Source organism: Rhodospirillales bacterium (assembly GCA_016710335.1).
Lineage (GTDB): Bacteria > Pseudomonadota > Alphaproteobacteria > Rhodospirillales > Defluviicoccaceae > JADJXQ01.
Genome location: JADJXQ010000004.1, coordinates 402,629 through 444,636 on the forward strand (window position 1 = coordinate 402,629; position 42,008 = coordinate 444,636).

A 42,008-nucleotide genomic window follows, 5' to 3' on the forward strand; every position below is an offset into this window, starting at 1 on the left:
GGCACCATCGCAGCGGCGCCGGTGCTGGCGGCGCTGGCCCGCGCCGGCAAGCGGCTGATCGAGATCGATGCACCGGCCGAGTCCGGGCCACGTATCCCGGGCCGGCTCAACGCCGTGCTGTTCGGGGCGATCGCCGAGACCGGCGTCTTGCCGTTGTCGCCATCCGCGTGCCGGTCGGCGATCGAGCACGCCGGCGTCGCCGTCGCCGCCAACCTCGCCGGCTTCGAGGCCGGCGTCGCCGTGGCGCGTCGCCCTTCCGCAACGCCGGACGCTCCCCCCGACGGCGCCGTCTTCGACGACGCGCCCGCAGCCTTTGTCCGCGAGGTCGCCGACCTGCCGGAGCCGCTTCGAGCCATCGTCGGCCACGGCCTCGCCCGCCTCGTAGACTATCAGGACGAGGCCTACGCGCGCCTCTACCTCGAACGCCTCACGCCGATCATCGCGCTCGATGCCGACCCCGATCATGCCCTCGCGCAAGCCGTCGCCCGGCGCCTTGCGGCATGGATGGCGTTCGAGGACGTGATCCGGGTGGCTCAGCTCAAGACCCGCCCCGGCCGCCTCCGGCGCATCCGCGCCGAGGTCGGCGGCGCCGAGGATGCACCGCTGACGGTCGTCGATTTCCTCAAGCCGGGGCGGGAAGAGATGGAGGGCGTGCTGCCCCCCTGGGCCGCCCGCCTGCTGCCGCCGCCGAAGCCGGGGAAGGCCGGGACCGGCGTCGGCTTGCGCATCAATACCGCTTCGCCCGCCGGCTTCCTGGCGTTCCGCGCCCTCGCGGTGCTGCGGCCATGGCGGCGGCGGACGTTGCGTTACGCCCGCGAACAGGCCGCCATCGAAATCTGGCTGGCCGCGGTCGCCGCCGCCGCCCGCCGGGATCCCGCGCTGGCCGGCGACGTTGCCGCGGCGGCGGTGTGGGCGCGCGGCTACGGGGAGGTCCGTTCACGCGGTCTTCGCCGGCTCCATGCGCTGTTCAACGATTGGGAGCGCCGTCTCGACGATGATCCGGAGGCCGTCCGGACCGCCGTGCGGAACGCCATCAACGACGCCCATAACAACCCGGACGGGGAGGAAACGTCATGACATCGCAGGCAGCACTCGCGGACTTGGGCCATCCACAGACCTACATATTCGACCCCAACGCCGAACTGATGCCGCGCGCCGAACTGGAGGCCTTGCAGCTCGGCCGCCTCAAGAAAACACTGCGCCACGCCTATGACAACGTGCCGCACTACCAGCGCGCCTGGGACAGCGCGGGCATCGATCCGGATCGCGTCACGTCGCTGGCGGACATCAGGCACCTCCCGTTCACCGTCAAGAACGACCTCCGCGAAAACTACCCGTTCGGCATGTTCGCCGTGCCGAAGAAAATGATCCTCCGCCTGCACGCCTCTTCGGGGACGACCGGCAAGCCCACGGTGGTCGCCTACACCCGAGCCGACATAGAACTCTGGGCCGATCTGATGGCGCGCTCGTTGGCCTGCGCCGGCGCCAAGCCCGGCGACACCGTGCATAACGCCTACGGGTATGGCCTGTTCACGGGCGGCCTCGGCGCGCACTACGGGGCGGAACGGCTCGGCTGTACGGTCGTGCCGGTGTCCGGCGGCGCCACAGAGCGTCAGGTCGTGCTGCTGCGCGACTTCGGGGCGAAGATACTGTGCGCGACCCCGTCCTACGCCCTCAACATCGCGGAGGTTGCGGAGCAGCACGGCATCGATCTTCGCAACTCGCCCCTCAGCTACGGCGTGTTCGGCGCCGAGCCGTGGAGCGAGGGCATGCGGAAGGAGTTGGAAGGCCGCATGGTGATCAAGGCCGTCGACATCTATGGGCTCTCGGAGATCCTCGGCCCCGGCGTCGCCTGCGAGTGCCACGTGGTGCAGTCAGGGCTGCACGTCTGGGAGGACCATTTCCTGATCGAGGTGGTCGACCCCGAGACCTTCGAGCCGCTGCCGGTCGGAGAGGCGGGCGAACTGGTGATCACCACGCTCACCAAACAGGCGCTGCCGATGATCCGCTACCGCACCCGCGACATCACGCTCTTGACCGACGAGCCGTGCGCCTGCGGGCGCACCCACCGGCGCTTCATGCGGGTCACCGGGCGCACCGACGACATGCTGATCATCCGCGGCGTCAACGTCTATCCGTCGCAGATCGAGGCGGTGCTGATCGGCGTCCCCGACATCGCCCCGCACTATCAGCTCGTGCTGACCCGCGAGGAGGCCCTCGACGAGGTCACCGTCGAGGTGGAGATGACCCCCGACGCTCCGCTCGACGACGAGGCCCGCGAGCGCAAGGGCGAGGAGACCTGCCACCTCATCAAGTCCCTGATCGGCCTCACCTGCAACGTCGTCGTCAAGCGCCCCGGCGAAGTGCCCCGCTCAGAAGGCAAAGCCGTCCGCGTCCGCGACCTCCGCCCCAAACCCCGGTGACGACTACTGCCGGGAACACCCGCCGGCCCGACCGCCCCCAATCGCGGCCGGCTCTCGATTTGCTACACTCGCTCTCGCGCGCTCCGCCATCGGCTCCAGGCTGCGAATTGCGGCCGGCTCTCGATTTGCTACACTGCAGCACCTCGACAAGCTGGTCGGCCGCCAGCTGCGGATTGCGGCCGGCTCTCGATTTGCTACACTGATCACCACCGCGCTCGCCCCTGCCGGCGCGCTGCGGATTGTGGCCGGCTCTCGATTTGCTACACTTGGACACCGACAGCCCCGTAACCCCCGCGCGCTGCGGATTGCGGCCGGCTCTCGATTTGCTACACTAATCTTCTCCCAGGTCGGAATGGTCGATCGGCTGCGGATTGCGGCCGGCTCTCGATTTGCTACACTCACCGGCCCGATCGGCCTGCAGCCGGGCACGCTGCGGATTGCGGCCGCGCTGCGGATTGCGGCCGGCTCTCGATTTGCTACACTGAGCCGTCGGTCTCGTGTCCTGTATGCTTGCGGCTGCGGATTGCGGCCGGCTCTCGATTTGCTACACTGTCAATCACATGCTCTACGGTTGAAGTGTGCTGCGGATTGCGGCCGGCTCTCGATTTGCTACACTGCCAGCGCTCGGCGTCCACCTCGACCAGTTGCTGCGGATTGCGGCCGGCTCTCGATTTGCTACACTAAACGCATCAGCGAGCATCTCGAACTCTGCGCTGCGGATTGCGGCCGGCTCTCGATTTGCTACACTATAAGCATCGGGCAGATCGTCATCTGCTCTGCTGCGGATTGCGGCCGGCTCTCGATTTGCTACACTCGGCGCAAAAGCATGCGCGGCTCGCCAAGGGCTGCGGATTGCGGCCGGCTCTCGATTTGCTACACTGAAGCGCCCCGGATCGCGCAGCACCGTTATGCTGCGGATTGCGGCCGGCTCTCGATTTGCTACACTACGGTCACGATTACGGCGTCTGGGACTGGGGCTGCGGATTGCGGCCGGCTCTCGATTTGCTACACTCACGGCGCTAGGTATGCCGCTGCGGGTCTTGCTGCGGATTGCGGCCGGCTCTCGATTTGCTACACTCGTTCACCGGCCAGTCGGCGTGATGCGCCAGCTGCGGATTGCGGCCGGCTCTCGATTTGCTACACTTCCCAAAAGCTCATCTGCCGTCACTCCCTTGCTGCGGATTGCGGCCGGCTCTCGATTTGCTACACTTTCCAGTCGGCGGGCCGATCGGGATCGCCAGCTGCGGATTGCGGCCGGCTCTCGATTTGCTACACTCCAGGCGCCGGTCAGGGTCGACGCGCGTACGCTGCGGATTGCGGCCGGCTCTCGATTTGCTACACTGTGAGCTCGGCGGCGTAGCGGCCGTTGCCGGCTGCGGATTGCGGCCGGCTCTCGATTTGCTACACTGTCCGAACCCAACGGGTTGCAGGAATACCTGCTGCGGATTGCGGCCGGCTCTCGATTTGCTACACTCTCCTGGCGGGGCTCTATGACGGCCTGACGGCTGCGGATTGCGGCCGGCTCTCGATTTGCTACACTGGGCAGCGACGTCCTCAGCGGGGTCGCTCCGCTGCGGATTGCGGCCGGCTCTCGATTTGCTACACTGGCGACCGCGATGTGCAGTGCAACTTTTTCGCTGCGGATTGCGGCCGGCTCTCGATTTGCTACACTCTCGCGGGCGATGTCCTCGCTATCCACCAGCTGCGGATTGCGGCCGGCTCTCGATTTGCTACACTATACCCGCCAGCAACCGCGTCGGACTCCAGGCTGCGGATTGCGGCCGGCTCTCGATTTGCTACACTGGTCCCGGTGTATTCCCCCACCCAGATATGGCTGCGGATTGCGGCCGGCTCTCGATTTGCTACACTACTGATACCCGGTGGCCAAACCGAGCGTGGCGCTGCGGATTGCGGCCGGCTCTCGATTTGCTACACTGCGCAAAAGTTAACATGCATCGCGTCCTTCGCTGCGGATTGCGGCCGGCTCTCGATTTGCTACACTGGCCCCTCGTCCTCGGCCGCAGCCATCTCCTGCTGCGGATTGCGGCCGGCCTCGATTTGCTACACTCACGGCTTTTGCCCCTTCCTGCATCAGCAGCTGCGGATTGCGGCCGGCTCTCGATTTGCTACACTCGCGGGGTTCGGCACGTCTGGCATGATTACGCTGCGGATTGCGGCCGGCTCTCGATTTGCTACACTGACGCAGCCACCGCTGATGCCGGGGTATCCGCTGCGGATTGCGGCCGGCTCTCGATTTGCTACACTGCAGGACGCGGAGCGGGCTGACATGCAGGCGCTGCGGATTGCGGCCGGCTCTCGATTTGCTACACTTTTGGCGCAGAAATCCGAGATTGCCGGCTGCTGCGGATTGCGGCCGGCTCTCGATTTGCTACACTACCGCGCGCAACTGTGGGCTGAGGCAGTCGGCGCGGATTGCGGCCGCCTCGATTTGCTACACTTTTCGCCTGCGATGTTGCGGTTGCCGATGCGCTGCGGATTGCGGCCGGCTCTCGATTTGCTACACTTTTTATGGATTGACGGTCGGGGTGAGGTGTGCTGCGGATTGCGGCCGGCTCTCGATTTGCTACACTTCATTCCTCCATCTGCGTGTGTCGTTCTATGCTGCGGATTGCGGCCGGCTCTCGATTTGCTACACTCCGTCGTGCGTCTTCATCACTAGATCGTTCGCTGCGGATTGCGGCCGGCTCGATTTGCTACACCGGGCGGCTCCCGTCGAACAGGGCGTCGAGCTGCGCCGGGATTGCGGCCGACCCTTTTGTAGCACTTGCGGCCTTCGGGCAAGCTCCTTGAGTCCCTTGCGTTTTCGCCCTCCCAACGCTCAGAATAGCTCGAGTTGGGGGGGCGAAGGCGCGACGGGGCGCCGTTTTTTCCCAACATAGATCTTGATGCGGCTGAACTGCTTGTCGGTGATGACGAGGAAGCGCACCTCTCCCGCCGAAGGTACGACGTCCCCCATCCGCTTAACGTGCACCTCGGCGTTCTCGATGGAGGCGCAATGGCGCGAGTAGACCGAGAACTGCATCATGGTAAACCCATCCTCGATCAAGTGCTTGCGGAACTGGGCGTAGGCCTTTCGAGCTTTCGCCGTATCGGTCGGAAGGTCGAACATCGCTATCACCCACATTGAGCGCCATCCCCATGGAAACTGAGGTACGGGACGATCGTGAGCCAATTGCGCTAGAGCTCCGCCTCCAGGAGATCTGGTGACACCGGCATCCCTTCCGGCATCGCCAGTGAGCGATCGCCACCGGTAAGGGCACGGCTCAGAGAGGCGGCACTGATTCCGATCGCCACGAGAAGTGGATATTTCCTGCCTGCGACGACGACCGTTTCGTTGAACAAGGACAGCAGAGCCGCTCGAGCCGCGCGCTCTCCCAAGCTTGGCGCTGTTTCGCCCTCAGTACCAACGAGCAATCGCACTCGCCAGTCGACATAGGGCCTATACGGTTCGAGAAGGTCGTCGGCGAGACAGAAGGGATTCCCCCTGTTGCGGTGGTACACCCCGAGGGAGGGGATCAGGCCCGCCGCAACTACGGCACGGGCTATGGCGGCGCGGACGACAGCGTAGCCGTAGTTGAGGAGGGCGTTGATGCCGTCGGCATCGCGATCACGGCGGAATTCCCGACCGAACAAGCGCGGCCAATAGCGCTGCGCCGCCTGGGCCTCGAGATTGTCCGGATCGCCGGACCGGACCCGGCGGGCCATGAGGGGAAGGCCGCATGGGTCCGACGTGAACCACGACAGGACATGGCCCTGCTGCGCGATCTTGACCCGGACCAGAGCCTGCCAGATCCTTTTTTTCCGCGGTTCGCCCGCCTCCACCTGGGCCCGATGGCGCTCGGTCTGCACGTGGTGAGCGTCGAGCGGCAGCATCATTCCGGCCGGAAGGTGGTCACGACCCGTGACCATCAGGGTCGCCCCGGCCGCGAGTAGTTCGATGAAGACGGCTTGACTGTAGGTCGCCCGCACGTCGTCGACGATGACAACCCCCAGATCCTCGATTGGCAAGGTCGCCGTCGGGTGCTCCGGTCTCTCCACCACCAGTTGCCGGTGGGAAACGGAGAGCCGGGTGCCGGGGGTTGCGAACTCCACCGTCTTCCGGATCATCACGGCTCCTCATCAGTCGTTGGCGGGCCGAACGCGGCCGATCGGATCGACCGCCACCTTTCGGGCGCCCCTCGCCAACAGGGACGCTGCGTTGGGGCGGTTGGTCGTCGCGTGCGCCGCGTCATTGGCGTTCTCAACAACAATCTGACCGTTCGACCACGCGCCCTGTACGATCCAGCAGCCTGCCTTGTTTCCCTCCGTGAGCTGCAGTGCGTCGCCTGGCGCAAGCGACATGACGAATGCAGCGCCATCCTCCGGCGCGCGCCGTACGATCGGTTCCCTCCGCGCAACTCTCCGTGCGGCTTCGAACAGGCTGACGACATCGAAGACCACCCGTCCTGCCGCGGTGCGGTAGATCGCGATGTGGTGGTTGGCGCCGAGATCGGCGTATCCAGTGGAGACCGGAGCCATCAGACGGACCTGTTGTCTTGTCCACAGTCGTACCTTCCGGATTTCCGGTTTATCGTCTCCGAGTCGCGGGTAGGGCGGAAACGCCCTCTTCGGATCGCCACCGCGTTCGTTGACCCATCCGGTGACGACCTCGCGAACGCGCGAGTCGCAGATGCACCCAAGCTCGGTCTTGCTGATCGACTCGAGCCTCTTCCGGGTGACGAACTCGCGATAGGTACCGCTCTTTGTCGAGACGTCGTTGCCAGTGTCGCCGTAGACGGTGTCCTTGTGCAGCGGTCCGGATACCTTCTTCCGCACCCGGTGCGAGACGACGATGTTGGTGACAGCCTTTTCCGCGTCGGCACGGATTGTCGTCCACGGCGGCGGCAGGCTCGGTTCCGCGGCACGCGGATCGTCCTTGGCCTGCCAATAGCGGGACAGGCGGTTCGTCATCCCGGGGTGGGTACAGGCGACGGTGAGCGCGTCGATGGCGTGGTGGCGATGGTCGGCGCGCGTCTTCTCGCCGTTGTCCGCCAGGATGTTGTTAAGTCCCCACAGCTCCCGGAGCCGTGCGGTAACCCGACCGGTGACGGCCTGAACATGAACGGGCGCTTCGGGTCCGACGTCCGGCCAGAGACGCTTAAGGAAGGCGACCGCTTGCCGAGCGGCATAGCCGGTGTCGTTCAACTGGCGGCTGGCGAATTCGTCCGGCAGGCACTCGGCCAGGAACCGCTTCACCTTTCCCGCCGACATGCCATTCCCGCCCTTCGCCGCGATCATCTCCTGCAGGCGCCTCTTGACCGCGTCCCACCGGTCGGGGTCGTGAGCCAAGTACTCGAACGGCGTCCTGTCGCCTTTCTCGAGGTTCACGTCCCTGCGGCACAGGGTCTTGTTGCGGAAGCTGTCGTCGAAGGAGCGCCAGCGCGGCCAGATGTGCTCGACGTCGAAGCGCCCCTCTCGAAACAAGGCGTCAAAGCCGATCTGGTCGCCGGTATAGGGGCAACGCTCCCGGCTTTCCTTCCACAGGAGCCAGCGCTCGATGTCCCTTCGTGACGGCTCATGGATTCCGTTCTCACCGAGATCCTTGACGGCGTCTCGTCGGCGCTTCTCCTGCTTTCTTCGTGCGGCTTCTGTCTCTTCCCGTTCGCGCTTCGACTTGCCGACGTCCCGAGCAACCTCGACACGGATCATGTCCGGCTTGCCGTAGAGACCGATGAGGTTATTGACGACCTTACGCAGCTCGTTCTGGGTGCGCACGACCGTCGGATTGCGAAGCTTGGCGATCCGCTCCCGCTCCTCGCGGACGGCGGGGCTCGGCAAGCGGTCGAGAACCTCACCAGTCGGCCGATCGCGATCGGGGAAGGTGCTGTTTCTCCATTCTTCCCATTCCGGTGCGTTGACGAGAACGCCGAAGCGGACGCCTGCCTTGAGATGTGGCATGAAAGCCTCAAGCGCTTTGACAGAAAATGGTTCCCAGCCGGTCGGGAAGGTCATCTCCGAGAGTTGCTTCGCTTGTTCCTGCGTGATGGCGAAGTCAGCGATGAAGGTCGATACTGCTTCCGCTCGGCGCTGTCTCCGCTCGGGCGCCGACAGTATTATTACGCGTTGGTCTCCGATCTCGCCGTAGTCCGCTGCCCACAGCCGCCGATGCACGGCATCGCGAATCGCCTGTTTGTGGGGATGATCCGCCCAATCGCCTCCGAAGACACGGGCAAGCTTGGCCTCGACCGTGTTGCCGAGGAGCCCCCTGTCGCCGCCGATCTCCAGATTGAACTTGAGACGCTTCTCGACGCCCGCTTCCCCGCGGGCCTTGTAGAGCGGCTTGAGTGCGGCACGCACACCCGCCCAAGTCATCGACGCTTGCGTCTGCAGGCGGTCCATGATGGCCGCCCGTTCGTCTTCGTCCAGGGGACGAGCGTTGCCTCCAACTCCGAGGTTATTCAGCTTCTCCAGCATTCGCCGTTGCTGGGACAACCATGCTCCTTTCGGACACAGATCTTCCCCCGGCATGAAGCGGCATTCGCCGAGGGTGTTCTTGCGCCAGAAGACGGGCCGTTGGGCGAAGACCGTGTCCTGGATAGCGGCTTTGAACGAGGTGTCCCGCAGGATGGCGTGGTGTGGCGCTTGCGCTTCCCACAGAGCCTCGAATTCGTTCACGACGTCGGACCGGTGAGCGTGGAGGCCCCGCTTTCGTTCCTGCGGTCCGCGCAACGACAGCCAGGCTCCGAGGGTCGTGCCGGCGTCTCGGAGGGCCCTCGTCGTCTCGTCTCGATCCGACTTCGCGGCCTTCTCGTCGCTATCCTCTTCCGCCTGATCAACGTCCTCTTCCAGCTCCCGCCCGCTGAAGTGCCGATGCTTGGCCAAATGGTAAATTGCTCTGCCGACCTCGTGCGGCGACAGAGCTTCGGAAAGCCCACGCTTGCGGAGCAGGTAAGGATCTGCGGCCATGGTTGCGGACCATTCAGGATGGCCGTACCTGGGCAACAAGCCCGCGCTGCCAAGAGCTTCGTTCAGCGCTCTACGGCGTTGCCGACGACGACGGAGTTGTCGGCGCGCCATGCGCTTCTGTCGACGCGTCTGGTTGAAGGGTGTTCCTTCAGGATCGCGCGCCTCCGGAAACACGCGAACTCCAAGACGTAGAATCCGACCTTGCTCTGTCTCCGGCAGATGGTCGATGACTGCAAATCCTATAGATGTGGTACCGATATCGAAGCCGAGAACCCTCATCGGTTTTTCAACCCCTTGTATTTTGTGTTCCGGTAGTCTATCGTAGCGGGTGTAGCAAATCGAGAGGCGGTCGCTTTTCGCAAGCAAATCGACCCTTCGTGCGGGCTCGGCGTCCCAAGGTCATCCGCCGGTTCTTCTTCGCAGACCCCCGCCTCACCAGCGGGGGCTGTTCTTTCAACATGTTCCCCGAACAGCAAGCGTGACCGCGCTGGACGTTCTCCCGCGTCACCCCACTTGCAATGCCACTGGCGGCATCGGCCGCGGCGCGACTTGCTCGGCGGCGTCCAAGCCCGGCCTTGCGGATGCTGGCGGTAAGGGTTATGTGCCTCAGACGACGGCGTGCTGGGCGGGGCCGAGGCGAGGCTTCCCCGCGGCGCGCCATCCCGCGCACGGCCGCGGCCCCAGAACACGCTACAGTAGAGCGACGCATTTTCAAGGGGTTAACCCGGGTATTGCATACATCCGCATACATCCGCATACATTCCTGCGCTCAAAACGGACACATTGCCTGCGTTTCCAAGCAGTTACGCCCGTTCAGGTGATATAAAATGTACTCGAATCGGGCAAAATGGCCAGAAATCGTGCGCTTTCCATGAGCGTATCTCCCGCATGAGTAGTGGCCCTCCGGGCGGCTTGTCGGCTGCGCCCTTGAAGCGCGCGCCATCCCGCGGGCGGCGGATCGACTACGGGCTGCTGCCGGAGCTGGTGGGCTACCAGTTGCGGCGCGCCCAGGCGCGGGTGTTCGCGGACTTCACGGACGTGGTCACCGACCCCGGGGTTACGCCGGGCGTGTTCGGCGTGCTGGTGATCATCGACGCCAACCCGGGTCTCAGCCAGTCGGCGTTGGCGAAAGCGATCGGCATCGAGCGCTCGACGATGGTGGCGGTCATCGACCGGCTGCAGGGAGAAGGTTGGGTGCAGCGGAACGTCGCCGCCCATGACCGCCGCTCCTACGCCCTCGCGTTGACCGCCGACGGGACGGCGCTGCTGGACCGGCTGGTCCCCAAAGTGCGCCGACATGAGCGCCGCATCGCCCGGGCCTTGAGCCCGGAGGACATCGCCACCCTGATCGGCATCCTGTCAAGGATCGCGCCCGACTGAGGCCCGGGGCCTCCCATCTCGGTTGACGGCGCGGCGACCGCCCCCGATGCTGCAGCCCGTAGCGGGGCTGCGGACGGGGAGGCGGCGGTGGCTTGGGTTTACCTGGTGCTGGCGGGGATATGCGAGTGGGGCTGGCCGATGGGCCTCAAGTTCGGCTGGAGCGAACACGGCGTGCGCGCAGGCCCGCTGATCTTCGCCGCCGTTTCCATGACCCTCAGCGGCGTCCTGCTGTTGCTGGCCCAGCGCGACATTCCGGTCGGCACCGCCTACGCCGTGTGGACCGGCATCGGCGCCGTCGGCACGTTCTTTCTCGGCATCTGGCTGCTCGGCGAAGCGTCGAGTCTCGCCCGCTACGTGTTCGTCGGCTTCATCGTCGTCGGCATCCTCGGCCTCAAGCTGGCGTCTCCCTCCGACTGACGGTCAGTGCGACAGCAGCACCGGGACGGTGAGGTGGGTGAGGATGTGGCGGGTGCCGCTGCCGCGGTTCAGGTGCGGGAAGCCGTAGTGCCCGTGGGCGCCCATGACCAGCAAGTCGGCGCCGCGGTCGGCGATCCGTGACAGAAGCATGTCCATGACCCCGATGTCCTGGACCTCGAGCGCTTCCGTATCGGCGGCGACGCCGTGTGCCTTGAGGTGCCGCGCCAGGTCGGCGCAGGGCACGTCACCGTGGGATCGGGCCGGATCGCGCGGATTCAAGGCGACCAGCACCACCTCTTCCGCCGCGACGAGGAACGGCAAGGCATCGTGAACGGCGCGCGTCGCCTCGCGGCCGCCGTTCCAGGCCACCATCACCCGCCGGCCGACGTGGGGAAACTCGCCGGCATAGGGGAGGGCCAGGACCGGCCGTCCCGACCACAGCACGATCCTCTCGATCAGGTCCTGCGGCACCCCCGAGGCATGCTGCTGGCGCGCATCATGCTGCCCGAGAACGGCCAGGTCGGAATGCCGCGCCCAGAACAGGAGGGCCGAGATCAGAGCGTCGTCGCGCCGCACGATGCTCGCCGACCACTCCGCGGCGATGCCGGAAGCGCTGGTTTGTTCGGCCCAAAGACCGCGCCAGCGGTTCTCCTCGTCGCGGAAGATCTCGTCCGGCCGCCGCGAGGCCAGATTGGCGAGGTAGGGATCGCACTCGGCGAACGCGCCGCGGAGCCGCGCGCCGAACCGTTTCGCCAGATCGAGCGCCAAGCGCACGCGGGTTTCGCTCCGCTCGAGGCTGTCCACATGCACCATGATTTCGCGGTAGGTCATGCTTGGAGCTCCATCGATCGCCGGCGATAACGCTACTCTGCTCTATCTTCTTGTGTTTAACTCCATTTCGGGTTTGAGACAATGCCGGCTCGCGGAACCAGCCGTCGCCGCCGGCATTGACTTGAACAAGCACGATAACCAGGCGCAATGCCGATGCGCGCGCGCGAGGACCCTTCATGAACGCTGGCCCCAGCGGTTCGACCCGCCACATGGCCAACACCGGGCTGCGGCGGTTGCTGCGGCTGGTGGCGCGTCCGGTTCGCCGCACGGGGCGGCGCAGCGGACCGGTGCTGCAGGCTTATCGCGGCTTCGGGCACGACGACGAGATCTTTCTCATGGGCCGGGTCGTCCGGCAGATGGGCCTCGGGATCGGGCTCAGGCTGGGCGGCCTCGCGCACGACATCGTCGACATCCTCCGCCGCTTCCTGCGCCGCGGCATCGGCGGCGCGCTGGTCGAGGCGCGCTTCGGCGGCGCGGTCGAGAGGGTCACTGCCGACAGTCTCGGCTATTTCCGCCTGCACATGCGCATCCAGGACCGCCCCCACGGGCGGGATGGCTGGCACGCGGTCGAACTGGCGCTGATCGAGCCGAAGTGCGACGCGCACGCCCGCGGCTGGGTGTACATCCCGCCCAACACCTGCCGCTTCGTCGTCATCAGCGACATCGACGATACCGTCATGTTCACCGGCGTCGCCAACAAGCTGAAAATGCTGTGGCGCCTGTTCGTCAGCAAGGCGGAGAGCCGGCTCGCCTTCCCCGGCGCCGGCGCCTTGTACCGGGCGCTCTATGGCGGTGTCTCCGGCTTCGAGCACAACCCGATGCTGTACGTGTCGCGCGGGCCGTGGAGCATCTACGAAGTGCTGGAGACGTTCTTCAACCTGCACTGCATCCCCGTCGGCCCGATCCTTTTCCTCAGGGAGTGGGGAGTGACCCTGCAGCACCCGCTGCCCAAGAAGGGCAAGAACCACAAGCGCGATATGATCGACCGGATGCTGTCGCTCTATGACGACATGCCGTTCGTGCTGATCGGCGACTCGGGCCAGCATGATCCGGAGATCTATGCCCGCATCGTCAAGGAGCACCGGTCGCGGGTGCTCGCCGTCTACATCCGCAACATCAGCCGTGATCCGGAACGCATCGCCGCCATCGAGGCCCTGGCCAAAGAGGTCGCCGATGCCGGCAGCAGTCTGGTGCTGGCCGCCGACAGCCACGCCATGGCGGAGCACGCCGCCGACCTCGGCCTGATCCCCCGTCACGCCCTGGCCGCCATCGAGGACGAGCAGCGGGCGGCGGGGGAGGAGATCCCGCACGGCCGGCTGCAGAGGCTGGAGGGCGAGACGGCGCCGGAGACCCATGAAGCCGTGGAGCAGGGCCGCCTCGAGGACATGCTGACCGGGACGGCGGAGAATGAGCCGCCGGAGAGCGTCGCCGTGGACAGCGGGCGCCGCGCGTGACGGCGTCGCCCTCGAGCCGGCGCCGGTCGGGCCCCGACCTCCTCGGCCTCGCCGGGTTTGCCGTCCTGTGCCTGGCGGTGTCGGGGATCGGCGGCGCCATAACCGCGACCAGCGTCGACGGCTGGTACCAGACCTTGCAGAAGCCGTCGTTCAACCCGCCCGACTGGGTGTTCGGGCCGGTGTGGACGGTGCTCTATGTCATGATGGCGGTGGCCGCCTGGCGGGTGTGGCGCCGCGCCGGGTTCGCGGGCGGACGCGCGGCGCTGACGGCGTTCCTGGTCCAACTCGGCCTCAACCTCGCATGGACCGTCCTGTTCTTCGGTCTGCAGGCGATCGGGCTGGCGCTGATCGAGATCGTCGTACTGCTCGCCGCGATCGTTGTCACCGCCGTCCTGTTCCGGCGTATCGACCGCCTCGCCGGTTGGCTGCTGGCGCCGTATGGGCTCTGGGTCGCGTACGCCATGGCCCTCAACACGTCCCTCTGGCTGCTGAACTAAAACGGTGCTGGCGGATGTGAGTCGTCCGTCAGCACCGACAAACCGCCGATCGCGGCCTCAGTCCTCGAAAAGCCGCTTGCCCAGCTTCCACGCTGCATAGGTGCCGCCGATGGCGAGTGCCGCTGGCAGCGCGATCGACGCGGCGGTGGTTCCAAGCACTGCGACCGCGGCGCCCTTCAGAGTAGTGGCGGCGAGCGCCGCCTTCACCCCCACCGCTCCGTGAGCCGCAGTGGCCGCCGCCGTTGTCATTGCGGAGCCAGTGGCGACTCCCGATGAAGCACCCACAGCAACGATCGTTCCCTTGGCAACGCCGGTCGCTTCATCCTCCCGGGACATGATGCAATCCTCCCCTTCTGTGTCCGCAGACTCATCCCGCACGGGATGCTCTGCAGCGCTACACTAATTCGTTGGGCCCCGCCGCTCTGTGATGCTATTCACATAGCATCCTTAGAAATACGACCTATAATCCGCCGCGTAACCGGAAGTAGGAGGCATTCCGCGCCAAGTGGCGGGGCCTGCCCCTTCCGGAGAACCGTTGTAAGCGGTAGCAGGCGATCCGGGCGGCTTCATCAGGCTGCGACCGGCTCGCCATGCGTTGGAGCGCGGCCATGGCTGCAAAGCCGGCAAAAATATTTGTTTCCTATGCGCATGAGAACGAAGTGGAGTGCAACGAACTTCGGCGCCATCTCGGTGTCCTCAAGCATGAAGGGATCATCGACGTCTGGTCCGACCATCGCCTCTCGCCAGGCGAACCATGGGACGACCGCATTCGCGGCGCCTTGGCCGCGGCCGATATCGTCCTGCTCCTGGTCAGCAAGGCGTTCCTCGATTCGGAGTTCTGTTACCGCACGGAAATGCGTCAGGCCATGGAGCGGCACGAGGCCGGCATCGCCCTCGTGATTCCGATCGTGATAGAAGATTGCTACTGGAGTCCGGCTCCCTTCGGCGCACTTCAAGGGCTGCCGCGGGACATGAAGCCGGTCAAGACTTTGCCGAAGGGACAGCGCGACAGCGTCTGGCACGAAGTGGCGAAGGGCATCCACCAAGCCGTCGAACAATGCCTGTCGCGACGGCCGGTGTCGGACGGCAATAGCACCGAGTCGCTGGGCCGGGACATCGCCGCTGAGGTTCAGCAATACCTTCCGCTGCGCGCTCGCCACTTCCGGCATTTCCTCCGCCGTCTCTCGGACCGTAATGACATTGTTGTCGGCGATCGCGAGCACGTGGCGAGCCTGAGAAGCAAGCTGTTGCTAGGCGTGCAGCTGACCGAGCCGAAACTACTCACGGTAGAAGGGACTTTGTTCCCTTGCGCCCTGCTCAACAGCGGATGGTGGGAGCGGCAGACGCAGAACGTCGCGCCGTTCACCGGCTGGCGCAATCGGCTTCAGGAGTGGCTGTTCAACGGCTTTGACCTGTGGGCGCCTTCGTGGGACTTTACTTGGACGCTGGAGGACGGCCTGCCGGACGGGATAGGCCCCCGCTTCATCGCCCAGATCGGCAGCGGCGACGAGGCGGATTCACTGCCGGTCATCATTCCCGAGAACAAGGCAGACCGGTTGCGCGAATGGTTCGACGAGGGATGGGGCGGCGCCGAAGTGGAGGTGACCGGGCTTCTCGGCCACCGCACGCATTTCTGCCCGAAGTGCGTCGACCTGATCGCGTTCGGCGGCATGCTCGACTATTGCCTCTGGCTGGACGGCGACGACCCTCGCCACAAGATCAAACGCTGCCGCAGCCGCACGACCCTGTATTCCGGTTATCTTTGGAAATGCGTGGTGCCGAGGGCATGGGTACAGCAAAACGGGCGAGTAATGCTTGAGGACGCCTATTTCGTGTGGGAGCACACTAACTTCGCTGCCGACGAGGCGGTCAAGTACGGCCTGGATGCGCTTGAGCACAAGGAAGACTACATGCGCGCGATACACGGGGACCTGGTGCTGGTGCAGAAGTCTTCGAGACTCGTTCCCGGTCGGCCGTTGTTTACGGCGCGCCAAGCTTATGATCTCGTCACCGGTGGCGCTGGCGACGAGATATGAGGACCATCTTGCGAACGCGGCGTTAGAGGATGAGGAGAGGAAAATGATCGTCATCGTGTTTCGCACCCGCATGCGGGACGATGCCGACCTGACGGAAGTAGAGACAGTCGGCGCACGCATGTACGAACTGGCCGCCAACATGCCCGGTTTCGTCTCGTACAAGGAGTTCGCTGCCGCAGACGGAGAAAGCCTCGCTTTCGTCGAGTTCCGGTCTCTGGAAACGCTCGCGGCTTGGCGGGATCATCCGGAGCATCGCGAGGCGCAAGAGCGAGGCCGGGAGGCTTATTTCACGAGCTACCACATTCAAGTGTGCGAAATAGTCCGCGATTATGCATTCCCCTAAGACCTATCAGCCAAGTCAGCTGTTTTTGCTTCGCCGTTAATCCTTGACTTGACAGCGGACGTGGCTTGAGACTTGGGAAAACTTGGGACGGCAAACGGGATGCTGAAGGCGGTGGCGGCGCTCGAGATCGAGGACATTCACAAGCGCTTCGGTCCGATCGAGGTGCTGAAGGGGGTCACCCTCACCGCGTTCGACGGCGATGTCATTTCGATCATCGGCGCCAGCGGCTCCGGCAAGAGCACCCTGCTCCGTTGCATCAATCTCTTGGAAGCGCCCGACCAGGGCCGCATCCGGGTCGGCGGCGAAGAGCTGGAGCTGAGGGCGCGGCCGGGCCGCGGGCTGGTCGCCGCCAACCAGCGCCAGATCAGCCGCATCCGCGCCCGCATCGGGTTCGTCTTCCAAAGCTTCAATCTCTGGTCGCACCTCACCATCCTGGAGAACGTCATCGAGGCGCCGGTGCACGTGCGCAAGGTCCCGCGGCGCGACGCCGTCGCGCAGGTCGAGGCGCTGTTGCAGAAGGTGGGCATCGCCGAAAAGCGCGATCACTACCCGTCGCAACTGTCCGGCGGACAGCAGCAGCGGGCCGCCATCGCCCGGGCGCTGGCCATGGAGCCGCAGGTCATGCTGTTCGACGAGCCGACCTCGGCGCTCGACCCGGAACTGGTGGGCGAGGTGTTGCAGGTGATGCGAAGCCTCGCCGAAGAGGGCCGGACGATGCTGGTGGTGACCCACGAGATGCGCTTCGCCCGCGACGTCTCGACCCGGGTCGTGTTTCTGCACGAGGGCCGCGTCCTGGAGGAGGGCGCGCCGGCCGACATCTTCCAGGCCCCGACCACCGAGCGCTGCCGCCAGTTTCTCTCCAGCCATCTGTGATCGGGATCCATCAAGAGCAACGAACGAGAGGAGGATACAATGCGTCTGCCGAAACTGGTCATCGCCGCCGCCGTCATCGGGCTGTTCGCCGCCGGGGCGGCCAACGCCGCCGACACCCTTCGCATCGGCACCGAGGGCGCCTACCCGCCGTTCAACCAGATCGACGCGACCGGCAAGCTGATCGGCTTCGACATCGACATCGCCCGGGCGCTCTGCGAGGAGATGCAGGTGGAGTGCGAGTTCGTCACCCAGGACTGGGACGGCATCATTCCGGGCCTGCTCGCCCGCAAGTACGACGCCATCGTCGCCAGCATGTCGATCACCGAGGAGCGCCAGAAGGCGGTGGCGTTCACCGACAAATACTGGTCCAACAAGCTGCGCTTCGTCGCCCCGAAGGGCTCCGACTTCGATCCGCAAAAGCTGGACGGCGCCACGATCGGCGCTCAGCGCGCGACGATCAGCGCGTTGTACCTCGAGGACAACTTCGCCGATCAGGTCGACATCAAGCTCTACGACACCCAGGAGAACGCCTACCTCGACCTGGCCACCGGACGCACCGATGCGGTGCTGGCGGACATGCTGGTCAGCTATGACTGGCTGCAGACGGAGGAAGGGCAGGGCTTCGACTTCGTCGGCGAGGCGGCCAAGCTCGACGACAGGATCGGCATCGCCGTCCGCAAGGAGGACGAGGAACTGGTCCGGAAACTGAATGACGCCATCGCCGCCATCCGCGCCAACGGCACCTACGCGGAAATCAACGCCAAATACTTCCCCTTCGACATCTACTGACGCCTCAGTAACCCGTTTGTCGCTCTTGCCGTAGCCGTAGGGCGGGTTAGCAAAGCGTAACCCGCCAGCCGCGGTATACCGCGCCGTCGACATCAACCCGCCACCCGTTTTCCAGGGGCTGTCCTCCAGAAGCTGGGCTTGACGAAGTGGTAGCAGTTTAGAACGCGGTCACCGCTACCCGATATTCGGGTCGCCGGCCGCTTGTGCCTCGTCCCTGGCGCCGCTGCCGGCGCCGCGGCAGAGTTGCAGCACGGCCTGGCCGTAGCGCTCCAGCTTGGCGGCGCCGATGCCGGGGAGGGCGGCGAGGCGCGGCACGGTGTCGGGCCGGGTGCGGGCCACCTCCAGCAGCGTTGCGTCGTGGAAGATGACGTAGGCGGGGACGCCGTGGCTCCTGGCGGTATCGCTGCGCCAAGCGCGCAAGCGCTCCCACAGCGCCTGCCCATCCGCGTCGAGCTGCTCGGCCGCCGGACGAGCGGTGCGAGTGGCCGCCGCCGCCAATTTCTTGACGCGCTTGCGGAACATGACCTGCTGTTCGCCGCGGAGCACCGGTCGGCTCGCCTCCGCAAGGCGAAGCGCGCCGAAGCGGGCGTGGTCCACCTCCAGCATGTGCTGGGCGATGAGCTGGCGGAAGACGGTGCGCCAGTCCTGCTCGCCCAACTCGCGGCCGATGCCGAATGTGGTGACCTGGTCGTGGCGCCACTTCTGAACCGGTTCGGTGTCCTGTCCGAGCAGCACGTCGATGAGATGCCCGACGCCGAAGCGCTGGCCGGTGCGGTAGACGCAGGAGAGCGCCTTCCGCGCCGCCTCGGTGCCGTCCCATGTCTCCGGCGGCTCCAGGCAGATGTCGCAGTTGCCGCACGGTCCGCTCGCCTCGCCGAAGTAGCCAAGCAGGCGTTGGCGCCGGCAGGTGGCGCTTTCGCACAGCGCCAGGAGCGCGTCGAGCTTGGCGTGGGCGAGGCGCCTGAAGGTGTCCTCGGCGTCCGACTGGTCGATCATGCGGCGGTGCAGGATGACGTCGGCTAGTCCGTACGCCATCCAGGCGTCGGCGGGCAGGCCGTCGCGGCCGGCGCGGCCCGTCTCCTGGTAGTAGCCCTCGATGCTTTTCGGCAGGTCGAGATGGGCGACGAAGCGCACGTCCGGCTTGTCGATGCCCATGCCGAAGGCGATGGTCGCCACCATGACCACCGCGTCCTCTTGCAGGAACACCGTCTGGTTGCGCCGTCGCGCCGCGGCCTCCATGCCGGCGTGGTAAGGGAGGGCGTTGACGCCGTGGTCCTTGAGCCACGCCGCCGTCTCCTCCACCTTGCGCCGGGACAGGCAGTAGACGATGCCGGCGTTGCCCGCATGGCCGCTCCGGATCAGCGCCAGCAACTGGTCCCGCGCCTTGGTCTTCTCGACGATGGTGTAGCGGATGTTGGGGCGGTCGAAGCTGGAGGTGAAGATGCGGGCGCCGCCAAGCTGCAGGCGGGCGACGATCTCGTCGCGGGTGGTGGAGTCCGCCGTCGCCGTCAGCGCGATGCGCGGCACGCCGGGAAAGCGTTCGGCGAGCACCGTCAGGCGGATGTATTCGGGCCGGAAGTCATGGCCCCATTGGGCGACGCAGTGGGCCTCGTCGATGGCGAACAGCGCCAGGCCGGAGCCGGCCGCCACCCGCTCCAGCAGCGCCAGGCAGCGCGGCGAGAGCAGGCGTTCCGGCGCCACGTAGATCAGGTCGTAGAGGCCTGCGAGGATGCCGACTCCACCTTGGCCGCGTCCTCGGGCGTGAGTGATGAGTTGAGGTAGGCGGCGCTCACCCCCAACTCGCGGAGCGCCGCGACCTGGTCCTGCATCAGGGCGATCAGCGGCGAGACGACGACGCCGACCCCTCGGCGGGTCAGCGCCGGGATCTGGTAGCAGAGCGACTTGCCGCTCCCCGTCGGCATCAGCACCAGCGCGTCGCCGCCGCCGCCGACGTGGTCGATGATCGTCCCTTGCTCGCCGCGAAAGGCCGGGTAGCCGAACACGGTGTTGAGGACGGTTAAGGGGTTCGGCATGGTTCGAACGCGGGTGGGCGACGTCGCAACGCCGCGTCGCGCCGGTCAGTGCAGGCGGAGCTTGGCCGGAAGCTCCTTGATGGCGTCGTCGATCAGGGCGTCCGCCTTCTTGCCGGTCGCGGCGGCGGCCAGCACCTCGCGGGTCGCCTCCATGGCGACGTCTACGGCCCGGGTTCGCACCTCGGCGACCGCCGCCGCCTCGGCCTGCGCGATGCGCTCCACCGCCAGTTGCTCGCGGCGCTTCAGCGCCCGCTGCAGATCCTCGGATGCCTGTTCGGACATGCGGTCCGCCTCGCGGCGGGCGTCGTTCAGCATGCGGTCGGCTTCGGTGGCGGCTTCCCGCTGCTTTTTCTCGTAATCGGCCAGCAACGCCTGGGCCTCTTCGGCGAGGCGCGTGGCCTGGTCGATCTGGTCCTTGATGCGCTCGGCGCGGTCGTCGAGGGCAACCGCCACCACCTTGAAGATGGTGCGCGCGGTCAGCGCCACGAACAGAATGAACGCGATGGCGACCCAGAACTCGCCGCCCATGTAGAACGGCTCGTGGTCCGCGGCGTGGTGCTCCGCGCCGGCCTCGGCGACTGTTTCCTGAGCCAGGGCCGCTATCACGATGCTCTCTCCAAAACGTGCCCCACCGCCGCCGTGATCTTCTTTCGCTCCACCTTGTCGCCGAGCAGGCGGGCGCTCGCGGCCTCCGCCACGTCGACCGCCATGTCGTGGAGGCCTGCGACGGCGTTGTCCCGGGCTTCGGCGATGCGCGCTTCCGCCGCGGTTATTTCGGAGTTCAGGCGCTCGCTCAGCCGCGCGTGGTGCTCCGCCGCTTCGGCGGCCGTCTCCTCGCGCGCCTTGCGGAGCGTCTCCTGGGCCTTGGCCCGCGCCTCGGCCATGGTGCGCTCATAGCTTGCCACCGCCGCTTCGGCGTCCGACCTGAGGATTTCCGCCCGGCGCAGGCTGTCGTTGATCTTGTGCTCGCGCTCTTCGAGCACATCCCCGACTCGCGGCAGCGCCACCCGCGCCATGAGCAGGTAGAGGGCGATGAAGCTGATGATCAGCCACACGAACTGTGGCGACCAGACGTCGGGGTCAAACTGAGGCATGTCGCACCTGAATGGGATTTCGCACCGGGATCGGCGCGAGACGGACTCAGAAAACGAACATCAGCATCAGTGCCACGACCAGCGCGTACAGCGCCACCGCTTCGACCAGCGCGAAGCCGACCCACATCGGCAACTGGATCAACGGTTGCGCGGCTGGATTGCGGGCCAGCGAGGAAATCGTCGTCGCGAAAATGTTGCCGATGCCGGCGCCGACGCCGCCCAGTCCCACGACCGCAATGCCTGCGCCGATCAGTTTTGCTGCTTCAGCATCCATCTCGATGTTTCCCTCTCAAGCCACTGTCAGGATTAAGGCCTAGTTGAAGATTACGCTGGGTTGAAGATTACGCTGGGAGCGCCGCGCGCGCGGCGCCGTTCGTCCCCTAATGCATATGGAGCGCATCGTGGAGGTAAATGCAAGACAAGACCGCAAACACGTAAGCCTGCAGAAACGCCACCAGGAACTCGAGGCCGGTCAGCGCGACAGTCGCCGCCAGCGGCACTGCGCCGGCGACGACCAAGCCCGCCGCCCCCATCGGAAACACGAACCCGGCGAACACTTTCAGCAGGGTGTGCCCAGCCGTCATGTTGGCGAACAAGCGGAGCGACAAACTGACCGGCCGCGTGAAGTACGACAGCACCTCGATCGGGATCAACAGCGGCGCGATGTACCACGGCGTGCCGTGCGGCAGAAAAAACCCGAAGAACCTGACCCCGTGCTTGATGAAGGCGATCACCGTGGTGCCGATGAACACCGCCAGCGCCAGGCCGAGCGTCACGACCAGATGACTGGTAAAGGTGAAACTGTAGGGGATCATCCCCAGCATGTTGCCGAGCAGCACGAACAGGAATAGCGAGAAGATGAAGGGGAAATACGGCCGCCCGCCGGATCCGACATTCGTCCGGATCATGTTGCCGACGAACTCGTAGATCAACTCCGCAATGGATTGCCATCGCCCCGGCACCAATTGGCGCTCGCTCACCGCCAACACCAGGAACGCGGTGATCAACGCCACGGCGATCAGCATGACCAGGCTGGAATTGGTGAACGACGCGTCCAACCCGCCGATGGTGATCGGAACGATGGTCTCGATCTCGAACTGTTCAAGAGGACTGGCCACGTTCCTTCCCGTCCTTCCCGTTGCCCTTCGTAGTCGCGCCCGGTTGCTCCGCCGGCCTGTACCCTAGCGCCATGCCCATTCCGGAGGCCATGCGGTAGACGTTCAACATGCCGGCAGCCGATCCCATAAAGAAAAACACCACCAGCATCCACGGCGACGTGTCCAGCCACCGATCGAGCAGATACCCGATCCCGGTGCCGACGACAAGGCCGGCGACCAGATGCGACGCCACCGCAAACGCGAAGCCAAGTCCCGACCGGGGCGGCTCATCCACGCGCTCCGCAGCGGTCGGTCCGACTTCGGCCCGCAACGCCTTCAGCCTGGCGCCCAAGTCCCGCAGCGGATCCAGGGCGTGTGGCTCGCTCATCACCGAATTCCTGAGCCAGTCGTGATCCGTGACCCGTTCGTGGCCGTGCTTCACGCCGTCGTATTGCGCTGCACCATAAGATTGCCGCTCCGCCCTGTCAAGGTTCAAAACCATCGGCCGGACGTCCGCTATTCGCACCAAGTTGCTGCTTTGATTAATGTTTGCGGCGCTTGCCCATGCGCCCTTTCAGGCACTCTCGCGCATCGCTTCGGCTTGGCGCAGATCCACGGAGACCAGTTGCGAGACCCCCTGTTCGCTCATCGTCACGCCGTAGAGGCGGTCCATGCGCGCCATGGTCAGGCGGTGGTGGGTGATGATCAGGAAGCGGGTTCCGCTGTCGCGCGCGATGTCGTCGACCAGAGTGCAGAAGCGATCGACGTTGTTGTCGTCGAGCGGCGCGTCCACCTCGTCCAGCACGCAGATCGGCGCCGGGTTGGTGAGGAACACAGCGAACACCAGCGCCAGGGTCGCCAATGCCTGCTCGCCGCCCGACAACAGCGACAGCACCTGCAGGCGTTTGCCCGGCGGGCTCGCCATGATCTCCAGCCCCGCCTCCAGCGGATCGTCGGATTCGGTCAGGGTGAGGTGGGCGCGGCCGCCGGCGAACAGGCGCCCGAACAACTGTCGGAAATGCCGGTCCACGTCTTCGAACGACGCCAGCAGCCTCTCGCGGCCTTCCCGGTCCAGCTCGGCGATGCCGCGCCGAAGCTTGGTGATCGCCCGCTCCAGATCGTCCCGTTCCGCTGCGAGCATGTCGATCCTGCCGGTCAGCTCCTGCGCCTCCTGTTCGGCGCGCAAGTTGACGGGGCCGATGATCTCGCGCTCCCTTCGCAGCCGCTCGAGCTGCCGCTCCAAGCCATTCTCTCCTGTGCCGGAAGTGGCCGCCGCCGAAGCTTCGGCCCCTTCGGGCACCGGCGGCAGGCGATCCGGCGGCACCTGCAACGTCTCGACGATCCGGGCCGCCAACTCGCGGCGCGCCTGTTCCGCCTGTTCGGCCGCAGCCTCGGCCCGTACCCGCGTCTCGCGGGCCTCGGCGAGCGCCGCCTCGGCGGCGCGGAGGCCCTTGTCCGCCGCCGCCTGCTCGGTCTCCGCCGCGATGAGCGCATCCGCCGCTTCGCGCCGGCTTCGGTCTGCCGCCTCGATGAGCGTCAGCAGCTCGGCGCGCTTGCGGGCGATGGCTTCCGGAACCCCGACCAGTTCGTGCAGCCGTTGCTCGGTTTCTTTCTGGCGTGCCCGCAGCACCTCGAATTGCTTGCGGGCCGTCTCCTGCCGTGCCGTCCACGATTGCGTCTCGCGTGCGATGGTCTCGAGCCGCCGCCGCCGCCCCTCGGCCTCCCGCGCAACGGCGTCGCGCGCGGTCCGCGCCTCGGTCTGGCGGGTTCGCGCAGCGTTGAGCTTCTCCCGCAGGTCCGCAAGATGGGCGCGCGCGGCTGCCGGGTCCTCCAATGCGTTGAACTCGGCCTCCGCCCCGGCCCGAGCCGCCGCCGCTTCGGCGCGCTCGCTCTCGACCGCGGCGACGGCCTCGGCAAGGGCGCTGCGTCGGGAGTCGCTCTGCGCAAGGCGCTTTTGCAGCTTCGCCGCCGCGTCGCGCGCTGTGTCATGGGCGGCCTCGGCCGCCTGACGCACGGCCCGCGCCTGGCGCTCCGCTGCAACTGCCGCATCCGCGTCGATCTTGGCTTCGGCGGCCGCTGCCGCGGCGGATCGAAGTTCGGCTTGCGCCGCCGCGAGCGTGTCCTTGACGTGCTGCAGGCGGACGCGGCGCTCCAGCCGCTGCGTCGACGCCGATGCCGCCGCCGACACCGCATAGCCGTCCCAGCGCCACATGGCGCCGTCGCGGCTCACCAGGCGCTGACCCGGCTGCAGCCGCGGCTGCAGGGCATGACCGGCGGTGTCGCCGTCCACCACCCCGATCAGCGCCAGCCGCCGCCGCAGAGCCTCCGGAACGCCGATGCCGCCGTCGAGAGGGCGGGCGCCTTCCGGAAGCTGTGGTGCGGCCGGTAGCGCGTCGAGGGTCCGCCAGCGCTCGGCCGCCGTCTCCTGATCCGTCGCCAGCAACTCGTCGCCCAGCGCCGCAGCCAACGCGGCGGCGGTTTCGGGCGTCGCCGCCAGGAGATCGAGCAGCGGCCGCGCGTCGTCAGAGGCTCCGGTCGCCAACAGGCCGGCCAACGCGTCGGCTTCCGCTTCGAGGCGGGCGGCGGCGGTCTCCGCCTTCCGCTGGTCGGCAAGCCGCACCGCCGCGCGCTCGGCGGTCGCGGCGCGGTGCTGTTCCGCCGCCTCGAGGCCGGCGCGCGCCTGGTCGCGGCGCTGGCGGGCGTGGGCCAGTTCCGCCTCCACTTCCGCTACCTGAGCCGCATCGGCCGTCTCGGCAGCGAGGGCCCGCTGCTGCGCATCAACCTCCCGGGCGCGGCCGGCGAGGCGCTGCAGGCGGCGGTCGTGGTCGGCGACGGCGCGGGCGAGGGCGGCGCGGCTCGCTTCGGCGGCCGCGACGGCGCCGGTCAACGCCGTGGCGCGGGCGTCGAGCGCGGTCACCTTGTCGGTGGCCGCGGCGAGCGCCGCCTGGGCCTCGCTCTTGGCTTGATCCTCCCCGACGCAGCGCGCTTCGATGCGAAGCTTGTCATGGACGAGCATCGCCAAGGCCTGCTCGGCGTCGGAGAGCAGCGCCGTCTCGTGTTTGTTGTCGGCGCCGATCTGCTCCAGGCTGCTGCGGCACGCCGCCGCGTCGCCGCGGGCGCGCCGCTCTTCAGCATCCAGGGTGTCGCGGGCGAGGGTCAGCCGCTGCAGGGCCGCAGCCGTCTCCACCTGGGCGCGGCGCAATTCGGGAAGCCCGGCCGCCGCTTCCGCCTGGCGCGCCGCCGCGGCCGTTGCCTTTGCGGTCAGGTCGACCACCGCGGCGCCGGCTTCCGACTTCTGCAGGGCGGCGGCAGCGACCGCCGCGGCGACGGCCCGCCAGCGAACAGCGTAGAGCGTCGCCTCGGTCTGGCGGATGCGCTCGGAAACGTTGCGGAACCGGGCCGCTTGCCGTGCCTGCTTTTCCAGGCTCTGGATCTGCGTCTTCAGCGCCGCCAGCACATCCTCGACCCGCTCCAGATTTGCCGCCGCCGCCTTGAGGCGCAACTCCGCTTCATGACGGCGTGAGTGCAGGCCGGTGATGCCGGCAGCTTCCTCGAGCAGAATACGGCGTTCCTTGGGCTTGGCGGCGATCAGCATGCCGACCTGCCCCTGGCTCAGAAGGGCCGTCGAGCGCGCCCCGGTAGCGGCGTCGGCGAACAGCAACTGCACATCGCGGGCGCGCATCTCCTTGCCGTTGACGCGGTAGGTGGAGCCGGAGCCGCGATCGATGCGGCGGCTCACTTCCAGCATGTCGAAGCCGTCGAAGGGCGGCGCGGCGGTGTGGCGGGAGTTGTCCAGTTCGATCAGCACCTCCGCGACATTGCGCGACGGCCGGCTGGCGGTGCCGCCGAAGATCACGTCGTCCATCTCGCCGCCGCGCATGCGCTTGGCGGAGGTCTCGCCCATGACCCAGCGCAACGCCTCGACGAGATTGGACTTGCCGCAGCCGTTGGGGCCGACGATGCCGGTCGTCCCCGCTTCGATGACTACGTCGGTGGCCTCCACGAACGACTTGAAGCCGGCGAGGCGGAGCCTGGAGAAGGTCAGCAACGGCAGGGTCCGCGGCTCACGGCGCGTAGCCCGTCATCAGGGAAATCGCCGGCATCAGTCCGCCACCCCGCGCCCGGCGGCGCCGGAAGCCCCAGAGGCCTCCAGAGCCGCGTCGATACGTTGCTGCATCGTCGCGAAGTCGACGGCGCCGGTGATCTTGTCGCCGTTGACCAGAAAAGTCGGGGTCGAGTCGATGTCGTACTCCTCCGCCGCCTCCTGGGCTGCGCTGCGGATGCCGTCCAGAAGTTCCTGGTCGGCGAGACAGGCGTCGAACGTCTCCTTCGACATGCCGGCGAGGCGGGACAGCTTCTCCAGGTCCTGGACGGGACTGCGGCTGCCGGCCCACCGGGCTTGATTGGCGAACAGCGTCTCCATGAAGCCGAAATAGCGTTCCCGATCCACACAGCGACTCAGCATCGCCGCCGCCATCGCCAGGTTGTCGAGCGGAAAGTCATGGTAGACGTACCGGACCTTTCCCGGCGTCACGTAGGCGTCCTTGATCTTCGGCAGGGTCTCGGAGTGGAAGCTTGCGCAGTGCGGACAAGTCAGCGAGGAAAACTCGACGAGGGTCACCGGCGCGTCGTCGCGGCCCAGCGAGCGCGGCGTGAGCCGGTCATCGAGGCCGATGGTTTTGTCAGGCGTCTCGGCGGCCGCGACGGTAGCGAACCCGCCGCACGCGATGACCGCAGCGAACATGAGAGAGCCGAACAACCGTACCATCTGCCGCACGCCGGCCTCCTGATCTACTACATGTGGGAGGAGTCTATGGATCGCCCGCCACTTCGACAAGCGCCGGTCGCGATAGATGCCGGCATCGTCCGTGGCGGCTACGCGTCCGGCTCCGAGTTCGGACGCCGCTGCCGCGTGCCCGCGAACACCGAACGCCCCAGGGAATCCAAGGCCCGCTTGAGTTCGCCGTCCTCGATGCCGGTGAGTAGAGCGGCGAGTTGTTGCTCCTCGTCTCTGTCGAGCGGTCGCTCTTCTTCGGCCACGGGATGCGTCCGCTGCGGCACGGGAGCGTGAACGAATTGCAAACGCTGGATCGCCTCGTAGCCGAAATAGCCGTTGATTCGCTGCAGGAGCTGTGGCTGCAGGTGTTGCAGCTCCATCGCCATGCCGCCGTTGGCGACCCTGAGCCTGAGCGTGCCGCCCGCGCGCCGCTTCGGCGGGAAGGCTACCTGCTCGGGCATGGTGACCGCCGCCAGACGTTCGCCGACGATATTCGGCCACTCCGTGATAATGGCGCCATCGGCGAAGCCGCGATGGCGGAACACCGGCCGCACCACCCTGCTCGCCGCTTCGGCGATCGCCCTCGGCCCGTTCCAACCGCTCTTCTTCACCGAGCGCTCCCTGGTCGTGTCGCTGATCGATCGGTCATGGTAGGAAGTCGGGACAATGCGCACAATCGACGTTCCGCGCGAACCGCCGGCGGCGCCTCTCGACGCTGCTGCACGCCGCCGGTTGCTGGACTGGTACGACCGGCACCGCCGCGACCTGCCGTGGCGGGCGCGACCCGGCGAGCGTCCCCATCCGTACCGGGTCTGGCTCAGCGAGATCATGTTGCAGCAGACCACGGTGGCAACGGTGCGCGGCTATTTCGGCCTGTTCGTCGCGCGATGGCCGCGGGTGGAGGACATGGCCGCCGCCGACCTCGACGCCATCCTCGTCGCCTGGCAGGGGCTCGGCTACTACGCCCGCGCCCGCAACCTGCACGCCTGCGCCCGGGTGGTGACGGAACGTCACGGCGGGCGCTTCCCCGACGCGGAACACGCCTTGCGGCAGCTTCCCGGCATCGGTGACTACACGGCGGCCGCCATCGCCGCCATTGCCTTCGGGCGGCCGACGGTGCCGGTCGATGGCAACGTGCTCCGCGTCCTCGCCCGCATTCATGCCGTCGGAACGCCGCTGCCGACGGCGCGAACCGTCATCGGAGCGTATGCGCGCACCCTGGCGAGCGACGAGCGGCCAGGCGATTTCGCCCAGGCGCTGATGGATCTGGGCGCTGCAGTCTGCACGCCGCGCGCACCCCGCTGCCTGGCCTGCCCGTGGTCGCATGACTGCAGAGGGTTGCGGCAAGGCCGGCCGGAGGCTTTCCCCGTGGCAGCCCGCCGCATCGCCCGCCCCACCCGGCACGGCGCCGCGTTCTGGGCCCTGCGGGACGACGGAGCGGTGCTGTTCCGCCGGCGTCCGCCGAACGGGCTGCTCGGCGGCATGATGGAGGTGCCGTCGACCGCGTGGCGCTCCGATCCCTGGCCGTTCGAGGATGCCATACCCTTCGCGCCGGCGGTGGCGGAGTGGCGGCCGGTGCCGGGCCGCGTCGTCCACGCCTTCACCCATTTTCGCCTCGAGTTGACGGTGCTGACGGCGCGCGTGACGGCCACCACCGCCGATGGCGATTGGCACCTGCCCGACCGCCTCGATCATCTGGCGCTGCCGACGCTGATAAAGAAGGTGGTGCGCCATGTGTCGTCAGCCGGCGCCGTCGATGGTTGACGCCTGATCGTTGGCAGCCCACGCCGCCGGGTGCACGGCGGCGTCTGCGAACACGTCCTCGCCGCGGAGCCACCGCGCCTCGGCGTCGTCGGCATCGATGGCGATGCGCAACGCCGCATTGAACTCCAGGATGCCGGCGCGCAAGCCCACCTTGCTGGCTGCAACGGCCAGGGCGGTGCTCTCCATCATCTTGAGGCGGTGGGGGAAGGCCGGCGCCAGGCGCCGCGCCGGCTCGCCGTGCATCAGCCGCTCGCACGCGCCGGCGTCCATGGACACCTCGGCCCGGCACGAGAACGGCCGCACCCCGTAAGCCGAGCAGCGTCCGTCGACCAGCATCGGGCACGGCATCTCGGGCCCGATGCGCTGGTGTGGTGCGAGCCCGCGCGTGCGGTCGTCGGTCGCCCGGATCCGCGCCACGGCGGCGTCGCGCTGTGCTCGCGGCCAGGCGCGAACGGCGGCGGCTGCAAGCAGGGCCTCCGGCGCCGACGCCGCAACATAGGCATGGCAGCAGAACGAGCATCCCCGGCGGCAGGCGAGAGCCTCCGCCCGGAAATGGCGCGCCATGCTGCGGTCGAACGCCCGGTGGGCGGCGTCGGCGGCGTCGCGGGCGCGGCGGGAGTTGCCGGCGTTGGACAACACGCCGTGCAGAATTGCGACCTGCGCAGTCAGCCCGGCCCGATCCGGCAGCGGCGCAGAACGCCCCTGACCTGCCGCGGGCGTCGTCGCTTGCCGACGATGCTGCGGGACCTTGTCTGCTGCTTTCGGCGCCTTGTGGTCCGCCATGGTCGCTCTTCAAGACCTCGACTGCGGGGCGGCGGCTTGCGGCCGCCATTCTCGGACGAGCATTCTACCGCGTTCTCGAACGGCGCCAAATGAACACCTCCAAACCCGCCCGTCGAAGATTCCGTGATCCGGCGCCCGACTGGCGGCGTAGGTCTTCAGTGAATTGCAGCGTCGGAAGGTCGTCATGAATGCCATTGCCTGCGTCGCCCAGTACGAAGGCTGCTTGCCGGGGGTGCTTTATGGTAGACCTGTTTTCATGCGACGTACGGCACCCAAATTCGGCGAGTCGTTATCGAGCGACGAGTTGAGCGAACTGCTGCATGCGGTTTCGATCGACCGCGACCGCGGCGCTTTCGCGCGCCTGTTCAGCTACTTCGCGCCGCGGCTGAAGGCATTCGGCCTGCGCCAGGGCGCCGATCTGGCGGCGGCCGAGGAACTGGTGCAGGAAACCATGCTGGCGGTGTGGCGGAAGGCCGCCACCTTCGACCGCAACCTTGCGACCCCGACCACGTGGATCTTCACGATCGTGCGCAACAAGCGCATCGACATGTTCCGCCGGGAAAACCGCGTCGAGGTAGCCGTCGACGAAGACCTTGATGCACCTTCGGACGAGACACCCGCCGACGAACTCTATGGCATGGCACGCTCCGGCGAGGCGCTGCGGCAGGCGCTGCGCATGCTGCCGGAGGACCAGTTGGCGGTGCTCAAGAAGGCGTTCTTCGAAGACAAGTCGCACAGCGTCATCGCGGCGGAGATGAAGCTCCCGCTCGGAACGGTCAAGTCTCGCATCCGCCTCGCGCTGGCGCGGTTGCGCTCACACTTGCCGGAGGACCGGCCATGATTCGTCATCATCCGGCGCCGGAACTGCTCCTGGACTACGCCGTCGGCAGCACGCCGGAGGCCCTCAGCCTCATCGTGGCCTGCCATGCCACCCGGTGCACGCCATGCCGCGCCGACGTCAACCGGTACGAGGAGATCGGCGCCGCGCTGCTCGAAACACTCGAGCCGGCGCCCGCCGACGAGGCGCTGCTGACGGCGGTCATGGCGAGGCTGGATGAGCCGCAGGCGCAGGCGCAGGCCGGCCCGCCTGTTCTCGAAAGACAGGCACTCCGTGAGAAAACCGGAGCCAAGGATCGGGTGATCCCGCCGCCGCTCCGCCCTTATCTCGGCGGATCGGTGGACACGCTGCCGTGGCGGCGGGTAGGGCGATTGTTCCACGAAGCCAGGCTCCCCCTTCCAAGCAAGACAGTAATCGCGAAGCTGATGCGTTTCAGCGCCGGCAGCGTCATGCCGGTGCACACCCACCGCGGCCATGAGTACACCATGGTTCTCTCGGGAGCGTACAAGGATGGGGACGATCGGTTCGTCCCCGGCGACTTCGATGCGCGCGACGCAACCCATCGGCATCAGCCGAAGATCGAAGAGGAAGAGGACTGCCTTGCCCTGGTGGTCGTCGACGCACCGGTCAAGCTGACCGGCATGTTCGGCCGGCTCCTCAATCCATTCCTCAGGACCTGAAGCCGGCCGCCTCGCATCAGCCCAGGGCGCAACTGCGGAGCGTATTGCGCCGACCCCTTGAATTCCCGCCTCATGCCGCCGAACTCTGATCGGTAGGCCCTCCCACCGGGGGAGGGGTCGGGAAGGGAGAGGGACCCATGGTCAAGCTCAAAGTGGACGGTATGACCTGCGAACACTGCGCCGCAGCGGTGAAGAACGCGCTGTCCGGCGTCCCAGGAGTCGTCAAGGTCGTCGGGGTGAGCCTCGACCGCGGCGAGGCCGTCGTCGAGGGGCAGCCGGACCCGAAGGCCCTGATTGCGGCCGTCGAGGCCGAGGGCTACCGCGCCGAAGCGGCCTGACCGCATGGCCGAGCGCGGCTGCGCACTCCGGCTCGATGCCGGCACCCGCGACGATGCGGGGCGGCGCCTTCGCACCGTCAAGGGCCACGTCGAAGGCATCCTCCGCATGCTGGAGGACGAGACGGTCTATTGCGTCGATGTTCTCAAGCAGATCAAGGCGGTGGAGGGCGCCCTTCATAAAGTGGGCGACTTGGTTCTGCGGAGCCATCTGCATGACCACGTGGTCACCGCCGGGGCCCGCGGCGACAGCGAGCGCATCATCGAGGAATTGATGGAAGTCCTGAAGTATCGCTGAGTTTGGCGCGGCTATCGCGCTGGAGAACTTGGCACAGCGGGCAAACACGAATGACTCAACAACTCACGATCCATGTTCAAGGCATGACCTGCGCAAGCTGTGTGGCGCGGGTCGAGAGGGCGATCCGGAAGCTGCCGGGCGTGGTCGACGCCGCGGTCAATCTTCCGCTGGAAACGGCGCGCGTGACGTTTGCGCCCGGGGCCGTGAACCCGACGCAAATCGCTGGCGCCATCGAGCAGGCGGGCTACACGCCGCGCCTCGACGATGATCAACACGCGGCGGCCGGCGACGACCAAGCCGCGCGCGACGCGGACCTTGCGAAGCGGCGCAACGGCCTGCTGATGGCGGCAATCCTGACCGCGCCTCTGGTGCTGGTGGCGATGCTGCGGATGGTGCCGGGCATCGGGCCGCAGATGCTGGCGCTGATGCCGGAGCGCGCCTGGATGCTGGCCGAGTGGGCGCTGGCGACGCCGGTCCTGTTCGTCGCCGGCGGTCGCTTCTTCCGCCAGGCCTGGGCCGAACTCAGGCACCTCAATCCGGGAATGAGCACCCTCGTCGTGCTCGGCGCCGGCGCGGCCTATGGCTTTTCGGTGCTCGCCATCACTGTGCCCCAGATCTTCCCGGCGGGCGCCGCCGCCTCGTATTTCGAAGCCGCCGGCGTCATCGTCACCCTGATCCTGCTCGGACGCTACCTGGAGGCGGTCGCCAAGGGCCGCACCTCGGAGGCGATCCGCAAGCTCATGTCCCTCCAGGTTCCCACCGCCCGCGTGATGCGGGACGGCGAAGAAGTCGAGATCCCCATAGAGGACGTAGCGGTCGGCGACACCATCGTCGTCCGCCCGGGTGAGCGGCTGCCGGTGGACGGCGTGGTGATCGAAGGGCAGAGCTACGTCGACGAGGCGATGATCACGGGCGAGCCCGTCCCGGTCGTCAAGCGCAGCGGCGCCGAGGTGGTCGGCGGCACCGTCAACAAGACCGGCGCGTTCACCTTCTCCGCCGCCCGCGTCGGCGCCGATACCGTCTTGAGCCGGATCATCCGCATGGTCGAGGAGGCGCAAGGCTCCAAGCCGCCGATCCAGAAGCAGGCCGACCGCATCGCGTCGGTGTTCGTGCCGGTGGTCATCGTCGTCGCGGCGATCACCTTCGGCGTGTGGCTGGCATTCGGGCCGGCGCCGGCGCTCAGCTTCGCCTTCGTCACGGCGGTGTCGGTGCTCCTCATCGCCTGCCCGTGCGCCATGGGCCTGGCGACGCCGACCGCGATCATGGTTGGCACCGGCCGCGGCGCCCAGATGGGCGTTCTCATCCGCAAGGGCACCGCGCTCGAACTGCTGGCGCGGGTCGACACCGTCGTGCTCGACAAGACCGGAACGCTCACCGTCGGCCGCCCCGAAATGACCGATTTCAAGTGCGTGGACACCGGAGCGACGGCGGCAGACAGAGAGCGGGTGCTGCGTCTTGTCGCAGCCGCGGAAACCCGAAGCGAGCATCCGATCGCAGAGGCCATCGTCCGGGCGGCGAAAACCCGCGGGCTGCGCCTGCCGCCGGTCCGGACGTTCAACGCCGAGCCGGGTTTCGGGATCGAAGCGGATGTGGACGGGGTTCGCGTCCATGTCGGCGCAGACCGCTACATGCGCCGTCTCGGCATCACGCCGGGAGCGGCCGCCGAGCGTGCCGCCGCCTTCGCCGGCGACGCCAAAACGCCCCTCTACGCCGCCGTGGACGGCCGGCTGGCAGCGGTGATCGCCGTCGCCGATCCGCTCAAGGAGGGCGCCCGCGACGCGGTCGGAGCCTTGCGGGCACTCGGGCTCGGCGTCGCCATGCTGACCGGCGACAACGCCGTGACGGCGCGGGCGATCGCGCGGCGCGCCGGGATCGACCAGGTGCAGGCCGAGGTGCTGCCCGACCAGAAGGCCGCCGAGGTCAAGCGGCTACAAGCCGACGGCCGCAGAGTGGCGTTCGTCGGCGACGGCATCAACGACGCACCGGCATTGGCTCAAGCCGATGTGGGCATCGCCATCGGCACCGGCACCGATATCGCCATCGAGGCCGGCGACCTTATCCTGATGTCCGGCGATCTTCGCGGCATCGTCAACGCCGTGGCTCTCGCGAAGCGTGTCCTCAAGACGATCCGGCTCAACTTCTTCTGGGCCTACGCCTACAACGTCGCCCTCATTCCGGTCGCCGCGGGGGTCCTCTATCCGTCCGCCGGCGTCCTTCTCAACCCCATGCTGGCGGCCGCGGCGATGAGCGTATCGAGCCTGTTCGTGGTGACCAACTCGCTCAGGCTGAAGGCATACCGCCCGCCGCTCGGCAATGACCCACACCCGGTCCTGATGCCGGGAGCCGCCCCGGCCACAGAGCAGGCGGCCTGAACGCGCTCACGATCCGCGGCGACCCCGCGGGCCGGCGCCCCGCCGCCGAACCCAGGCCTTGGCGCGCCGGCACGGGCCAAATGGGGCTTTGCGCCGTGCGCCGTATCGGGCACTGTTCGGCCGGGACTTATTTGCGGGGACGGGGTGCAATGGAAACCGTAGCGGACGGCGGCTTGGAGATTCTGCTCTTGGGGCTGGTGATCGGCATGAAGCATGCGCTGGAGGCCGACCATGTCGCGGCCGTCTCCAGCATCGCCGCCCGAGAGACTTCGATGCGCCGGATCATCACCGACGGCGCCGTATGGGGCGTCGGCCACACCCTCACATTGATGATCGTCGCCGGCGGCGCCGTGGTGTTCGGTCTCACCATCGGCGGTGCTGTTGCGGAGCGGCTCGAACTGGTGGTTGGCGTCATGCTGGTCGGGCTCGGCGGGCACGTGGTCTACGCCCTGGCGCGGGAGCGCATCCATTTCCATCGCCACCGTCACGCCGACGGAACGACCCATTTCCACGCCCACTCCCACAAGGGCGAAACCTCTGCCCATGATGTTGGGCGGCACCATCACGGCCATCCGCGAGGGCTGCCGATCCGCTCGTTGCTTGTCGGCATGATGCACGGCATGGCGGGATCGGCGACGCTCATGGTCTTGAGTGCGACCACAGTCAGCTCCGTTCGCCTCGGGCTCGGCTATATCGTGCTGTTCGGGGTCGGCTCGATCTTCGGCATGGCGGCGCTATCGGCGCTGATCGCGGTGCCCTTGACCTGGTCGGCCCGTGCGCTCACCTGGGCCAACACCGGGCTGCAGGCCGCCATCGGCTCGGCGACGGTGGTTCTCGGCTGCCTGATCATTGGCGAACACTGGCGGAGCCTGATCGGGAGCTGAGTGTCAGGCAGCGGCGGCCGCCTCGCAGCGGGCGAGGTTCGCGAGCTGGAGGTCGAGGACGGCCTGCAGGTCGCTTCGCAGATCGTCGTCCGCAAGCCGCGGCAGAGACTCGCGCAGCCGGTGCACGGCGTCGCCGCAATCGCGCCGGAGCCGGGACAGGCCGCCGGCGAACGCCGCATCGTCTCCTGTGCCGATGTCGCCGACCGCGTCCTCCGGGGCTGCGCCCTCCGCTGGTGCGCCCAGGCGGGCGGCGATCGTCGCCAGGGTGGCGCAACAGCGGGCGCTGTCCCGCGCTACGTCGTGCAGCTGGCTCCGCATTTCCGGCCGCGCGTCGATCGCCTGCCGGTACATTGCGCCGGATCGAGCCGCGCCGGCCGCTGTCAGTTGCCGCAGCGCCGCCACCAGCGCGCGCACCTCGTCTGCCGAAAGATCGGGTGACTGCCACTCCGCCAGTTCATGCATGAAGCACGGCGGCGAAGCGTAGCCGTCCGACACGTTCGGATCTTCATCCATCGCGGCCGGTTGAGTCCTTGCCCGGCGTGCGTCGCGGTCTTGCGAACCCGTGCCCATCGCGCCGTTCCCATTGCCCGTCGTCGAACAACCTAGTTGCTCCCGATCTTAAAGCGGCTCTCCGTCCAGCGCCACTCGTCCGTCTTTCTTCGCCGCCTCCGACGTCGTCGCCGCGCCGGCACGCCTTGACGCCGAAGCCGCTCCAGCATATGTTCTTCCTATGTTCAAATCCACCTCATCGTCATACCGCCCCCAAGCCCGCGCGAACCCAACGCTGGCGCGATATTCCGAGGATGCATTTCTACCAGGGCGAAATCCTTTTTAATTCAGCGGTGTAGACCCGGTTTTGCATACATCCGCATACATCGGCATACAGTTTGAGCGCCGAAACGGACACAAACCAAGTGATTTCAACGACATGAGCCTGAACCCGGCGAGCGGAAGTGTGCACGAAACGATGGAAATCGTGTGGTTTCGCCACGTAGACGGAACCAAGTGCGCGAAAATCTTTTTGGCGTTCACCTCCCCTGGTTGGGGAACGGCTGCTGTCAGATAGCGACTCCCGAGAAGGCGCCGCGCCCCTGTCTTCGGTCAAGCCCCCGGCTGATCAGGGCCGCGCCCGGACCCGCCAGCAGCGGATCGGCGGGGCCGAAGATCCGGCGCCAGCATGCGCTTGCTCCGCTGTCCTCGTTGTCGCGCTCGAGGTCGGCGCCCTGGCTGGCGGTGAGATAGGCGTCCTCAGCCGCGTCGACCCAGGCGTGGCCCAGCGCCAGCGTCTCGTGGCTGCCGGGGATCACCAGTTGACGGTCGGCCTGCAGCGCCAGCCAGAAGAAAAAGTCGCGCACCAGCCAGTCGTAGAAGAAGGCGCTCTGCCGGCGATAGATCCACACCCGGAGAAACTCGATGGCCAGCAACTCGATGGCGAAGCTCGGGATCGGCACACTGAGGTGGCGACGCCACAGCTTGAGCATCAGGATCAGGTCGCCGGCGGTGCCGCCGCTGGCGGCGTTTGCGTCGAGGACGGCGCGCCGCTCGGCGTCCGGATCCATCAGGCGCCAGGGGCTGGCGCCGTTCCGCGCCCATGGCAGCGCCGCCAGGTAACCTCCGGCCGCACAGGCGAAAACCGGCAACACCCGCACCGCCACGAGGCACGAGGCGGTCTGCGCATGGGGCGTGACGGTGAGCCAGCCATCACGGCTCACCCCAACATTGCCGAAGCGTGGAGCGAGGATGGTCGCGGCGGCGGTGATCAGGTCCAGCATCGGCGCCGCGCCGGCAGCGATCGTGCCACCCGGCGCCGTTCGACCGCCATCGGGGCGCAGCCGGTCCGGCAGCACGACCAGCACATCGACGGCCGACCCACCGGCGAGCGCCGTGCCTTTGGCGAAGCCGCCGATGACGCGATGCTGGCCGCTGCAGCCACGACTCGAACCGGGATTCGCGAGGCCGCGGCCCATCACCGCCGCCACCCGGTCCGCGGCGGCGAAAGCTGCCTCGCGTTCGGCCGGCGTCGGATGCAGGCCCGCGACGAGAGCCCGCATCCGCGTCGAGAGATATCGCCACTGGCTAGTCATGGTTGTGAGCGCAATTTAATACAATTTATAAGGGAACGCAAGGGATCCCGGTCCCACCCGCGGCGACCCGTTCGGAAGCGGCCCCGGTGGAGCAATGGTGCATGCGAAGAATGCACCATCGCTGCACGTAACCCCTTGAACTTTGAGCACAATACGACCCGTTCGACTGAATCGTTCGAATCGGTCTGTGCTCTAGTGCCCCGGGATGATCATGAACACCCGGTGTGCTGCCGCAGGTCATGCATTTGAGGCAGGTGCCGTTGCGGACCAGGGTGAAGTTGCCGCACTCCGCGCAGGAGTCGCCCTCGTAGCCCTGCATCATCGCGGTCGTGGCGCGCGCGCGGACCGCGGGCGATGGCGACGGCGTCCTCCGCGATGTCGCCGTCGAGGCGGTGGACGTGGGCCTGCAGAGCCGCTTCCGCCACGTGGGGCGGCGCCGGCCGAACGTTGGTCATCGCGGCTCCGCCGCCGAGAGCAGCCGCGTCGCCGCTGCGGACTCCGGAATAGACCTTGAAGCGGTTGCGCACATAGCCACTGCTGGCGACCCGCCGCACCATCGGGATCGGGTCCTCCGCCGGACCCTTGGGGAGCGCGCCTTCGCCCTGGCCGCGGCCGAGGCCGTCCGGCTCCAGGTCCTTGGGCTCGACGTGCGCGAGGTCGTAGCGGTCGAGGTATGAGACCGCCAGCTCCCGGAAGATGTAGTCGACGATGGAGGTCGCCATCTTGATGGAGTCGTTGCCCTCGACCACCCCCGACGGCTCGAAGCGGGTGAAGGTGAAGGCTTCCACGTACTCGTCCAACGGCACCCCGTACTGCAGGCCGATCGAGAGCGCGATGGCGAAGTTGTTCATCAGGCTGCGGAAGGCGGCGCCCTCCTTGTGCATATCGATGAAGATCTCGCCGAGGCTGCCGTCCTCGTACTCGCCGGTCCGCAGATAGACCTTGTGGCCGCCGACCGTCGCCTTCTGGGTGTAGCCCTTGCGGCGGGCGGGGAGACTGTGTCGGCGCGGCGCCGCCACCGCCACCACCCGTTCGACGATGCGTTCGGTAACGATCTCGGCCCGCGCCGCCAGCGGCCGTGCGGCGATCTCCTCGGCCAGTTCCGCCGCGTCTTCGGGATCGACCAGTGCCGCCGCCAGCGGCTGCGACAGCTTCGAGGCGTCGCGGTAGAGTGCGGTCGCCTTGAGGCCGAGCTTCCACGAATTCATGTAGGCGCGCTCGCAGTCGTCCACGGTGGCGCTGTGCGGCATGTTGATGGTCTTGGAGATCGCCCCCGAGATGAACGGCTGCGCCGCCGCCATCATGCGGATGTGGCTGTCCACCGACAGGTAGCGGCGGCCGATGCGCCCGCACGGGCTGGCGCAGTCGAACACCGGCAGATGCTGGGGATCGAGGCCGGGCGCCCCTTCCAGGGTCATGGCGCCGCAGGCATGGGTGTTGGCGGCGTCGATCTCGTCGCGGGAGAAGCCCATGGCGGTGAGCAGGCAGAACCCTGCATCGTCGAGTCGCGCCCGCTCGATGCCGAGGGTGTCGGTGCAAAACGCCTCGCCCAGCGTCCAGCGGTTGAACACGAATCGGATGTCGAACGCATCGGCGACGGCGCGATTGACCGCGTCGATGGCCGCCGACGTAAATCCCCTGGCGGCCAGTGTCTCGGCGTTGATCGCCGGTGCGCCGTCAAAGGTGCCATGGCCGACGGCATAGCGGATGATGGCCTCGATCTGCGTCTCGTCGTAGCCGAAGCGGGCAAGTGCGGCGGGAACGGTGCGGTTGATGATCTTGAAATAACCGCCGCCGGCCAGTTTCTTGAACTTGACGAGGGCAAAGTCGGGCTCGATGCCGGTGGTGTCGCAGTCCATCACCAGGCCGATGGTCCCGGTCGGCGCGATCACCGACACCTGCGCGTTGCGAAAGCCGTACTGCTCGCCCAACGCCATCGCCCGATCCCAGGCGCGGCGAGCGGCGGCGACCAGATCCGGGTCCGGGTTGGCGGCGGCGGCGAGCGACACCGGCGGCACCGATAGCCCTTCATACCCGCGGGAGCGTCCGTGGGCGGCGCGCCGATGATTGCGGATGACCCGGAGCATGGCGTCGCGGTTCTCCGGGAAGCCGGGGAACGGGCCGAGAGCGCCGGCCATCTCGGCGGAGACCGCGTAGGAGGTACCGGTCATCAGCGCCGAAATGGCGCTGCAGATGCTGCGTGCTGCCTCGGAGTCGTAAGGAATGCCCGCCGCCATGAGAAACCCGCCGATGTTGGCGAAGCCGAGGCCGAGGGTGCGGAACCGGTAGCTGAGCTCGGCGATGCGGTGCGACGGGAACTGCGCCATCATCACCGAAATCTCCAGCACCATCGTCCAGAGCCGGATGGCGTGTGTGAAGGCCCGGATGTCGAGGCCGCCGTCGTCGCGCTGAAAGGCGAGCAGGTTGAGCGACGCCAGGTTGCAGGCCGTGTCGTCGAGGAACATGTACTCGGAGCACGGGTTCGAGGCGTTGATGCGCCCGCTCTCCGGGCAGGTGTGCCACTCGTTAATGGTGGTGTCGAACTGCAGGCCGGGATCGGCGGACGCCCAGGCGGCGCGGGTGATGCGGTTCCAGAGGGCGCGGGCGCTTATGGTCTTGGCTGTGGCGCCGTCGGTGCGGCGGGTCAGCGGCCACTCCGCATCGGCGGTGACCGCATCCAGGAACGCATTGGTGACGCGAACGCTGTTGTTGGCGTTCTGGCCGGAGACGGTCAGGTAGGATTCCGAATCCCAGTCGGTGGTGAACTGGGGGAAGTCGATCCCGTCCACCCCTTGGCGCGCCAGTTCGATGACCCGCTGGACGTAGGTCTCCGGGACCATCGCCCGCCGCGCCGCCACGACCGCAGACTTGAGAGCCGGGTTCCGCTTCGGATCGAACCGCCCCACGCCCCCGTCACGGCCCCCGTCATCGCCCCCGTCATCGCCGTGATCGTCGCCGTCGCATGCCGTCAGGATCGCCCGCAGGTGCGTGCGGGTGAGGTGCGAGCCGGCGACGAGAGCGGCGACCTTCTGCTCTTCGCGCACCTTCCAGGTGACGAAGTCCTCGATGTCGGGGTGGTCGAGGTCGAGGCACCACCATCTTGGCGGCGCGGCGGGTGGTGCCGCCCGACTTGATGGCGCCGGCGGCGCGGTCGCCGATCTTGAGGAAGCTCATCAGGCCCGACGAGCAGCCGCCGCCGGACAGCGGCTCCTTCTCGCCGCGCAGGGCCGAAAAGTTGGTGCCGGTGCCGGATCCGTACTTGAACAGGCGCGCCTCGCGGATCCACAGATCCATGATGCCGCCCTCGTTGACGAGGTCGTCGTTGATGCTTTGGATGAAACAAGCGTGCGGCTGCGGGCGCTCGTAGGCCGACGCCGATGGCGCCACCTCCCCGGTCTCATGGTCGACGTAGAAGTGCCCCTGGGGCGGTCCGTCGATTCCGTAGGCCCAGTTGAGGCCGGTGTTGAACCACTGCGGCGAATTGGGCGCGCCCATTTGCGCACACAGCATGGCGCGCATCTCGTCATAGAAGGCGCGGGCGTCGTCCTCGCCATCGAAGTAGCCGCCCTTCCAGCCCCAGTAGGTCCAGGTGCCGGCGAGGCGGTCGAACACCTGCCGGGCGCTCTGCTCGCCGCCGTAGCGCTCTTCGGCAGGCATTCCCGCCAGCGCCTCGTCGTCGGCGCGGCGGCGGCGGAGCCAGTCGGGCACTCCCGCCTCGTCGACCGCCGCGAGACACGCCGGCACGCCGGCGCGCCGGAAGTATTTCTGCGCCAGCACGTCGCACGCGACCTGGGTCCACGCCGCCGGCACCTCGATGTCGTCCTTGCGGAACACCGTCGAGCCGTCTGGGTTGCGGATCTCGCTGGTGGTCGTCCGCCACGCGACGGCATCGTACGGTGAGGTTTCCGGTTCCGTGAACAGCCGCTCGATGCGCATGTGTTTCGCTCCCCGCCGTTGTTGCCGAAAACCCCGACCGGGGTGCCACGCACAGATATGTAGTGTCAACAGGGCGGACGTTGATCCAAATGTGGGGGCAGCGCTGGAATGGGGAAAAGTGCAAAAGTTAGAATGGGTGGGCGACCCAGGGGCAAAGCAGCGCCTTAGCGCATCGCCACCATGAGTCATGACCTTTGGAGGGTTCGAACCCATCCCCTTCCGACGAATCGGGCGAGGTCACAAGGACGTTTGCACAAGGAAACAGAGGTTTATAGGATCCGAAATAAAATGTTTGACAAAGCAGTGCTATGGGACGAAGCAGCAGAACTGAAAAACAACGAAAAAGAGCCCCGCCGTTTCCAGCGGGGCCCAGGTTCGCCTGTGGTTGGGGCCGCTCCCAAATGGCAGCAGGGCTTGGAATCCCTACAGTCGTCTGTTCGGGAGCGGGTTTCCCCTGCCAACGACGGTTTGGACCCGCCGTCGGCCACAGCGGCGAGTGGAAGCAACCACATTTTGCGGCCTTTTCCACTCAAAAAAACCTGATGTTGTGTGAAGACTTCTCGTGGTCTCAGCGAAACCATGCGTATCAACATGTTCCCGGCGGCGGCGACCACTCCGCTTGATCGCCGTCGGTGTGGACGCGCATCGTGGCTGATGCCATAGTGTGCCGGCCTGGAGCGGGAGTGATTCGGCCGCCCGAGACGTCCTTGTTGAAGCAGGTGTAAGTGCACATGGCCCATATCGGCACGCTGTTGTTTTCCTGGTTGCGAGGCCGCCACGTCGGCACCGATGCGTTCGGCAACCGCTACTACCAAGGCAAGTCCCGAAACCTCGACCGCTACGGGCGGGAGCGCCGCTGGGTGGTGTTCAAGGGCGATGTCGAGGCGAGCAAGGTGCCGCCGGAATGGCACGCCTGGCTGCATCAGATTGCGGAGTCGCCGCTGACCGAGACCGTGGCGCGGCGCTGGCCATGGCAGAAGCAGCACCTGCCCAACCTGTCGGGCACGGCCTACGCCTACCGGCC

34 protein-coding genes, 2 pseudogenes and 1 CRISPR repeat array (1 of these 37 cut by a window edge) are annotated in these 42,008 nt (G+C 67.1%); of the genes and pseudogenes, 18 read left to right on the forward strand and 18 right to left on the reverse strand.

Features of this window, described 5'->3' with window-relative positions; genetic code table 11:
• A protein-coding gene (locus tag IPM60_09535) for an indolepyruvate oxidoreductase subunit beta family protein (protein MBK8908129.1) crosses the window boundary here: on the forward strand, window positions 1-1,077 show its 3' portion. Its footprint begins 390 nt before the window's first position; only the last 1,077 of its 1,467 coding nucleotides appear in the window; its start codon lies off the left edge, out of view; it ends in the stop codon at window positions 1,075-1,077.
• A complete protein-coding gene (locus IPM60_09540; protein MBK8908130.1) occupies window positions 1,074-2,423 on the forward strand; it encodes a phenylacetate--CoA ligase in 1,350 nt (449 codons plus the stop codon). The genes IPM60_09535 and IPM60_09540 overlap by 4 nt, the downstream gene beginning before the upstream one ends.
• 33 nt (window positions 2,424-2,456) lie before the next feature.
• A CRISPR array of direct repeats spans window positions 2,457-5,146; the repeat unit is 36 nt; unit sequence GCTGCGGATTGCGGCCGGCTCTCGATTTGCTACACT.
• Between the two features lie 116 nt (window positions 5,147-5,262).
• Here IPM60_09540 and cas2 read toward each other — a convergent pair.
• The 3 genes from cas2 to cas9 are packed head-to-tail and all read right to left on the reverse strand — an operon-like array spanning window position 5,263 to window position 9,668.
• Window positions 5,263-5,568, reverse strand: a complete 306-nt coding sequence (cas2, locus tag IPM60_09545; protein MBK8908131.1) for a CRISPR-associated endonuclease Cas2 — start codon at window positions 5,566-5,568, stop codon at window positions 5,263-5,265.
• A gap of 53 nt (window positions 5,569-5,621) precedes the next feature.
• The gene (gene cas1, locus IPM60_09550) at window positions 5,622-6,551 is read right to left on the reverse strand and encodes a type II CRISPR-associated endonuclease Cas1 (GenBank protein ID MBK8908132.1); all 930 of its coding nucleotides are present in this window, start codon (window positions 6,549-6,551) and stop codon (window positions 5,622-5,624) included.
• A 12-nt stretch (window positions 6,552-6,563) separates the two neighbouring features.
• Window positions 6,564-9,668 carry a type II CRISPR RNA-guided endonuclease Cas9 gene (gene cas9, locus IPM60_09555; GenBank protein ID MBK8908133.1) on the reverse strand — a complete coding sequence of 1,035 codons (3,105 nt, stop codon included), beginning with the start codon at window positions 9,666-9,668 and terminating at the stop codon, window positions 6,564-6,566.
• A 609-nt stretch (window positions 9,669-10,277) separates the two neighbouring features.
• On the opposite strand from cas9, the gene IPM60_09560 reads away from it, so the two are divergent.
• A complete protein-coding gene (locus tag IPM60_09560) occupies window positions 10,278-10,769 on the forward strand; it encodes a MarR family transcriptional regulator (protein MBK8908134.1) in 492 nt (163 codons plus the stop codon).
• Window positions 10,770-10,856: 87 nt separating this feature from the next.
• The gene (locus IPM60_09565) at window positions 10,857-11,186 is read left to right on the forward strand and encodes a multidrug efflux SMR transporter (protein MBK8908135.1); all 330 of its coding nucleotides are present in this window, start codon (window positions 10,857-10,859) and stop codon (window positions 11,184-11,186) included.
• A gap of 3 nt (window positions 11,187-11,189) precedes the next feature.
• Here the strand turns inward: IPM60_09565 and IPM60_09570 are convergent, their stop codons facing one another.
• Window positions 11,190-12,017 (reverse strand): universal stress protein, encoded by an 828-nt coding sequence (locus IPM60_09570; protein ID MBK8908136.1) that lies wholly within the window; start codon window positions 12,015-12,017, stop codon window positions 11,190-11,192.
• Window positions 12,018-12,226: 209 nt separating this feature from the next.
• Here IPM60_09570 and IPM60_09575 point away from each other — a divergent pair, with 209 nt between their 5' ends.
• Together IPM60_09575 and IPM60_09580 are read left to right on the forward strand one after the other, a co-directional pair.
• The gene (locus IPM60_09575) at window positions 12,227-13,471 is read left to right on the forward strand and encodes a DUF2183 domain-containing protein (GenBank protein MBK8908137.1); all 1,245 of its coding nucleotides are present in this window, start codon (window positions 12,227-12,229) and stop codon (window positions 13,469-13,471) included.
• On the forward strand, window positions 13,468-13,968 hold the full coding sequence (locus IPM60_09580; GenBank protein ID MBK8908138.1) for a tryptophan-rich sensory protein: 501 nt from the start codon (window positions 13,468-13,470) through the stop codon (window positions 13,966-13,968). The genes IPM60_09575 and IPM60_09580 overlap by 4 nt, the downstream gene beginning before the upstream one ends.
• Window positions 13,969-14,025: 57 nt before the next feature.
• Here IPM60_09580 and IPM60_09585 read toward each other — a convergent pair whose 3' ends face one another.
• Window positions 14,026-14,304: a hypothetical protein gene (locus IPM60_09585; protein MBK8908139.1), complete on the reverse strand. Its 279-nt coding sequence runs from the start codon at window positions 14,302-14,304 to the stop codon at window positions 14,026-14,028.
• A gap of 272 nt (window positions 14,305-14,576) precedes the next feature.
• Between IPM60_09585 and IPM60_09590 the strand changes: the two genes are divergently transcribed.
• The 4 genes from IPM60_09590 to IPM60_09605 all read left to right on the forward strand — a co-directional run bounded on the left by IPM60_09590 (window position 14,577) and on the right by IPM60_09605 (window position 18,009).
• Window positions 14,577-16,004 carry a toll/interleukin-1 receptor domain-containing protein gene (locus tag IPM60_09590; protein MBK8908140.1) on the forward strand — a complete coding sequence of 476 codons (1,428 nt, stop codon included), beginning with the start codon at window positions 14,577-14,579 and terminating at the stop codon, window positions 16,002-16,004.
• 43 nt (window positions 16,005-16,047) lie between these two features.
• Complete coding sequence (locus tag IPM60_09595) at window positions 16,048-16,347, forward strand: antibiotic biosynthesis monooxygenase (GenBank protein ID MBK8908141.1); 300 nt, start codon at window positions 16,048-16,050, stop codon at window positions 16,345-16,347.
• 99 nt (window positions 16,348-16,446) lie between these two features.
• Window positions 16,447-17,220 (forward strand): ATP-binding cassette domain-containing protein, encoded by a 774-nt coding sequence (locus tag IPM60_09600; protein ID MBK8908142.1) that lies wholly within the window; start codon window positions 16,447-16,449, stop codon window positions 17,218-17,220.
• Between the two features lie 39 nt (window positions 17,221-17,259).
• On the forward strand, window positions 17,260-18,009 hold the full coding sequence (locus IPM60_09605) for an ABC transporter substrate-binding protein (protein MBK8908143.1): 750 nt from the start codon (window positions 17,260-17,262) through the stop codon (window positions 18,007-18,009).
• A 174-nt stretch (window positions 18,010-18,183) separates the two neighbouring features.
• On the opposite strand, the pseudogene recQ reads toward IPM60_09605, so the two are convergent.
• The 9 genes and pseudogenes from recQ to IPM60_09650 all read right to left on the reverse strand — a co-directional run bounded on the left by recQ (window position 18,184) and on the right by IPM60_09650 (window position 27,621).
• A pseudogene (recQ, locus tag IPM60_09610) lies at window positions 18,184-20,042 on the reverse strand (DNA helicase RecQ).
• A 45-nt stretch (window positions 20,043-20,087) separates the two neighbouring features.
• Window positions 20,088-20,570, reverse strand: coding sequence for a F0F1 ATP synthase subunit B (locus IPM60_09615; GenBank protein MBK8908144.1), 483 nt, complete (start codon window positions 20,568-20,570; stop codon window positions 20,088-20,090).
• 74 nt (window positions 20,571-20,644) lie between these two features.
• Entirely contained in the window at window positions 20,645-21,136 is a 492-nt protein-coding gene (locus IPM60_09620; protein ID MBK8908145.1) for a F0F1 ATP synthase subunit B', read from the reverse strand.
• 46 nt (window positions 21,137-21,182) lie between these two features.
• The gene (gene atpE, locus IPM60_09625; GenBank protein ID MBK8908146.1) at window positions 21,183-21,410 is read right to left on the reverse strand and encodes an ATP synthase F0 subunit C; all 228 of its coding nucleotides are present in this window, start codon (window positions 21,408-21,410) and stop codon (window positions 21,183-21,185) included.
• Window positions 21,411-21,516: 106 nt separating this feature from the next.
• Window positions 21,517-22,254: a F0F1 ATP synthase subunit A gene (locus IPM60_09630; protein MBK8908147.1), complete on the reverse strand. Its 738-nt coding sequence runs from the start codon at window positions 22,252-22,254 to the stop codon at window positions 21,517-21,519.
• A complete protein-coding gene (locus tag IPM60_09635; protein MBK8908148.1) occupies window positions 22,238-22,621 on the reverse strand; it encodes an AtpZ/AtpI family protein in 384 nt (127 codons plus the stop codon). Before IPM60_09635 ends, IPM60_09630 begins: the two co-directional genes overlap by 17 nt.
• A gap of 186 nt (window positions 22,622-22,807) precedes the next feature.
• On the reverse strand, window positions 22,808-26,278 hold the full coding sequence (locus IPM60_09640; protein MBK8908149.1) for an AAA family ATPase: 3,471 nt from the start codon (window positions 26,276-26,278) through the stop codon (window positions 22,808-22,810).
• A gap of 57 nt (window positions 26,279-26,335) precedes the next feature.
• Window positions 26,336-27,010: a DsbA family protein gene (locus IPM60_09645; protein ID MBK8908150.1), complete on the reverse strand. Its 675-nt coding sequence runs from the start codon at window positions 27,008-27,010 to the stop codon at window positions 26,336-26,338.
• A gap of 98 nt (window positions 27,011-27,108) precedes the next feature.
• Window positions 27,109-27,621, reverse strand: a complete 513-nt coding sequence (locus IPM60_09650) for a DUF721 domain-containing protein (protein MBK8908151.1) — start codon at window positions 27,619-27,621, stop codon at window positions 27,109-27,111.
• A gap of 55 nt (window positions 27,622-27,676) precedes the next feature.
• Between IPM60_09650 and mutY the strand changes: the two genes are divergently transcribed.
• Window positions 27,677-28,774 carry an A/G-specific adenine glycosylase gene (gene mutY / locus IPM60_09655; GenBank protein MBK8908152.1) on the forward strand — a complete coding sequence of 366 codons (1,098 nt, stop codon included), beginning with the start codon at window positions 27,677-27,679 and terminating at the stop codon, window positions 28,772-28,774.
• Here the strand turns inward: mutY and IPM60_09660 are convergent.
• The gene (locus IPM60_09660; protein ID MBK8908153.1) at window positions 28,751-29,557 is read right to left on the reverse strand and encodes a hypothetical protein; all 807 of its coding nucleotides are present in this window, start codon (window positions 29,555-29,557) and stop codon (window positions 28,751-28,753) included. The two genes, mutY and IPM60_09660, sit on opposite strands and share 24 nt — an antisense overlap.
• Window positions 29,558-29,813: 256 nt before the next feature.
• Between IPM60_09660 and IPM60_09665 the strand changes: the two genes are divergently transcribed.
• The 6 genes from IPM60_09665 (at window position 29,814) to IPM60_09690 (ending at window position 34,964) form a co-directional block, all read left to right on the forward strand.
• Window positions 29,814-30,398, forward strand: coding sequence for a sigma-70 family RNA polymerase sigma factor (locus IPM60_09665; GenBank protein ID MBK8908154.1), 585 nt, complete (start codon window positions 29,814-29,816; stop codon window positions 30,396-30,398).
• The gene (locus IPM60_09670) at window positions 30,395-31,075 is read left to right on the forward strand and encodes a cupin domain-containing protein (protein MBK8908155.1); all 681 of its coding nucleotides are present in this window, start codon (window positions 30,395-30,397) and stop codon (window positions 31,073-31,075) included. Before IPM60_09665 ends, IPM60_09670 begins: the two co-directional genes overlap by 4 nt.
• 137 nt (window positions 31,076-31,212) lie before the next feature.
• The gene (locus IPM60_09675) at window positions 31,213-31,413 is read left to right on the forward strand and encodes a cation transporter (GenBank protein MBK8908156.1); all 201 of its coding nucleotides are present in this window, start codon (window positions 31,213-31,215) and stop codon (window positions 31,411-31,413) included.
• Window positions 31,414-31,417: 4 nt separating this feature from the next.
• Window positions 31,418-31,708 carry a metal-sensitive transcriptional regulator gene (locus IPM60_09680; GenBank protein ID MBK8908157.1) on the forward strand — a complete coding sequence of 97 codons (291 nt, stop codon included), beginning with the start codon at window positions 31,418-31,420 and terminating at the stop codon, window positions 31,706-31,708.
• 50 nt (window positions 31,709-31,758) lie between these two features.
• Window positions 31,759-34,080, forward strand: a complete 2,322-nt coding sequence (locus IPM60_09685; protein MBK8908158.1) for a copper-translocating P-type ATPase — start codon at window positions 31,759-31,761, stop codon at window positions 34,078-34,080.
• Between the two features lie 149 nt (window positions 34,081-34,229).
• A complete protein-coding gene (locus tag IPM60_09690) occupies window positions 34,230-34,964 on the forward strand; it encodes an urease accessory protein (GenBank protein MBK8908159.1) in 735 nt (244 codons plus the stop codon).
• A gap of 3 nt (window positions 34,965-34,967) precedes the next feature.
• Here the strand turns inward: IPM60_09690 and IPM60_09695 are convergent, their stop codons facing one another.
• The 3 genes and pseudogenes from IPM60_09695 to IPM60_09705 form a co-directional block, all read right to left on the reverse strand.
• On the reverse strand, window positions 34,968-35,477 hold the full coding sequence (locus IPM60_09695; protein ID MBK8908160.1) for a hypothetical protein: 510 nt from the start codon (window positions 35,475-35,477) through the stop codon (window positions 34,968-34,970).
• A 545-nt stretch (window positions 35,478-36,022) separates the two neighbouring features.
• Window positions 36,023-37,048 (reverse strand): hypothetical protein, encoded by a 1,026-nt coding sequence (locus tag IPM60_09700; GenBank protein MBK8908161.1) that lies wholly within the window; start codon window positions 37,046-37,048, stop codon window positions 36,023-36,025.
• 25 nt (window positions 37,049-37,073) lie between these two features.
• Window positions 37,074-40,984, reverse strand: a pseudogene (locus tag IPM60_09705) (vitamin B12-dependent ribonucleotide reductase).
• Between the two features lie 731 nt (window positions 40,985-41,715).
• On the opposite strand from IPM60_09705, the gene IPM60_09710 reads away from it, so the two are divergent.
• A partial coding sequence (locus tag IPM60_09710; protein ID MBK8908162.1) for an NADH:ubiquinone oxidoreductase subunit NDUFA12 occupies window positions 41,716-42,008 on the forward strand: 293 nt, incomplete at its 3' end.

Bases quoted from the DNA above. Each gene is read 5' to 3' on its own strand.
- IPM60_09540 (MBK8908130.1), top strand. From the start codon at position 1,074: ATGACATCGCAGGCAGCACTCGCGGACTTGGGCCATCCACAGACCTAC.
- cas2 (MBK8908131.1), bottom strand. From the start codon at position 5,568: ATGTGGGTGATAGCGATGTTCGACCTTCCGACCGATACGGCGAAAGCT.
- cas1 (MBK8908132.1), bottom strand. From the start codon at position 6,551: ATGATCCGGAAGACGGTGGAGTTCGCAACCCCCGGCACCCGGCTCTCC.
- cas9 (MBK8908133.1), bottom strand. From the start codon at position 9,668: ATGAGGGTTCTCGGCTTCGATATCGGTACCACATCTATAGGATTTGCA.
- IPM60_09560 (MBK8908134.1), top strand. From the start codon at position 10,278: ATGAGTAGTGGCCCTCCGGGCGGCTTGTCGGCTGCGCCCTTGAAGCGC.
- IPM60_09570 (MBK8908136.1), bottom strand. From the start codon at position 12,017: ATGACCTACCGCGAAATCATGGTGCATGTGGACAGCCTCGAGCGGAGC.
- IPM60_09575 (MBK8908137.1), top strand. From the start codon at position 12,227: ATGGCCAACACCGGGCTGCGGCGGTTGCTGCGGCTGGTGGCGCGTCCG.
- IPM60_09585 (MBK8908139.1), bottom strand. From the start codon at position 14,304: ATGTCCCGGGAGGATGAAGCGACCGGCGTTGCCAAGGGAACGATCGTT.
- IPM60_09590 (MBK8908140.1), top strand. From the start codon at position 14,577: ATGGCTGCAAAGCCGGCAAAAATATTTGTTTCCTATGCGCATGAGAAC.
- IPM60_09595 (MBK8908141.1), top strand. From the start codon at position 16,048: ATGATCGTCATCGTGTTTCGCACCCGCATGCGGGACGATGCCGACCTG.
- IPM60_09600 (MBK8908142.1), top strand. From the start codon at position 16,447: ATGCTGAAGGCGGTGGCGGCGCTCGAGATCGAGGACATTCACAAGCGC.
- IPM60_09605 (MBK8908143.1), top strand. From the start codon at position 17,260: ATGCGTCTGCCGAAACTGGTCATCGCCGCCGCCGTCATCGGGCTGTTC.
- IPM60_09615 (MBK8908144.1), bottom strand. From the start codon at position 20,570: ATGGGCGGCGAGTTCTGGGTCGCCATCGCGTTCATTCTGTTCGTGGCG.
- IPM60_09620 (MBK8908145.1), bottom strand. From the start codon at position 21,136: ATGCCTCAGTTTGACCCCGACGTCTGGTCGCCACAGTTCGTGTGGCTG.
- atpE (MBK8908146.1), bottom strand. From the start codon at position 21,410: ATGGATGCTGAAGCAGCAAAACTGATCGGCGCAGGCATTGCGGTCGTG.
- IPM60_09635 (MBK8908148.1), bottom strand. From the start codon at position 22,621: ATGAGCGAGCCACACGCCCTGGATCCGCTGCGGGACTTGGGCGCCAGG.
- mutY (MBK8908152.1), top strand. From the start codon at position 27,677: ATGCGCACAATCGACGTTCCGCGCGAACCGCCGGCGGCGCCTCTCGAC.
- IPM60_09660 (MBK8908153.1), bottom strand. From the start codon at position 29,557: ATGGCGGACCACAAGGCGCCGAAAGCAGCAGACAAGGTCCCGCAGCAT.
- IPM60_09665 (MBK8908154.1), top strand. From the start codon at position 29,814: ATGCGACGTACGGCACCCAAATTCGGCGAGTCGTTATCGAGCGACGAG.
- IPM60_09670 (MBK8908155.1), top strand. From the start codon at position 30,395: ATGATTCGTCATCATCCGGCGCCGGAACTGCTCCTGGACTACGCCGTC.
- IPM60_09675 (MBK8908156.1), top strand. From the start codon at position 31,213: ATGGTCAAGCTCAAAGTGGACGGTATGACCTGCGAACACTGCGCCGCA.
- IPM60_09680 (MBK8908157.1), top strand. From the start codon at position 31,418: ATGGCCGAGCGCGGCTGCGCACTCCGGCTCGATGCCGGCACCCGCGAC.
- IPM60_09685 (MBK8908158.1), top strand. From the start codon at position 31,759: ATGACTCAACAACTCACGATCCATGTTCAAGGCATGACCTGCGCAAGC.
- IPM60_09690 (MBK8908159.1), top strand. From the start codon at position 34,230: ATGGAAACCGTAGCGGACGGCGGCTTGGAGATTCTGCTCTTGGGGCTG.
- IPM60_09695 (MBK8908160.1), bottom strand. From the start codon at position 35,477: ATGGATGAAGATCCGAACGTGTCGGACGGCTACGCTTCGCCGCCGTGC.
- IPM60_09700 (MBK8908161.1), bottom strand. From the start codon at position 37,048: ATGACTAGCCAGTGGCGATATCTCTCGACGCGGATGCGGGCTCTCGTC.